Origin of the sequence: Sediminicola sp. 1XM1-17, assembly GCF_037203765.1 — a bacterium.
Classification (GTDB): Bacteria; Bacteroidota; Bacteroidia; order Flavobacteriales; family Flavobacteriaceae; genus Sediminicola.
In genome coordinates, this window is the sequence record NZ_JBBCAS010000009.1 from 1 (window position 1) to 57,671 (window position 57,671).

General features: G+C 41.6%; 44 protein-coding genes, 5 tRNA genes and 1 pseudogene. 15 read left to right on the plus strand and 35 right to left on the minus strand.

The genetic code is table 11. The annotated features are described in order from the left end of the window. From WAA86_RS13290 to WAA86_RS13320, 7 genes and pseudogenes are all read right to left on the minus strand, one after another. Positions 1-1,046 (minus strand): annotated as a pseudogene (locus tag WAA86_RS13290) (hypothetical protein); the annotation flags it as partial. Between the two features lie 620 nt (positions 1,047-1,666). Next, positions 1,667-5,434: a Calx-beta domain-containing protein gene (locus WAA86_RS13295; protein WP_337301508.1), complete on the minus strand. Its 3,768-nt coding sequence runs from the start codon at positions 5,432-5,434 to the stop codon at positions 1,667-1,669. A 195-nt stretch (positions 5,435-5,629) separates the two neighbouring features. Next, complete coding sequence (locus tag WAA86_RS13300; RefSeq protein WP_337301509.1) at positions 5,630-7,696, minus strand: immunoglobulin domain-containing protein; 2,067 nt, start codon at positions 7,694-7,696, stop codon at positions 5,630-5,632. Positions 7,697-7,890: 194 nt separating this feature from the next. After that, entirely contained in the window at positions 7,891-9,570 is a 1,680-nt protein-coding gene (locus WAA86_RS13305) for an immunoglobulin domain-containing protein (protein WP_337301510.1), read from the minus strand. Between the two features lie 297 nt (positions 9,571-9,867). Beyond that, on the minus strand, positions 9,868-11,805 hold the full coding sequence (locus tag WAA86_RS13310) for an OmpA family protein (protein ID WP_337301511.1): 1,938 nt from the start codon (positions 11,803-11,805) through the stop codon (positions 9,868-9,870). 10 nt (positions 11,806-11,815) lie between these two features. Continuing rightward, on the minus strand, positions 11,816-12,769 hold the full coding sequence (locus WAA86_RS13315; RefSeq protein ID WP_337301512.1) for a PorP/SprF family type IX secretion system membrane protein: 954 nt from the start codon (positions 12,767-12,769) through the stop codon (positions 11,816-11,818). A 15-nt stretch (positions 12,770-12,784) separates the two neighbouring features. Next, positions 12,785-17,464, minus strand: coding sequence for a gliding motility-associated C-terminal domain-containing protein (locus WAA86_RS13320; protein ID WP_337301513.1), 4,680 nt, complete (start codon positions 17,462-17,464; stop codon positions 12,785-12,787). A 400-nt stretch (positions 17,465-17,864) separates the two neighbouring features. On the opposite strand from WAA86_RS13320, the gene WAA86_RS13325 reads away from it, so the two are divergent. Then, on the plus strand, positions 17,865-19,454 hold the full coding sequence (locus WAA86_RS13325) for a peptide chain release factor 3 (protein ID WP_337301514.1): 1,590 nt from the start codon (positions 17,865-17,867) through the stop codon (positions 19,452-19,454). Positions 19,455-19,516: 62 nt separating this feature from the next. Here the strand turns inward: WAA86_RS13325 and WAA86_RS13330 are convergent, their stop codons facing one another. The 27 genes from WAA86_RS13330 to WAA86_RS13460 all read right to left on the minus strand — a co-directional run bounded on the left by WAA86_RS13330 (position 19,517) and on the right by WAA86_RS13460 (position 44,315). Beyond that, on the minus strand, positions 19,517-19,828 hold the full coding sequence (locus tag WAA86_RS13330; protein WP_337301515.1) for a DUF3467 domain-containing protein: 312 nt from the start codon (positions 19,826-19,828) through the stop codon (positions 19,517-19,519). Between the two features lie 6 nt (positions 19,829-19,834). Beyond that, on the minus strand, positions 19,835-24,133 hold the full coding sequence (gene rpoC, locus WAA86_RS13335; protein ID WP_337301516.1) for a DNA-directed RNA polymerase subunit beta': 4,299 nt from the start codon (positions 24,131-24,133) through the stop codon (positions 19,835-19,837). A gap of 61 nt (positions 24,134-24,194) precedes the next feature. After that, on the minus strand, positions 24,195-28,004 hold the full coding sequence (rpoB, locus tag WAA86_RS13340; protein WP_337301517.1) for a DNA-directed RNA polymerase subunit beta: 3,810 nt from the start codon (positions 28,002-28,004) through the stop codon (positions 24,195-24,197). Positions 28,005-28,138: 134 nt separating this feature from the next. After that, the gene (gene rplL, locus WAA86_RS13345; RefSeq protein WP_337301518.1) at positions 28,139-28,516 is read right to left on the minus strand and encodes a 50S ribosomal protein L7/L12; all 378 of its coding nucleotides are present in this window, start codon (positions 28,514-28,516) and stop codon (positions 28,139-28,141) included. Positions 28,517-28,569: 53 nt separating this feature from the next. After that, positions 28,570-29,085 (minus strand): 50S ribosomal protein L10, encoded by a 516-nt coding sequence (gene rplJ, locus WAA86_RS13350; RefSeq protein WP_337301519.1) that lies wholly within the window; start codon positions 29,083-29,085, stop codon positions 28,570-28,572. A 22-nt stretch (positions 29,086-29,107) separates the two neighbouring features. After that, positions 29,108-29,797, minus strand: a complete 690-nt coding sequence (rplA, locus tag WAA86_RS13355; protein ID WP_337301520.1) for a 50S ribosomal protein L1 — start codon at positions 29,795-29,797, stop codon at positions 29,108-29,110. A 20-nt stretch (positions 29,798-29,817) separates the two neighbouring features. Continuing rightward, positions 29,818-30,255 (minus strand): 50S ribosomal protein L11, encoded by a 438-nt coding sequence (rplK, locus tag WAA86_RS13360; protein ID WP_337301521.1) that lies wholly within the window; start codon positions 30,253-30,255, stop codon positions 29,818-29,820. Positions 30,256-30,325: 70 nt separating this feature from the next. Next, complete coding sequence (nusG, locus tag WAA86_RS13365; RefSeq protein WP_337301522.1) at positions 30,326-30,877, minus strand: transcription termination/antitermination protein NusG; 552 nt, start codon at positions 30,875-30,877, stop codon at positions 30,326-30,328. Positions 30,878-30,886: 9 nt separating this feature from the next. Next, positions 30,887-31,075, minus strand: a complete 189-nt coding sequence (gene secE, locus WAA86_RS13370; RefSeq protein ID WP_337301523.1) for a preprotein translocase subunit SecE — start codon at positions 31,073-31,075, stop codon at positions 30,887-30,889. 177 nt (positions 31,076-31,252) lie between these two features. Then, positions 31,253-31,325: transfer RNA gene (locus tag WAA86_RS13375), tRNA-Trp, on the minus strand. A gap of 64 nt (positions 31,326-31,389) precedes the next feature. Further along, positions 31,390-32,577 (minus strand): elongation factor Tu, encoded by a 1,188-nt coding sequence (gene tuf, locus WAA86_RS13380; protein WP_337301524.1) that lies wholly within the window; start codon positions 32,575-32,577, stop codon positions 31,390-31,392. A gap of 54 nt (positions 32,578-32,631) precedes the next feature. Next, positions 32,632-32,703: transfer RNA gene (locus WAA86_RS13385), tRNA-Thr, on the minus strand. A 177-nt stretch (positions 32,704-32,880) separates the two neighbouring features. Beyond that, positions 32,881-32,953 (minus strand) — tRNA-Gly (locus WAA86_RS13390). A 93-nt stretch (positions 32,954-33,046) separates the two neighbouring features. Beyond that, a tRNA-Tyr gene (locus WAA86_RS13395) sits at positions 33,047-33,128 on the minus strand. A gap of 24 nt (positions 33,129-33,152) precedes the next feature. Then, positions 33,153-33,226, minus strand: a tRNA-Thr gene (locus tag WAA86_RS13400). 102 nt (positions 33,227-33,328) lie between these two features. Beyond that, entirely contained in the window at positions 33,329-33,631 is a 303-nt protein-coding gene (gene hpf / locus WAA86_RS13405; protein ID WP_337301525.1) for a ribosome hibernation-promoting factor, HPF/YfiA family, read from the minus strand. Positions 33,632-33,677: 46 nt separating this feature from the next. Then, the gene (locus WAA86_RS13410; RefSeq protein ID WP_337301526.1) at positions 33,678-34,568 is read right to left on the minus strand and encodes a tyrosine-type recombinase/integrase; all 891 of its coding nucleotides are present in this window, start codon (positions 34,566-34,568) and stop codon (positions 33,678-33,680) included. Positions 34,569-34,673: 105 nt separating this feature from the next. Beyond that, positions 34,674-34,868, minus strand: coding sequence for a 30S ribosomal protein S21 (rpsU, locus tag WAA86_RS13415; RefSeq protein ID WP_337301527.1), 195 nt, complete (start codon positions 34,866-34,868; stop codon positions 34,674-34,676). A gap of 191 nt (positions 34,869-35,059) precedes the next feature. Then, complete coding sequence (locus tag WAA86_RS13420) at positions 35,060-36,229, minus strand: acyl-CoA dehydrogenase family protein (protein ID WP_337301528.1); 1,170 nt, start codon at positions 36,227-36,229, stop codon at positions 35,060-35,062. A 10-nt stretch (positions 36,230-36,239) separates the two neighbouring features. Further along, entirely contained in the window at positions 36,240-37,115 is an 876-nt protein-coding gene (locus WAA86_RS13425) for a ComEA family DNA-binding protein (RefSeq protein WP_337301529.1), read from the minus strand. A 10-nt stretch (positions 37,116-37,125) separates the two neighbouring features. Beyond that, positions 37,126-37,257, minus strand: coding sequence for a hypothetical protein (locus WAA86_RS13430; RefSeq protein ID WP_337301530.1), 132 nt, complete (start codon positions 37,255-37,257; stop codon positions 37,126-37,128). A gap of 20 nt (positions 37,258-37,277) precedes the next feature. Continuing rightward, positions 37,278-39,092: a sodium-dependent transporter gene (locus WAA86_RS13435; protein WP_337301531.1), complete on the minus strand. Its 1,815-nt coding sequence runs from the start codon at positions 39,090-39,092 to the stop codon at positions 37,278-37,280. 148 nt (positions 39,093-39,240) lie between these two features. Beyond that, the gene (locus WAA86_RS13440) at positions 39,241-41,307 is read right to left on the minus strand and encodes an amino acid carrier protein (protein WP_337301532.1); all 2,067 of its coding nucleotides are present in this window, start codon (positions 41,305-41,307) and stop codon (positions 39,241-39,243) included. A gap of 87 nt (positions 41,308-41,394) precedes the next feature. After that, complete coding sequence (locus tag WAA86_RS13445; RefSeq protein WP_337301533.1) at positions 41,395-42,402, minus strand: potassium channel family protein; 1,008 nt, start codon at positions 42,400-42,402, stop codon at positions 41,395-41,397. Between the two features lie 2 nt (positions 42,403-42,404). Continuing rightward, complete coding sequence (locus WAA86_RS13450) at positions 42,405-42,632, minus strand: PspC domain-containing protein (protein WP_082591046.1); 228 nt, start codon at positions 42,630-42,632, stop codon at positions 42,405-42,407. A 9-nt stretch (positions 42,633-42,641) separates the two neighbouring features. Continuing rightward, positions 42,642-43,925: a DUF2851 family protein gene (locus WAA86_RS13455; protein ID WP_337301534.1), complete on the minus strand. Its 1,284-nt coding sequence runs from the start codon at positions 43,923-43,925 to the stop codon at positions 42,642-42,644. A gap of 78 nt (positions 43,926-44,003) precedes the next feature. Next, positions 44,004-44,315 carry a rhodanese-like domain-containing protein gene (locus tag WAA86_RS13460; protein ID WP_337301535.1) on the minus strand — a complete coding sequence of 104 codons (312 nt, stop codon included), beginning with the start codon at positions 44,313-44,315 and terminating at the stop codon, positions 44,004-44,006. Between the two features lie 158 nt (positions 44,316-44,473). On the opposite strand from WAA86_RS13460, the gene WAA86_RS13465 reads away from it, so the two are divergent. From WAA86_RS13465 to WAA86_RS13530, 14 genes are all read left to right on the plus strand, one after another. Next, positions 44,474-44,920: a MarR family winged helix-turn-helix transcriptional regulator gene (locus tag WAA86_RS13465; protein WP_337301536.1), complete on the plus strand. Its 447-nt coding sequence runs from the start codon at positions 44,474-44,476 to the stop codon at positions 44,918-44,920. A gap of 17 nt (positions 44,921-44,937) precedes the next feature. Next, on the plus strand, positions 44,938-45,570 hold the full coding sequence (locus WAA86_RS13470) for an NAD(P)H-dependent oxidoreductase (RefSeq protein ID WP_337301537.1): 633 nt from the start codon (positions 44,938-44,940) through the stop codon (positions 45,568-45,570). A 43-nt stretch (positions 45,571-45,613) separates the two neighbouring features. Further along, on the plus strand, positions 45,614-46,192 hold the full coding sequence (locus WAA86_RS13475) for a YceI family protein (protein WP_337301538.1): 579 nt from the start codon (positions 45,614-45,616) through the stop codon (positions 46,190-46,192). A 264-nt stretch (positions 46,193-46,456) separates the two neighbouring features. Next, positions 46,457-47,854: an anthranilate synthase component I family protein gene (locus WAA86_RS13480; RefSeq protein ID WP_337301539.1), complete on the plus strand. Its 1,398-nt coding sequence runs from the start codon at positions 46,457-46,459 to the stop codon at positions 47,852-47,854. Between the two features lie 55 nt (positions 47,855-47,909). Beyond that, on the plus strand, positions 47,910-48,482 hold the full coding sequence (locus WAA86_RS13485; protein ID WP_337301540.1) for an anthranilate synthase component II: 573 nt from the start codon (positions 47,910-47,912) through the stop codon (positions 48,480-48,482). 104 nt (positions 48,483-48,586) lie between these two features. Beyond that, positions 48,587-49,582: an anthranilate phosphoribosyltransferase gene (trpD, locus tag WAA86_RS13490; RefSeq protein WP_337301541.1), complete on the plus strand. Its 996-nt coding sequence runs from the start codon at positions 48,587-48,589 to the stop codon at positions 49,580-49,582. Positions 49,583-49,631: 49 nt separating this feature from the next. Next, entirely contained in the window at positions 49,632-50,420 is a 789-nt protein-coding gene (gene trpC / locus WAA86_RS13495; RefSeq protein ID WP_337301542.1) for an indole-3-glycerol phosphate synthase TrpC, read from the plus strand. An 18-nt stretch (positions 50,421-50,438) separates the two neighbouring features. Next, positions 50,439-51,107, plus strand: coding sequence for a phosphoribosylanthranilate isomerase (locus tag WAA86_RS13500; RefSeq protein WP_337301543.1), 669 nt, complete (start codon positions 50,439-50,441; stop codon positions 51,105-51,107). 12 nt (positions 51,108-51,119) lie between these two features. Then, positions 51,120-52,304, plus strand: a complete 1,185-nt coding sequence (gene trpB, locus WAA86_RS13505; RefSeq protein ID WP_337301612.1) for a tryptophan synthase subunit beta — start codon at positions 51,120-51,122, stop codon at positions 52,302-52,304. Between the two features lie 13 nt (positions 52,305-52,317). Then, positions 52,318-53,079, plus strand: coding sequence for a tryptophan synthase subunit alpha (trpA, locus tag WAA86_RS13510; RefSeq protein WP_337301544.1), 762 nt, complete (start codon positions 52,318-52,320; stop codon positions 53,077-53,079). Positions 53,080-53,114: 35 nt separating this feature from the next. Beyond that, positions 53,115-53,330 carry a hypothetical protein gene (locus WAA86_RS13515; protein WP_337301545.1) on the plus strand — a complete coding sequence of 72 codons (216 nt, stop codon included), beginning with the start codon at positions 53,115-53,117 and terminating at the stop codon, positions 53,328-53,330. Between the two features lie 111 nt (positions 53,331-53,441). Continuing rightward, positions 53,442-54,938, plus strand: a complete 1,497-nt coding sequence (locus WAA86_RS13520) for a M20/M25/M40 family metallo-hydrolase (protein ID WP_337301546.1) — start codon at positions 53,442-53,444, stop codon at positions 54,936-54,938. Positions 54,939-55,168: 230 nt separating this feature from the next. Further along, positions 55,169-56,551, plus strand: a complete 1,383-nt coding sequence (locus WAA86_RS13525) for an FAD-containing oxidoreductase (protein ID WP_337301547.1) — start codon at positions 55,169-55,171, stop codon at positions 56,549-56,551. A gap of 111 nt (positions 56,552-56,662) precedes the next feature. Then, positions 56,663-56,803, plus strand: coding sequence for a hypothetical protein (locus WAA86_RS13530; protein ID WP_337301548.1), 141 nt, complete (start codon positions 56,663-56,665; stop codon positions 56,801-56,803). 37 nt (positions 56,804-56,840) lie between these two features. Here WAA86_RS13530 and WAA86_RS13535 read toward each other — a convergent pair whose 3' ends face one another. Continuing rightward, positions 56,841-57,515 (minus strand): uracil-DNA glycosylase family protein, encoded by a 675-nt coding sequence (locus WAA86_RS13535; protein ID WP_337301549.1) that lies wholly within the window; start codon positions 57,513-57,515, stop codon positions 56,841-56,843. Between the last annotated feature and the right edge of the window lie 156 nt (positions 57,516-57,671).

Consider the following 57,671-nt stretch of genomic DNA (forward strand, 5'->3'; position numbering starts at 1 on the left):
TTCAGCGCGATCGTAGTAAGGGTCTCCAAGTTCTTTACATCGATGATGGTATCCACTCCGTCCTCATCCTTGTAGGTGAAGGTCCCGTCGGCATTGGCCACCAAAGTGGTCACCGTTTCCAGGTTGTCAACAAGGGCAGATAGGTTCAACTGGGTCACTACCCCGTCCTCATCGGTATAATCGATGTTGGTGTTATCGGCGTTCAGCGCGATCGTAGTAAGGGTCTCCAAGTTCTTTACATCGATGATGGTATCCACTCCGTCCTCATCCTTGTAGGTAAAGGTCCCGTCAGCGTTGGCCACCAAAGTGGTCACTGTTTCCAGGTTGTCAACAAGGGCAGATAGGTTCAACTGGGTCACTACCCCGTCCTCATCGGTATAGTCGATGTTGGTATTATCGGCGTTCAGCGCGATACTGGTCAATGTTTCAAAATCTCTTATGTCAATTAAGGTAGTACTACCATCTTCCGATGTATAGGTAAAAGTACTATCCCCATTATTTACTAAGGTAGAAACAGATGTATCTGAAATGGTTACCGTAGTTCCATCTGCTTTTGTAAAAGTGTAAGTTCCGTCAGCGTTATCAATCAGGTTAACAGTATTGGTGGCATTGTTGATTTCATCTATTGCTAATTGCACCGTACCAGCCGACAAGCCCGATGTTGAATTATCATAGATTACCTCTGCTGCTGTTTGATCATCAGTTCCGATATTATTTAAACTGCTCAAATCAACACTCAAGCTTCCTCCATTCTCCAAAACCAATGTTAATTGGTTTGTTCCTGCGTTGAAGCTAAAGTTTTGTAACTGTTGATTATCCGAAGAAGTCAGTTCCCATGAATTTCCATCCCAAAAATAGATGGTTCCTGTATTGGTGTTCACATAAATATCTCCAATGTCCGCACCTGTTGGGGCAGTAGCCCCTGGAGCAGTAACGGCAGTACCACTAAGCACCTCACAATTACATTGATCCTGAAGTGTAACAGTGGTCTGCGAAAAGGCAAACCCTGAAATCAAGAAAATGATTAATAAAATCTTTTTACTCATGGTTGTCGGTTTACTGTCAATATTTTTATGCTTTCGGTTTTTTGAATACCTCATCATAAAGCTGGTTTTTCAAATATCATCGGACTTAAGAAAATTCGAATAGAATTGCTCAATGCCAAATTGATATTATTACACTTTACAAAATTAGCAGGAAGCTAGCGCGAGGAAAATAAATGTTGTGTAAGTACCAATTAGTATTGTATACCATCGATAAAGTGTAGTTTCAGTTCTTAAAATCCAATAACTTCTGTATGTCTTTTATCGATTAGTGCAGTAATATCAAGCCTTGCCACACGACATCTTATCCGAATTATTTACCCTTTCACCTTTTTGAAAATGTTGTGAAATGGCCATTATTTTGATGCATAATCCAACCCAAAATGGCATAGTTTTAAACCGGTTTTTGTGATCTACCATAGATGGGATATTTGTTTGTAATTATTCAAATCAGGTCTAAAAAAACCACTTATTGTATCATTAAAAATTATGGCGAACCAACATGTAAATAAGTTTAAATTATTCTGTTTGACTTATTGGAAGAAGTAAATAGGCGAAAAAACAGGAGTGATTTACTTCTATTTCGCCTTTACTAATTAAAATTTGAATCCAATTTGAGAGCATCAACTCTTATTCACCCTATAGGTAATTCTTCTATTGGTGATGATGGTACTCACCTTAATTGTTGATAAGGGTGAAAATTCTGAGGTACTATTTGCGATTGTAGAAGTAGCGGTGATCTTCTGACCCACCATGGCCCCAAAAGGCAAAGGTATAGAGAATTTAAAATTATTGGTGTTATCTATATTGCCATCCAGATCGGTATAGTTGGACACTCCGCTGTCCAAGTCCCCTGCAGATCCTTCAATAACCGTTGCCAAATAGGACTGGCCTTCCCCATAATCGGAACTATACCCTAATTGGTTAGCTCCTGGCAGTGCAGTTCCCATAGAAACGTCTGATATGAACAGTTCTATTATAGCTCCTGGCCGGGCCCATCCTTGGACAATTAAATTGGCCCCGTTGGTGGATATTGTTTTAAAAATGGGAAAATTGTTCAAGTTATTGGGACCGGAATCTCCATCGCCATTATCGTTCAAGGTAACACCATCTCCTGTCTTTTTGGATTTATCCAAATCTATCCCCAAAGAAGGGGCCCTTAGACCATTGTTGTAGATGGAATTTTGTGTAATCCAAATACCTGTCACATTTTCCGCTACCACAACGCCCTCTCCTCTATTTCCATGTATAACATTCTTGGAGACCTCTGCGGTAGCAGCCTTTAATCGAATCCCCGCATCATCAAAGATTCCCCCTCCGCAGGCCACGGGACTGATTCCGTTCCCTGTTATTGTATTATCAGTAATAACCAACCCACCAGAATAATTAGTTCCTTCAATACCTATACCAGCCGCATCATTGATCATGTTATTTCTTATAATTATTCCAGTTCCACTATCGATCAAAATATTGTCCATACAGGTTGTCCCTGTTCCATTTTGAAAGATATGGTTGTACTCTAGAATAGAATTGGAACCCCCATTAATACGAATCCCTGCAATATCAGAGCCATTGAAATAGTTTCGGGCAATTCTTGCCGTTCCACCGCGTACTTCTGTGCCATATTGGATCGCCCCTGATTTTACGCCCAGGGCATTGACCCCTATAATATTTTCAAAAATATAGGTTAGCCCGGCATTGATCCGTATTCCTGCCCTATCATTGGAATAGACAGCCAAATTCCGGATGGTTACGTTGTTCCCTTGTGTGGTAAATACATCCCCTCCGTTTCTGCGCACCTGTATCTCGGGTCGGTTAAAACTAAAAAGGGTATTTCCCGTAACCCCCACAGCAGATCCCCCCGCACCCAAGGTACCTGAATTGGTATTCCCCGAATAGGCGGTTTGCGTCCTTCCATCCACAATAGTATTGGCAGCAGTCATGGTAGCCAATTGTTGGGCATCGGTAATAAAAATATCAAAATAGCCACTGGCATAGGAGGCACTAGGTGTCCTTCCCAATGCGTCCCCAGTGGGCGGGATCATAAAAATAGAGGTATCCTCTCCCGCAGCCGGATCAAAAATACTATTGGCCGCAATGTCCAACCCGGTCTCGTCCAAATTATTGGCATTTACAATAAATTGATTTAGCGAGCCCTGCCCCACCTGATTGGTATTAACAATAGTATTGAAATTATATCCAAAATCGATGCCCACTATACCGTTGGACAATACCAAAACTGAAGAAACACTCTGGGCCCCAGCCAAGGTATTGCTCCCTGGATCTTGGCCTGCAGGATTTGCTCCCCCTACCTCATTGGGAACATTGACAAATCCTCCTGCATTATAAAATCTTCTAAATGTCTGAATTGGCATACAGGTAGCACAAGCTGCACCGCCCCCTCTAGTGGACTTAACGGTTGAATTTACAACCCGTGCCCTATACGTTCCATTGGCCATCCCACCTAATACATATTTCCCATCTGTGCCTGTTGTTGTAGATCTGTTTAAGTTTCCAGAGGAATCGTAGAGTTCTACCCTTGCATTTACCACCGGTTTACCCGCAGATACGGTTGCATTTCTCCCGGCACCTCCAGGATAATTAACGTCTTCAAATACCAGACCGGTTATCAAGTTGGAAGGCACCTTTAATAAAACTGAGTTTACAATCACAAAATCTTGACCAGACTGAACCGTAGTGGTAACCGAGGATTCCCCTGGCTGAACTACAGAGGATATATTATATGTATCAAGATCCAGGCCATGAGAGGTAGTAATATTGATATTGGGGGTTACAGTATTGTCGTAAATAGTGGAGTTAAATGGGTTATTGACGGTAATCCCATTGTTATCCCCATCTCCAGATAGTGTGATGGCCAGTCCTGATCCCGATGTTACCGAAAGGCGTTCATTATTGGCCAATGTCTGATCCCCCTCCCAAGAAACAACAGTAGTTTTGGAACCAGTTGCACCAATGGCGAAAAATCCAGAGAGTGTATAACTGGATGAAGAATTACTTTCCCCACTAAATCCTTGGTAGAGGTTAATGGTCACCGCTGGCAATGTTGGCAATTCGTAAAATACCATTAATGTCCATCCTCCCAAAACGGTCTGTGAACTACAAAATGGGTCTCCGGTATCTACATTAAGACCTGTAAAATCATATGTATTGGTAGATGGATTCCCAATACCTCTAATTATAGCAGTCACATCACTTAAATAACCATAAAATTGCCTGTTGGTCAAGGTAGAACCGTAAATGACCTCTGCTCTTACCGTCTGTCCTTCAAAGGTTACCATATCATCCGCATTGAAGTTGGAATGCGCCCAAGACAAATAAGCCCTCTCTATCGTTGCTCCTGCTGGAATGGGTGAAAGTAAGGTGTTTGAGGAAGTAGCCGTAATAGAACAAGCATTGGTACCATTGGGCTGGGTCCTTAAGGATCCGCCTGTGGTGGTATAGTCATAATATCCACTGAACTCCCTGAACAATGATAATGGTACATTATTGGGGATGGGCGGGTCTGAGTCGGTAATGGTCCCTTCCCCAATAGCATCTATGATGGTAACCCCATTGGTGGCACCGGAAAGGGTGACAAAGAAATTCTCATTGTTCTCACCATAGGTATTATCCAGTATGGGAACGGTAATTGTCCGTGTTTCTCCAGCCAAACCTGTAAAGACCAAGGTACCTGACACTGCAGAATAGTCGCTATCTACAGCTGCAGTGCCATCAGAAGTGGCGTAATTTACCGAAAATCCCCCTGGTCTAAGTTGATTTAAAGTTACCGTAAACGTTGCTGTTCCCGCCTCTTCGGAAACTGTGACATCATTGATGAAGGTTGCGGGCCCATACGTTGCCGTAAATAGGACATTATCAATTAAAATAGTTGAACCCCCACCCCAGACATTGTCTGTACCAGCAAATCGAATTTCAGAGGCAGCGGAGATATGGTCTAATGTTAAAGGAAAAGAAATTGTCCCTATCGTATTTGTATTGATGGTTCTAACTGTTTGCCAGGAAGCAGTGGTTACATTCCATAACTGAATATCCAATCCTTCTCCACCCCTAGCCGTTGCATCAAAATCCATGGTCAAGGTAACCTGCGTAGCCCCGAACAAATTTAGTCTCCTGCTTGCCAACCTTCCATCCAAGTCATTGAACCTCAGCTTGCCTGCTGCACCACCGGTAACTGAAATTCTTCCAGCAGCCGGATTCCCATCTTCACTATCCACCCAGTTGGCAGAAAAGCTGGAAGTTCCATTATTATTGGCATATGAAACGGTGTTAAAATTATCCAAAAAGGTCTGCTGTCCAAACATATGGAAACAGCCGAAGAACACTATAATAAGAATCGGTATTCTTTTATTAGGGAAGATTCCTGTTATCATCAAGTAACGTTAATCCTATATGATCAACACATCAAATGTAGAAATAGAAATGATACGTGTTTTGGGAATGTTGTATGCTGAATTAAAATAGAGGTATAATATCAAATATTCGAAGTGACTTTAATTCGAACGACCTATTTAAGTGATTTTTGAATCAATTATAAAACAATTGTAAATTATTTAAAAGCCCTTGATTTAATTCTTTTTCACCCTATGCGTAATCCTCCTATTGGAAATAACTCCATTTACTTGCACTGTAAGAGTGGCAGGGGAAGAAGTTTCAGAACTGGGACAGGCTGGAGAGGTATTGGATGCAATGACCCTGTATTGGTTACCAGAGAAATCAATATCCATGTTGGAAACGGTCAACGAAGAAGTGGTAACCCCCGAATAATTCACGCCATCTGTCAAATCAGTAAATGTTACCCCATTATCATCACTTACCTGCCATTGATAGGCATTGGCACTGGATGCGGAAACTGATAAAATAGCTGAATCCCCGGCAAAAACATTAGTATCCACTGGTTGAGAATCAATGGAAACAAAGCCACCTACACTTAACACTGCCGAATCTGACAAAACAGGTGGACACGTATTTATTGAGGTCGATGATTTCAGCCTATATAAATACCCATCTAGAGTTGTGTTTGTAGGATTCACCGAAAGGGTAGAAGTCGTTGCCCCAGAGTACAGTCCCCCATTGGCAAGGTCATTAAATGTTGTACCATTATCCGTACTCATCTGCCATTGAAAGGTGTCTGCATTTGCCGTGCCTACATTGAATTGTGCCAAATCCCCATCACAAACTACCTCATCTGAAGGTTGGGAAGTTACCGTTACCGGCAAATCTTCTAGCACTGTAATTGTAGTTGCATTGGAAGGATCGGGCGTACATCCTGGCAAAGGTGCGATGTTCAATGTATAATCCCCTGGTGTATCAATATCTACAGAGGTTAGATATACTCCGGATTTTGAAGTCGTACCATCGGGAAATGTTACTCCCGGGGAATCCGAGGTCCAATAATATTCAGCGCTCATGGAGTCAAAATTTGCCTCTAGGGTCAAAGTCTCATTGGCTACACAACCACTGAAATTTCCAGGATCCTTGATACTTGTGTCCAATTGGCCGCCCGATGAGCCACCCAAAAAATCATAGGGTCCTGCAAAATCCGATAAGGAAGATGTAAAAGATGCGGAAGATCTAGTTTTTACCAATACCGAACTAAATGGAGAATCGCAGGCAGAACCTGGCCCAAATAAGGTCCTGGGATCAAACCCAATGCCTGTAAAATTAACCCCGATTTCCGCGAATGCTTCTTTCTCATAACTAGTTGCCGGAGTAAGCCCTGTTGCATAGGTACCCCATGGAGGGCCGGTGGTAGCGACGGTGTTCACTTTGCTAAAGGTGTTGCCTGTAAAATTGATGCTTGCATACCCGTAAACAGATCCGTTTGAGGCCCCATCAAATGCGGTATAATTAAAGCCTCTATTTAAAAGATAATCTGCCCTAGATACCCATACCCTTACCTCTATTCCGGATACCCCGCTACCAGAAAAAGCAAATCCTACAACTACATCTCCAATCTGGATGGTATTGCCGGTAGCATCAAACTGCCATGCTGTGTGCCCTTCATTGGGTCCCACATTCGTAAAATTACCTCCTGAAACCAATAATTCCCGGACATATAATTCAAAATCTATAAAGCGTGATCCGTTAGCTTTTAAGGTGGATACGCCTAAATCAACCCATAAATCATCTCCCGTATTTGTTCCGTTCCTACGCATATGTACATACGAATCCACAATATCCACATTTGAGGTAAGGGAAGATTCACCAATATTCCATTGAGTAGCCGGATTTTGGGCATTTTTAGACCCTCCACCAAAAGTGGTTTTATCTTTATTAGCATTCCCTTCACTTATATAATCATGACCAAAACGGGCTGCATACCAAATATATCCATTAGGGGAAGAGAAATTATTAGTGCTCATCCTTGTATCAAATGGAGTGTTGGCAGATGAATTGATAATGGATTGGAAAGTGGTGAACTGACTTTGATCTATGACACCCATTCCTGTGGCACCTGAAAACCAGTCATCCGTATTTGCATTTGTGGTACCAGATATTAAATCGGCTTCCAAACCAAAGTTGGCACCAACACCAGGATTTTGTTGAGAATATCCTGTAAAGGCCAGAAGGACAAATCCAATAAAAATGCCTATCCGAACCCAAAACTTAGTATGTACGACTTTATTTACCATAATATACTAGGGTTCAAGATAAAACTTACCTAAAAACTCAACTAACAAATGTTGTGTATAGTAGCCACAAGACCATAAAAGAAGACATTTCTATGGTTTACAGCCTCAAAAAAGACTTAAAAAGTGTTAAAAATTTAGTGTTTTCGTAGATAACACCTTATGTAAAAAGGCCTTACTGACCTTCCTAAATAGTATTAATCCTTATTGACCCTATGGGTGATTCTTCTATTGGTGATAGCATTTTTAACCTTTACGGTTAATAAAGCTGATGCCGAATTTGTAGGCGGGCAACCCGATCCTGCTTTTGAGGCCATAACCCTATACCTATAGCCATTTTTATTAACCTCTGCACCCATAACCGTAAGCGCTGTTGACTGTGTACCAGCATATTCTGGTCCATTCACTATATTGTTAAACGTTGTTCCTCCGTCCGTACTCACCTGCCATTGATAGGTATCAGCGTTGGTAGTAGTAACCGTAAAAATAGCATTACCCCCTGTAAATACAGATTGATCCGGACCGATGGTCGCCGTAGAAGGGGTATTCCGAGTGACGGTTATTGCTGTCCTAGATCCACTCCGGCAATTAGTTGTATTATTCCTTGCTTCCGCATAATAGGTACCGGGACCGGCAGGGGTATAGGTGGTGTTACCCATTAATAATAGGGAACCTCCACTGGCCGAATCATACCAGTCCACTGTTTCACCCAAACCAACCGTTGCAGTTATACTGGGCACAGGATCTCCATTACAATAAGACCTATTACCACCGCTGGCAGGTGGATTTACCACGGGGCAAGAACAATTGGGAGCGGTCACAGGTAGCTGATTGGTACAGCCATTGGCATCGGTAACCGTTACCACAATGTTAGTGCCATTGGGCACATTGGTAATAGCCCATCTATTGCCCGAAACATTATTGACATTACCTGCGGTACTCGTTACACTACCAGTACTGACTGTAACCTCCAATCTGTAGGTCGTAGGTGAAAATAAAGCAAAAACACAAGTAGGAGCGCTGCTAACCGATATTGTTGGCCTTGGTTGAATGGTCAGGGTAACAGCAGTTCTAAATAAGCTTCTTCGATTGGAATTTGAATTGTCCACACTTTCTCCATAATAGGTGACAGTACCCACTGTATTTAATGTTGGAGAAACGGGAGTACCACCACTAGAAGCTGTAAACCACTCAACACGAGCTCCAGAAGGAGGAGTAGCGGAAGCTGTTAATGTTTGAATAGGGTTCTTTTCGCATTCGGTAATATCTCCATTACTAGTGGGAGGCGGAAGTGCAGATTCTATGTCATCAAAAGAATAGTCTACCCCACCATTTCCATTACAGTTTGAAAATTTTTCTGTCCCTATATAAATGCTTTGGGAGGCATTACAATTCTTATCGGTTCTTATCTCCCCTCCATTGTTATATATCTGTGCACCTTCCGGTAAATACAAATCCGCATTTTTCACCCATGATAGAATACCATCGCTCTCTACAGATACTTGCATTATGTTTACTTGAAAGCTCCCATTATCTGGCAATGACAGGTTATCGCTTCCGCCATTTCGATCTCCAATAATCAACTTATTTATACTGTAAATAGAATTTATATTCACATTTAAGGTTACCGTATTACCACTACCAATAGTTACCGTACCTACATTACTATTTTGTCCAGGATAGGAAGTAGCATTCACCCAAGTGGTTCCATTATATATTTGCCAAGTAGAAGCACTACTCCAAACGCCAGTGGCTTTGGATCTATAATCACCAGTTACTTGTGCCAATAAGGTATTACCCCAGAACATAAGAAAAACACCCAAAATGAGTGTTTTTAATTTAAAGGGAAAATAGGCTACAAACAACGGATATTTCATAATACAATTATTGTACTAAAACTCAAGAATCATTAGTCAATTCTTCAAATTAATAGTCTGAACTCATGCTAAAAAGTTGGCAAACTAATTAACTAGGAGTGATAGTCAAAAAATATGTTGTGAAACCCGTTTAAAAAGAGGTCAAGTTGACCATCCCTATATTTTTTAATGAATCCAATTGTTGTTCATTTTGTATTTGAAGAAAAAGCAATTCCCTAGGCTAATCACCGCCTATGGATTTAAAACAAAAAAAACAGCCTTTATAAGGCTGCTTTTCCGTTTTTAAAATAATATATTTTATTCCAGAATAATAAACTCTGATCTACGGTTCAATTGGTGTTCTTCGGAAGAGCATTTTACTCCATTACCACATGTATTAACCAGTCTTGTTTCACCATAGCCTTCACCATTGAGTCTTTCCTTGGTAATACCTTGAGAAACCATATAGTTTACGGTAGCTTCAGCACGTTTTTGTGATAGCCACAAGTTGTATGGGTCCGGTCCCCTACTATCGGTATGGGAGTTCACCTGAAGCTTTAAACTTGGGTACTTTTCCATGGCAGCGATTACCTTTTGTATCTCAATCTCAGCATCCTTACGGATATTGTATTTGTTCAAATCAAAATAAATGGTGCTCAACTGTAATAATTTTGCCAAATCATCTCCAAAACCGGCGGTAATAGATTCCCGCTCCAAATAAAAATCAATAATCTTTGGCTTGCCATCGGATATTCCCAAATACTCTTCAGCAGGAGTATAACCTTCCGTGGAGGCCCGCACGAAATTTCCTTGGTTACAATCTACTGTTAGGCTATAATCGCCTTTAGAATTGGTAATGGTACTGGATACTTCAACATTCTCCTCATTGATAACCATAACGGTAGCTCCAACCAAAACCTCATTGGATATTTTGTCCCTTACGGTTCCGGTTACCTGCTGTATACAATCCAACATTAATGGTTCTATTTCCTTGAAGGCATAGATATCATCTTCACCCATTCCCCCTTCGCGGTTGGATGCAAAATAACCTTCTCTTGTTTCCTCGTCAAAAATGTAGGTAAAATCATCCAAATTGCTATTTATTGGTTCTCCTACATTGGTGATTTTCCCAGAAAGATCCCCAAAAGCAATTTTTGTAGCAAAAACGTCCAATCCCCCTAATCCTGGATGCCCGTCCGAAGAAAAGTACAAAACCTCCTTATCACTTACAAAGGGAAATGTTTCCCTCGCTTCCGTATTTATATTGTTTCCTAAATTTTCTGGAGTTCCAAAAGTGCCATCAGCGTTGATGGTAGCTTTGAAAATATCAGATTGCCCTAGGGTTCCCGGCATATCTGAGGCAAAATACAAGGTTTTATCATCCGGACTCAAAGCTGGATGGGCTACAGAATACGAATCACTGTTAAATGGCAATTCCTCCACATTTGTCCAAATACCATCCAATAGTTGCGCTCTGTAGATCTTTAATCTTATAATACCTTTTTTATCCTTCTCGTTCTTGCTATCCAATAGGTTATTTCTTGTGAAATAGATCACCGCTCCATTTTTGGTGGTAGCCGACGTGGACTCATGCAGTCTTGTATTGATATTTTCTCCCAGCTTGACCACAAAATTATTGGATATACTGTCCACGTTTACCTTATAAAGGTCCAAAAAATCCTTAGAGGTCCAAGTATGTCTATAACGTGCCAAGTTTCCAGTGTCCCTGTCGGAGGAAAAAATCAATCCTTGTTTATAAAAGGAAGGAGCAAAATCTCCATAAGGTGAATTGTAATCAAAAGTTTTCAATTCATACCTTCCAGAATTTTCTTTAATGTCTTCCAGGTAGTTTCGGTCCGTCCTATAAGCCAGTGCCCTTTCATCATTAGAGGTCATTTGGGTGAACTTTGCCATGATGGCATCCGACTCCGAATAATTCCCTAGGGACTTCAATACCTGTGCATAACGGAAATAATATTCAGGGGCTAGATCTGTGGGAAACTCATCTACAAGTCTTTTATAAACTTTAGCCGCTTCAGCATAATCTGCCTTAAAATAATAGGCATTACCCAATCTTTTAAGCATGTCCGGGGTTACAAACCCCTTATCCAATACTTTCTTATAGATATCAATAGCCGGACTAAAAGAGTATTCCTCATACTTTTGGTTCGCCTTCTCAATCAGTCGCTCTTGCGCAACCAACGTCCCTGACCCAATAAAAGTTAAGACAATTACTAAAAGTATTCTTTTTATCATTTTTTAAAATTTAGAAGAAACGAGGAGAAACCAAGCGTCTGTAGGATTTTACCAATTCAAACCTTAAAAACACCTCAAAAGACCCATCGTTAAATTGGGTCCCTCCAAGATCTGTCGTCTCACGATCGTAGGCCAAACCTACCATAAATTGATCTGTTATTTGAAATCCTGCCAAACCGCTCACCGCTGCATCCCATCGGTATGCAGCACCAAAAGTAAATTTCTCGTTGAACATAAAGTTGGCAGAAAGATCTACCTGTAAGGGTGCCCCACTTACCACCTTGGTCAATAAGGCAGGTTTAAACTTTAAAACAGGATTGACATCAAATACATACCCTGTGATCAAATAAAAATTGATCCTTTCCTTAGAAAGGAAATTGGTACTGTTGGCGTCGCTATTGGAACTATCAAAATGTTGCGTTTCCAAAACATTGGGTGCTGAAAGCCCTAAGTAGAATACGTTGGTATGATAGTACGCCCCTAAACCAAAGTTTGGTGAAAACCTGTTGTCAATGTTGTCACCGTCGGTAGCCTCGGAATCAAAGTTGCGCAATCCATTGAAATCAAGGTTCAGCAAATTACCCCCAGCTTTTAATCCGAAGGACAACTTGGCATCACGGGCCACCTCAATGGTATAGGATACCACAGCATCCAAGTAAGTTTCCTGAACTACCCCATCCCCTATTTCATCATTTACAATGGAAAGTCCGTAACCAAGCCTACTGTTCCTGATGGGCGAATGGATATTCAGTGTTTGCGTGGTGGGAGAACCCTCCAGGCCCACCCACTGTGATCTATATAACCCTGCAATACTCAATTGTCCGCGTGACCCGGCATAAGCTGGGTTTACGCTGAGTGTATTGAACATATATTGGGTATATTGGGCATCCTGTTGCCCGTGAACCATCTCTACAATGGCAAATAATAGCACTAATGGTATAAAATACTTTTTTCTGTTTATCATATCCTATTAGGTGTATTATTGGCTGATATAAATGTAACCACTTTCTGTAATATTTTCTTGTTCAAATGTGTATTCAAATATATAAAAATATACCCCAGCAGGCAGGTATTCTCCCGCTCCAACGGTTGCCCTTACCTTGGACTTGCCATCAAACACATTGTTTTGGTTATTATACCCTCTTCCTTCATAGACTGCCTTACCCCAACGATTGAAAATCTTGATAGAATTATTCAAAGCCAGATCTACATTTCTAATGAACAAGAAGTCGTTCTTACCATCACTATTGGGAGTAACCAATTGGTTTACTTCTATAGGTCCTCTGGATAGTATGCCTATGTTTACCGTTACAACGGCCGTATCACAATTATCGGGATTGGCCTTCTCACAGATTGTATATTCAATGGTATAGGTGCCCGCTGACAATTTATCGTCTATAACACTTACTGTTCCATCATTGTTTACCCTCAATTCTCTTGTAGCAGTGGAGGTTATAATTACATCATTAAGGTTTACCGGTTCTCCATTTAGCGTATCGTTTTCCAAGATATTGCTGCCCTCAATCAATCCTCCCACATTGCCAATTACAAAATCAGTTCCATAATTGTCATCTATGGCATCTATGGTCACCATACCCGCTTCAACAGTAATAGTCACTGTGGCCGAAGCACATACATCTGGATCTGGTTCAATATTACAGACTTCATAAATAACGGTCACGATGGAATTTGTCTCCGATGCATCAGGAATATAGGACAGCTCCCCAGTTTCGGCATTAAATGTAACCGTTCCAGTGGCATCGCCCCCAATCCTGGTTATTGAAGTTGTACCCAGGTTATTGCTATCGCTGTTGGGAAGATAATCATCGTTCTCCAATATGTTTATGACCACTTCTGTTTCCGGCATGGTTGTTCCCGAATCATCTACGGCTGTTGCCACAAGCGGGTTCGGATCGGTACCGTTCGGATTTCCATCATTATCACAATCAATATTGTTCCATGCATCAGTAGGATCTGTGGTTTGGCTGGACAAAAGTAGGTCACATGGATCCAAAGGATCGGTGGCATCTATAAGTTCATCCCTATTGGTTACACCGTCACCATCACAATCAAGGTTTTCCCACGCATCAGATGTCAATACAGTCTGACTTGCCAATAAAAAGTCACATGGATCCAATGGATTGGTCCCATCTGTAATTTCATCTCTATTGGTCACTCCGTCTCCATCACAATCCAAGTCGTTCCAGGCATCACTGGTCGTTACGCTTTGACTTGCCAATAAAAATTCACAAGGATCCAAAGGATCGGTACCATCCGTTAATTCATCTTCATTGGTCACTCCATCTCCGTCACAGTCCAATTGTAAATAATCACCACTTGGAGCGAGGGTAACACTGGCTACTTCATAGTCACAACCATCCAAAGGATCTGTGCTATCAGCAACCTCATCACCGTTGGTCACTCCATCACCGTCACAATCTAGAGCGATCCATTCATCTGAAGGGGTTACGGTCTGACTTGCCAGTATGAAATCACAAGGATCTGTAGGATCTGTACCATCAGTGTTCTCATCGGTATCAGTTACCCCATCACCATCCGAGTCACCTCTTGAATCTGGATCCAGGTAGTCAGGCGTACCATCGTCATCTGAATCGTCATTGGTAGGGTTGCCATCATTGTTGGCATCCTCGTCGGGGGTATTTAAACCGTCTCCGTCATCGTCAAGATCCCTATAATTCACATCCCCATCGGTTGTTGCATCCCCATCGGTATCTGGAAGGTCATTTTTAGGATCATCAATCTCATCGTTCACATCAAAGCCATCGTTGATATCACTTCCCTCATATCCGTCATCAAGACCATCACCATCCATATCTGTACCAGTAAACGACTGGTCGGGGATCCCGTCAAAATTGAAGTCGTTCCCCTCATTGTTATCGGGTACCAGGTCGTTGTCACTGTCCAGGTCAAGGTAATCGGGGGTGTTATCGCTGTCCGAATCCACGGGTGTCAAACCTTCGTTCCCTGCGCCCTCGTAGGCGTTGTCCAGTCCGTCGTTATCATCGTCCAAACCACTTGGTGCTATATAACCTAGGGTAGTTTGGGCCTCCACGTTATCAGGGATTCCATCGTTGTCAGAATCAATATCGATTCTATCCGGGAAACCATCGTTATCACTATCCCTGTCTACTGGATTTTGATCAAGATCGTCCGATTCCAAAATATCCAGGATACCATCGTTATCGTCGTCTATATCTATATAATCAGGAACTCCATCACCGTCTGTATCTATTGGATCAAGGTAGTCAGGTGTTCCATCGTCATCGGTATCGTCATTGGTAGGATCACCATCATTGTTGGCATCCTCATCAGGTGTATTTATGCCGTCTCCGTCATCGTCAAGATCCCTATAATTCACATCCCCATTGGTTGTTGCATCCCCATCCGTATCGGGAAGGTCATTTTTAGGATCGTCGATCTCGTCGTTCACGTCGAAGCCGTCGTTCACGTCACTGCCTTCATAACCATTGTCCAGTCCGTCACCATCCGTATCCAAACCAGTAAATGTCTGGTCTGGAACACCGTCGAAATTGAAGTCGTTCCCCTCATTGTTATCGGGTACCAGATCGTTGTCACTGTCCAGGTCAAGAAAGTCAGGGGTTTTGTCATTGTCCGAATCCACGGGACTTAAACCTTCATTCCCTGTGCCCTCATAGGCGTTGTCCAGCCCGTCGTTATCATCGTCCAGACCGCTTGGGGCCACATAATCAGATGTGGTTTGTGCCTCCACGTTATCTGGAATACCATCGTTGTCAGAATCGATATCTATCCTATTAGGGTAACCATCGTTATCGCTGTCTATATCCACGCCATTGGGGGATTCCACAGTGTCCAAAATTCCGTCGTTGTCATCGTCCAAATCTATTGCATCCGGCACCCCATCACCATCGGTATCCTTTGGATCCAGGTAGTCAGGCGTACCATCTTCATCTGTATCGTCATTGGTGGGGTCGCCATCATTGTTGGCATCCTCATCGGGGGTGTCAATGCCGTCTCCGTCATCGTCCAGGTCCCTATAATTCACATCTCCATTTGTTGTTGCATCACCGTCCGTATCGGGAAGGTCATTCTTAGGATCATCGATCTCGTCATTCACATCGAAGCCGTCGTTCACGTCACTGCCTTCATAACCATCGTCCAGTCCGTCACCATCCGAATCCGTACCAGTGAATGTCTGATCTGGAACACCGTCAAAATTGAAGTCGTTCCCCTCGTTGTTGTCAGGTACCAGGTCGTTGTCACTGTCCAGGTCAAGGTAATCGGGGGTGTTATCGCTGTCCGAATCCACGGGCATCAATCCTTGATCTCCATTTCCTTCATAAGCATTGTCCAGGCCGTCATTATCATCGTCTTCTCCACTGGGAGTCACATAGTCAGATGTGGTTTGTGCCTCCACGTTATCTGGAATACCATCGTTATCGGAATCTATATCAAGACGATCCGGTTTGCCATCACCATCAGAATCCACATCAGTATTAAAGGTTATGGTCTGAGGATTCTCAAAATTATCCAGACAAGAAAATTGAATACCTGATTGACGAACAATCGTTTGAAAATTCTCTGTCCCCGGTGTTTGGACTCCAAAGCGAAAAACAAATGATGAAATATCCACAAACTCAACGGCGACATTTACTGTAGGGTTGGCATTGGAAATTCCTGGATATTCTTTCATTCCTCCATTGATCAATAGACCTCCAGAAGTATTGTTTACTACTACCTCCGTATTATCTTCGAAGGTATAGGCGGCTGGGGTATCAAAACGATTATATTCCTGATATTTTGCATTCCCATCAACATCTAGAAAATTACCAATTAGCTCTTTCAACACCACTGGAGTGACCGTTCCCTTGTCCACTATGGTAATCCTTAGATCTACAAATGGTCTTCTTTGGTTAGTTGTAAAATCAAATTGGATCTCAGGTTTAAAAAATTCCGGATCAATTGCGTTCTGATCCAACACATCAATGCGTCCATTCTGGATATCCTCAATGGTTATAAGAGCATCCAATTCATTGGTAATTCCAGGAATACGATATACTGCACCAACTTTTAAAGCATCGCCTTCCAAAAGAATTGGTGCAGCGCTAAAATTGAGATTAGGGATGGTACCACAATCAAAATCCGTGCTAAGGGTACTGGATTCGTTGGAATCTTTGATCCCATCATTGTCCGAATCTATGTCCAAAAAATCAGGAACACTATCATTATCCGTGTCTACAGGGACTAATCCAAGGGAATTTCCCTCATAAATATCATCTAAGCCATTTTTGTTGGAATCATTGCCGCTGGGAGCCTCATACTCATTGAATTTTTGGGCCTCCACGTTATCTGGGATCCCGTCATTATCAGCATCGAGATCCAAATAATTTGGTATCCCATCCATATCGGTATCCGTAGGATTTGTGTCCGGGTTGTTATCCCCGTCCAAATTGGCATCTTCATTGGCATCTGTTATACCATCTCCGTCGTCATCAATATCATACGCATTGGATATCCCGTCCCTATCGGTATCCAAAGGGGCATCAGCTGAAGAAACTATATCAAATGAAGAAACAAAGAGGAACAAAAAAACTAGCGCCAGGACTCCTAGCGTATTTTTTCTTTCCTTAATTGTATAAAAAGAAGTAAAGTCGTCCATACGTGTCAGTAATTATTTTTTACTAAGCACCATGGCAAATAAATAAGGTTGGCTATTGTAAGAAGTTAGGGCTTTCTTAAAATATAGTGCAAGATAAATCTAAATATTTGAGGAACAAATTCTTTCCAGCGGATTCACCATCAAATATCCTTATATGACAATAATACTCGTTGAAGCGTAAATTTTCCTCCTTCTTTACACCCGTTAGATACGAAGGTTTCCACCCTTTGGATGACAAAGAATACCGTTAATCGATAATAATCTGACGATCATAAAAAAAAGGCCACGCCACTTGAATTTACTAAATGCTTGATATCAAGGAATTACCTCTATTTATATTTTCCTTTTCGTTCTACTATAGAAGCAATTTATTTGGCTTATTTTTGCAAAAATTTTACGAATGAGTTTTGATAAGGAAATACTGAGAAGAAGGACTTTTGGGATTATCTCCCACCCCGATGCCGGAAAAACAACCCTAACCGAGAAATTACTGCTTTTCGGAGGTGCTATCCAAGAGGCTGGGGCCGTAAAAAACAACAAAATAAAGAAAACGGCCACGAGTGATTTCATGGAAATTGAAAAACAACGTGGTATTTCTGTAGCTACTTCGGTTTTGGCTTTTATATACAGGGACAAGAAAATCAATATCCTGGATACTCCTGGACACAAGGATTTTGCCGAGGATACCTTTAGAACATTGACCGCGGTGGACAGTGTAATCGTGGTGATCGACGTTGCCAAAGGGGTGGAAGAGCAGACCGAAAAATTAGTGGAAGTATGTAGGATGCGCAATATCCCTATGTTGGTATTTATTAATAAATTGGATAGGGAAGGAAAGGATGCCTTTGACCTTTTGGATGAAGTGGAACAAAAGTTGGGCCTCAAGGTTTCTCCTCTGAGTTTCCCAATCGGCATGGGTTATGATTTTAAAGGCATTTACAATATATACGAAAAGAATATCAACCTGTTCAGTGGGGATAGCAAGAAGAACATAGAAGATACCATAGCCTTTGACGATTTGGACAGTCCCGAATTGGAAAAAATTATTGGTTCAAAAGCAGCTACCGAACTTAGGGACAATCTAGAGTTGGTTCATGGCGTCTACCCTCCTTTTAACAAGGAAGAATACTTAAAAGGGACACAACAACCCGTATTTTTTGGCTCTGCCTTGAATAATTTCGGAGTTCGGGAACTATTGGATTGTTTTGTGGACATAGCCCCTACCCCGAGACCAAAAATGGCCGAAGAGCGTTTGGTAAAGGCCAATGAAAAAGATTTCACCGGTTTTGTATTTAAAATCCACGCCAACATGGATCCCAAGCACAGGGACCGATTGGCATTTATTAAAATTGTTTCCGGGACTTTTGAAAGAAACAAGCCTTACCTGCATGTCAGACAGGGCAAAAACCTCAAATTTTCTAGCCCCAATGCTTTTTTTGCAGAAAAGAAGGAAATTGTGGACATCTCCTATCCAGGCGACATTGTAGGACTTCACGATACTGGCAACTTTAAGATCGGAGATACTTTGACCGAAGGCGAGGACTTACATTACAAGGGGATACCAAGTTTTTCTCCTGAACATTTCAGGTATATCAACAATGCCGACCCAATGAAAGCCAAACAACTATACAAGGGTATTGACCAATTGATGGATGAAGGGGTTGCACAGTTGTTCACCTTGGAAATAAACAACAGAAAAGTTATCGGAACTGTGGGTGCCCTGCAGTTTGAAGTTATTCAATACCGATTGGAGCATGAATATGGGGCCAAGTGTACCTATGAGAATTTCCCGGTATACAAGGCCTGCTGGGTAGAGGCCGAGAACAAAAACAACGAAGAGTTCAAAGAATTTAAAAGGGTAAAACAAAAATTCTTGGCCAAAGACAAGCGCAATCAATTGGTATTTTTGGCGGATTCCCAGTTTTCACTGCAGATGACACAGCAAAAATACCCTTCGGTGAAACTACATTTCACTTCGGAATTCGATTAATCCATTCCATATCATATAAAGGATAAAAAAAACCCACGATTTTCATCGTGGGTTTTTTTAATTTATGCCTCTCCTGTTGGACCAAAATTAATTGGTATAGGTGGCTGTTCATAATCCTTGATTGTACCATGGGCTTTTTCAAAACGCTGAACATTATCATTTAAAGCTTTAAGGAACTTTTTGGCATGCTGTGGGGTAAGTACGATCCTACTCTTCACTTTGGCCTTAGGTGCTCCGGGCATTAAACTGATAAAATCCACTACAAATTCGGATACGGAATGGTTGATGATGGCCAAGTTGGAGTAAACCCCCTCGGCCATTTTTTCATCCAGTTCTATATTGATCTGCTTTTGGTTTTGATTGTTATCGTCCATAATCAATTAAAACTTGAACTCTTCCTTACGGGCCATGATCTCATCGAATTCTTCCTTAGAACCCACAATGATGTTATCATAATCCCTCATACCTGTACCGGCAGGAATCTTATGTCCAACAATCACATTTTCTTTCAAGCCTTCCAAAGTATCCACTTTACCAGCTACAGCTGCCTCGTTCAATACCTTGGTTGTTTCCTGGAAGGAAGCCGCAGATATGAATGATTTTGTCTGTAACGAAGCTCTTGTAATACCTTGTAAGATTGGTGTAGCCGTAGCTGCAACCGCATCTCTTGCCGTTACCAAGTCCTTATCCCCTCTTCTAAGAAGTGAGTTTTCGTCCCTAAGCTCACGAGCAGTAATAATCTGACCTGGCTTCAAGTTTTCAGAATCTCCAGATTCAACAACTACCTTTTTTCCGAAGATCTCATCGTTTTCCAAAATGAAATCGTCTTTATGAGCTAGTTGGTTCTCCAAGAATATGGTATCACCTGGATCTTGAATACGTACCTTTCTCATCATCTGACGAACAACAACTTCAAAATGCTTGTCGTTGATCTTCACACCTTGTAGACGGTAAACTTCTTGTACCTCATTTACCAAGTACTGTTGTACAGCAGATGGTCCTTTAATGGCCAAGATATCTTCTGGCGTAATGGAACCATCAGACAATGGCATTCCAGCACGTACATAATCATTTTCCTGTACCAAGATCTGATTGGATAGTTTTACCAAGTATTTCTTGATTTCACCCAATTTGGATTCTATGATGATCTCACGGTTACCTCTTTTAATTTTTCCAAAAGAAACAACACCATCAATTTCTGATACCACTGCCGGGTTGGATGGGTTACGTGCCTCGAACAATTCGGTCACCCTTGGAAGACCACCCGTAATATCCCCTGACTTAGCAGATTTACGAGGTATTTTTACCAAGATTTTTCCTTCATTGATCTTATCTCCGTTATCCACCATAATGTGTGAACCAACAGGTAGGTTATAAGAACGCAATACTTCGTCATTATTGTTTTTGATCAATAATGTAGGTATCAATTTCTTGTTCCTTGATTCCGAAATTACTTTTTCCTGGAATCCTGTTTGTTCATCTATCTCAACTTGGTAGGTTATACCTTGTTCAATATTCTCGTAAGCGATCTTACCTGGGAATTCAGAAACAATTACACCGTTATATGGATCCCACTGACAGATAAGTTCTCCTTTTTCAACCTTAGCTCCGTTCTTGATGAACAATTGCGATCCATAAGGAATGTTATTGGTACTCAACGTAATTCCAGTTTTGGCATCCACAACTTTGATCTCCGACGTTCTGGAAATAACAGTTTCCACTGATTTTCCTTCGTTGTCCGTACTAGTAACAGTTCTTAGATCCTCGATCTCAGCGATACCGCCAAATCTTGCTTCCAATTTACTGTCCTCAGAAATGTTTCCTGCAATACCTCCCACGTGGAACGTACGCAATGTCAGCTGTGTTCCAGGCTCCCCAATAGATTGTGCAGCAACAACACCGACAGCTTCACCTCTTTGCACCATTTTATTGGTGGAAAGGTTTCTACCGTAACATTTACCACAGATACCTTTTTGGGCCTCACAGGTCAATGCCGATCTTACTTCTACCTTATCAATTGGTGATGCTTCGATTCTCCTCACATCAGCCTCTAGGATCTCTTGTCCAGCTCTCAACAAAAGTTCTTCTGTTATAGGATTGATCACATCGTGCAGGGCAACCCTACCTAATATTCTCTCCCCTAGACTTTCAACGATTTCCTCGTTTTTCTTCAAGGCCTCAACCTCGATACCACGCAGTGTTCCACAATCTTCGGTGTTGATGATCACATCTTGTGACACATCCACCAAACGACGGGTCAGGTATCCTGCATCCGCTGTTTTCAAAGCGGTATCCGCAAGACCTTTACGTGCACCGTGGGTAGAGATAAAGTATTCCAAGATGGAAAGACCTTCCTTAAAGTTGGAAAGGATCGGGTTTTCAATAATCTCACCACCACCTGCAGTAGATTTTTTAGGCTTGGCCATCAATCCACGCATACCGGTCAACTGACGGATCTGCTCTTTGGATCCCCTTGCTCCAGAATCCAACATCATGTACACCGAGTTGAATCCTTGTTTGTCCTCACGGATACGCTTCATCGCCAATTCGGTCAACATAGCATTCGTAGAGGTCCACACATCAATTACTTGGTTGTAACGTTCGTTGTTGGTAATAAGACCCATGTTATAGTTTGCCATAATACCATCAACTTGTTCGTTGGCATCGGCAATCATTTCATGCTTCTCCGGTGGAATAATAATATCACCTAGACTAAAGGACAATCCACCTTTGAAAGCGAATTCATACCCCATGGTCTTAATTTTATCCAAGAAATCTGCCGTGGTAGGTACATCAGTTACACTTAAAATGTTACCGATGATATCACGCAATGATTTTTTGTTCAATACTTCGTTCACATATCCTGCCTGTTCTGGCACAACCATGTTGAACAATACCCTACCTACTGTTGTTGGAATAATTTGGTAAACAAGTTCTCCCGCTTCATTAAAATCCTTCGTCCTAACCTTGATACCGGCATTAAGCTCAACTCTACCTTCGTTGAAAGCGATAACCACTTCCTCGTCAGAATAGAAGGTAATACCTTCACCCTTAACAATAACGTCGTCCATGGTCTTCTTTTCTTTGGTCATATAGTAAAGACCCAAGACCATATCCTGTAATGGTACTGTAATAGGTGAACCGTTTGCTGGGTTCAAAATGTTATGGGAAGCCAACATCAACAATTGTGCTTCCAAGATTGCTTCTGGTCCCAATGGTAAATGTACCGCCATCTGGTCACCATCGAAATCCGCGTTGAATGCCGTACATACCAATGGGTGCAAACGGATAGCCTTACCTTCAATAAGTTTTGGCTGGAATGCTTGTATACCCAAACGGTGCAATGTAGGGGCCCTGTTCAATAGTACAGGGTGTCCTTTCAATACGTTTTCAAGAATGTCCCAAACTACTGGTTCCTTCTTATCTATAATTTTCTTAGCTGATTTTACAGTTTTTACAATACCTCTTTCGATCAACTTACGTATTACGAACGGCTTGTAAAGTTCGGCGGCCATATCCTTTGGAAGACCACATTCGAACAATTTCATCTCAGGTCCAACGACGATTACCGAACGAGCGGAATAATCCACACGTTTACCCAAAAGGTTTTGACGGAAACGACCTTGTTTACCTTTCAATGAATCTGAAAGTGATTTCAATGGCCTGTTCGATTCCGTTTTAACGGCTGAAGCCTTACGGGTGTTATCGAACAATGAATCCACAGATTCTTGAAGCATACGCTTCTCGTTTCTTAAGATCACTTCAGGAGCTTTGATCTCTACCAATCTTTTTAGACGGTTGTTTCTGATGATAACCCTTCTGTAAAGGTCATTCAAATCTGAAGTCGCAAAACGACCACCATCCAATGGCACCAATGGTCTAAGTTCTGGTGGAATTACAGGGATTACTTTCATAATCATCCACTCAGGCCTGTTTTCCCTGTTCTCCTGTGACTCACGCAAAGACTCTACAACCTGCAAACGCTTAAGCGCTTCTGTCTTACGTTGCTTGGAAGTTTCTGTGTTTGCCTTGTGTCTCAATTCATAGGAAAGCTGGTCCAAATCGATTCTGGATAAGATATCGATCAAACATTCAGCACCCATCTTGGCGATAAATTTGTTAGGGTCGGTATCCTCCAAGTATTGGTTTTCCACCGGAATGGATTCCAATATGTTCAAATACTCCTCTTCGGTCAAGAAATCCATTTTCTGGATCTCTTCCCCATCTGGACCCTTGGCAATACCTGGTTGGATAACCACATAACGCTCATAATAGATGATCATGTCCAATTTCTTGGAAGGTAATCCCAAAAGGTATCCAATTTTGTTCGGCAAGGAACGGAAGTACCAGATATGGGCCACAGGAACCACCAAATTGATGTGCCCTACCCTGTCTCTACGTACTTTCTTTTCTGTAACCTCTACCCCACAACGATCACAAACAATACCACGGTAACGGATTCGCTTGTATTTTCCACAAGCACATTCATAATCCTTTACAGGACCAAAAATACGCTCACAAAAAAGACCGTCACGCTCAGGTTTGTGCGTTCTATAGTTAATAGTTTCAGGCTTCAAAACTTCCCCTCTCGACTCCGCCAAAATAGATTCTGGTGATGCCAATCCGATGGAAATTTTATCGAACCTCTTTATGGTATTATTATCTTTTAGTCTAGCCATAACAATATGGTGATAGTAAATTAAATATGTGTATTACAAATAGTGTTCAAGACCTATTATCTTATTCCTCCAGTCTAATGTCCAAACCTAATCCTTTAAGTTCGTGCATCAATACGTTGAAAGATTCTGGCAAACCAGGTTCTGGCATTGTTTCTCCTTTTACAATGGACTCGTAAGTCTTGGCCCTTCCGATAACATCATCAGATTTCACTGTCAATATTTCTCTTAGGGTTGCAGACGCACCGTATGCTTCCAGTGCCCAAACTTCCATCTCTCCAAAACGCTGACCACCAAATTGTGCTTTACCACCTAATGGCTGTTGCGTGATCAAAGAGTATGGTCCTATGGATCTGGCATGCATCTTATCATCTACCATGTGTCCTAGTTTCAACATGTAGATCACACCAACAGTTGCCGGTTGATCAAAACGTTGTCCAGTACCTCCATCATAAAGGTGTGTATGTCCAAATCTCGGAATTCCTGCCTCATCGGTAAATCCGTTGATCTCGTCTATGGTAGCCCCGTCAAAAATTGGAGTGGCATATTTCCTGCCCAATTTAAGACCAGCCCATCCAAGAACTGTTTCATAGATCTGTCCGATGTTCATACGGGAAGGTACCCCAAGTGGGTTCAATACGATATCCACTGGTGTTCCATCTTCCAAGAATGGCATATCTTCATGACGAACGATACGGGCAACAATACCTTTGTTACCGTGACGACCCGCCATTTTATCACCAACCTTCAGCTTACGCTTCTTCGCAATATAAACTTTGGCCAATTTCATGATCCCTGCTGGCAATTCATCACCTACAGAAATCGTAAACTTGTCCCTCCTCAAGTTACCCTGAAGATCGTTCAATTTAATCTTGTAGTTGTGCAAAAGATCGGCAACCATTGTGTTGGTGTCCTTGTCTGTTGTCCAGCTTCCACCTACCAAGTGAGCGAAATCGTCTACAGAGTTCAACATCTTTTGGGTATACTTCTTACCTTTTGGAAGTACTTCCTCCCCAAGATCGTTCAATACCCCTTGTGATGTCTTACCGTTGATCAACACAAATAATTTCTCTACCAATACGTCCTTAAGTTGTTCGAATTTCACTTCGTATTCCAACTCCAATTTAGAAATGGCCTCTTTATCCTCAGAACGCTTGCGCTTATCTTTTATGGAACGGGAGAACAATTTCTTATCGATCACAACACCTCTCAATGACGGTGAAGCTTTTAAGGATGCATCTTTAACATCACCAGCCTTGTCTCCAAAGATGGCGCGTAATAATTTTTCTTCCGGTGTAGGATCTGATTCCCCTTTTGGAGTAATCTTACCAATCAAAATATCACCAGGTTTCACTTCAGCACCAATACGGATCATACCGTACTCATCCAAATCTTTCGTAGCCTCTTCGGAAACGTTGGGAATATCATTGGTCAACTCTTCAGCCCCCAATTTGGTATCCCTTACTTCCAATGAATATTCATCGATATGGATAGAAGTGAATATATCTTCACGTACTACTTTTTCAGAAATTACGATCGCATCTTCAAAGTTGTACCCTTTCCATGGCATAAAGGCCACTTTAAGGTTCCTACCCAAAGCAAGCTCACCGCTTTCCGTAGCATATCCTTCACAAAGAACCTGTCCTTTTTTAACCCTGTCACCTTTTCTCACGATTGGCTTAAGGTTGATACTTGTTCCTTGGTTGGTCTTTCTGAATTTCACCAATTCATACGTCTTGGAATCGTCATCAAAACTTACTGAACGTTCTGCGTCAGTCCTATCGTACTTAATGGTAATTTTCTTGGCATCAACGTACTCGATCACCCCATCACCTTCAGCATTGATCAATACCCTTGAATCTGAAGCCACCTGACGCTCCAATCCAGTACCTACAATAGGAGATTCTGGTTTCAACAATGGTACGGCCTGACGCATCATGTTGGATCCCATCAGGGCACGGTTCGCATCATCATGCTCCAAGAAAGGAATCAAGGAAGCAGAAATAGAAGCGATTTGGTTAGGCGCAACATCCGTATAATTTACTTCAGCAGGATCAACCACAGGGAAATCACCTTCTTCCCTAACAATAACCTTATCTATGTCAATAGTTCCATCTTCTTTCAAAGGAATATTGGCCTGGGCAATTTTCATTCCCTCCTCTTCTTCAGCACTTAAATAACCAAATTCCTTGGTGTTTACTTTTCCATCGGCCACCTTGCGGTATGGCGTTTCCAAGAAGCCCATTGGGTTTACCTTCGCAAATACCGAAAGTGAAGAAATCAAACCAATGTTTGGTCCTTCAGGAGTTTCAATAGGACAAAGTCTACCGTAGTGTGTATAGTGAACATCTCGCACCTCAAACCCAGCTCTTTCTCTAGAAAGTCCACCTGGTCCCAATGCCGATAATCTTCTCTTGTGCGTAATCTCCGCCAATGGATTCGTTTGATCCATAAACTGAGACAACTGGTTAGTTCCGAAGAATGAGTTGATCACAGAAGACAATGTCTTGGCGTTGATCAAATCGATCGGGGTAAATACTTCATTGTCACGAACGTTCATACGCTCACGGATGGTTCTTGCCATACGGGAAAGACCTACTCCGAATTGTTGTGACAATTGCTCACCAACTGTTCTTACACGTCTATTGGAAAGGTGATCGATATCATCAATCTCCGCTTTGGAGTTGATCAATTCGATCAAGTATTTAATAATGGTAATGATATCTTCCTTGGTCAAGACCTGCTTGTCCATTCCGATATCCAAACCTAATTTTTTGTTCATTCTGTAACGACCTACCTCCCCAAGGTTGTAGCGTTGGTCAGAAAAGAACAATTTGTCTATAATACCACGTGCAGTTTCTTCATCGGGCGGTTCTGCATTACGCAGTTGACGATAAATGTGTTCTACAGCCTCTTTTTCGGAGTTTGTAGGATCCTTCTGCAAGGTATTGTGAATGATAGCGTAGTCTGATTGTGCATTATTCTCTTTGTGCAAAAGAATAGTCTTAACATCAGCCTCGATAATTTCATTGATATGATCCTTTTCAAGGATGGTATCACGATCCAAAATAATCTCGTTTCTTTCGATAGATACTACTTCACCAGTATCTTCATCCACGAAATCCTCATGCCATGTGTTCAAAACCCTGGCCGCCAATTTACGGCCCAATACTTTCTTAAGTCCGGTATTGGATACTTTCACCTCTTCAGAAAGGTCAAATATTTCCAAGATATCCTTATCCCTTTCAAAACCAATGGCCCTGAAAAGCGTAGTAACCGGTAATTTTTTCTTTCTATCAATATAAGCGTACATCACGCCATTGATATCTGTTGCAAATTCTATCCAAGAACCTTTGAAAGGAATTACCCTGGCAGAATATAATTTTGTACCGTTTGCGTGGAAAGATTGTCCAAAGAATACTCCAGGAGAACGGTGTAATTGAGATACCACAACACGCTCGGCACCATTGATAACGAATGTTCCGCTTGGCGTCATGTAAGGAATCGTTCCCAAATAAACATCCTGCACTATGGTTTCAAAATCTTCGTGCTCTGGATCGGTACAGTATAATTTTAACCTTGCTTTTAGAGGTACACTATAAGTAAGTCCACGCTCGATACATTCCTGTATGGAATATCTAGGTGGATCTATAAAATAATCTAGAAACTCTAAAACAAATTGGTTTCTTGTGTCAGTGATTGGAAAGTTTTCCATGAAGGTGTTATACAAGCCTTCATTGCCCCTTTCATCAGATTTAGTTTCAAGTTGAAAGAAATCTTGAAAGGATTTGATCTGAATGTCCAAGAAATCCGGGTAGTCCGGTATGTTCTTAGCGGATGCGAAACTTATTCTTTCAGTTTGTTTTGTAAACATCAATGGACAAAATTTTGATTGTGAATACTAAAGGGGGTAGTATATATCCTCATATACAACATATATAAAAGGGTTTAGGTCTAGCCACCAAAAAGGGTGGAAAGACCTAAACCAAAATAGTATGGTTGTTGCTATTATTTAAGCTCAACTTCTGCTCCTGCTTCTTCCAATGATTTTTGAATTCCTTCAGCCTCATCTTTAGTGATACCTTCTTTGATAGCTTTTGGTGCACTATCAACGATATCTTTAGCTTCTTTCAATCCTAAACCAGTTAATTCTTTAACCAATTTAACAACTGCCAATTTAGAAGCACCTGCTGCCTTCAATATTACATCGAATTCAGTTTTCTCTTCTGCAGCTTCACCACCTTCAGCGGCTCCACCAGCGGCAACAGCTACTGCAGCAGCTGCAGGCTCGATACCGTATTCTTCTTTTAATATTGCAGCTAACTCATTTACTTCCTTTACAGTTAAGTTAACCAATTGTTCTGCGAAATCTTTTAAATCTGCCATTTTTCTATCGTTTAATAAAATTTTAAAATATAATTGTTTGTAGTGCGTACGTATTATTTTTCGGATAATGTCTTAAGGATTCCGGCCAATTTACCACCGCCAGACTTAAGTCCAGAGATAACGTTTTTAGCAGGCGACTGAAGCAATCCGATGATCTCTCCAATCATTTCTTCCTTAGATTTGATATTGATCAAGGCTTCCAGGTTCTCATCCCCAACATAAACGGCCTCTTCAATATAAGCACCCTTTAATAATGGTTTAGTAGTTTTTTTCCTGAAGTTCTTTATCAATTTTGCTGGAGCGTTTCCTGTATCGGAGTACATGATGGAAGTGTTACCTACCAATACTCCTGGAAGCTCTCCAAAATCTTTTTCCGATGCATCCATTGCTTTAGCAAGCAAGGTGTTTTTCACGACCGCTAATTTAATATTGGCTTTAAAACAAGCCCTTCTTAAATCTGATGTGGCCGAAGCATTCATACCAGAGATATCTGCCAAGTAAATAATGGAATTACTTCCTAACTGTGCAGTTAAATCTTGTATAACGTTCAATTTTTCTTCTCTTGTCATAATAAAAACTTTAAACTAACAGTTATACTCCTTTAGGATCTAGTTGCACACTTGGGCTCATTGTACTAGACAAATAAATGCTCTTCATGTATACACCTTTCGCTGCCGCAGGTTTCATTTTGTTCAAAGTATCCAAAAGTTCTTTGGCATTGTCCGCTAATTTGTCCTCAGAGAAAGAAACTTTCCCTATGGCAGCGTGAACGATACCTGTTTTGTCAACTCTAAAATCAATCTTACCAGCCTTTACTTCTGCTACCGCTTTTGCGACATCCATAGTAACTGTTCCTGTCTTTGGATTGGGCATTAAGCCTCTAGGTCCCAATACTCTACCCAATGGTCCTAATTTACCCATAACACTTGGCATGGTGATGATCACATCAACATCGGTCCAACCGTTTTTGATTTTTTCCAAATACTCATCCAACCCAACATAATCCGCACCGGCCTCTGTAGCCTCTGCTTCCTTGTCTGGTGTTACCAACGCCAAAACCTTAACATCCTTACCAGTTCCATGAGGAAGGGTAACAACACCACGTACCATTTGATTCGCTTTTCTTGGATCTACACCCAATCTTACGGCGATATCAACTGACGCGTCAAATTTTACGTTAGTTATCTCTTTTACTAAAGCTGAAGCTTCTACCAAGGTATATAGCTTGTTTCTGTCTACCTTAGAAAGCGCTTCTTTTTGCTTTTTTGTTAATTTTGCCATTCTAAATTGCTTTTAAGATTTTAAAAAGGTTTGGTCCCTGAAACTTTTAAACCCATAGATCTAGCCGTACCCGCAACCATTGTCATTGCTGACTCTGGGGTAAAGGCGTTCAAATCCACCATTTTGTCATCAGCTATAGCTCTTATCTGTTCCCAGGTAACGCTAGCCACTTTGTTTCTGTTAGGTTCGCCAGATCCTTTTTTAATCTTAGCTGCTTCCATAAGTTGAATTGCCGCTGGCGGTGTCTTAACAACGAAGTCGAATGACTTGTCCTTAAATACCGTGATAACAACTGGCAATACTTTGCCTGGTTTATCCTGTGTACGAGCATTAAACTGCTTACAGAATTCCATGATGTTAACGCCGGCAGCACCTAAAGCGGGTCCAACCGGTGGCGACGGATTCGCTGCACCTCCCCTAACTTGTAGTTTAACTACTTTACTTACTTCTTTTGCCATTGTTTAAAATTAAATTGAAAGCGTGTCTTTTTTGGAAGCGACACTACCTTATATATGTAACAATTCTTACTTATACTTTTTCTACTTGCATATAGCTAAGTTCCAATGGGGTCTTTCTTCCGAAAATCTTCACCATTACCTCTAGCTTACGCTTTTCTTCATTTATCTTTTCAACGGTTCCATTGAACCCGTTGAACGGACCATCTATCACCTTGATAGTTTCTCCCAAAACGAATGGAATAGCAACACTGTCCGTCGTTACGGCCAGTTCGTCTACTTTCCCCAACATTCTGTTTACTTCGGACTTTCTAAGTGGCACAGGATCTCCTCCTTTTGTTTCACCCAAAAATCCAATAACGTTCGTGATGGAACGTATAATATGGATCATCTCTCCACCCAAATTGGCTTTGATCATGATATAACCAGGAAAATATACCCTTTCCTTGTTTATTTTCTTACCATTTCTAACCTGAACCACCTTTTCTGTAGGAACAAGAACCTCTTCCAGGTAATCTTCAAAACCAAGTCTTGCAACTTCAGTTTCAATATAACCCTTTATCTTGTTCTCCTGCCCACTAACAGCTCTGACCACATACCACTTTTTCTCCAATACTTCCGACATAGGTATGATTTAGTTGATTACTTTTGTGAAATACAATTGGATCAATTCTCCAAAAAGACTGTCAACACCCCAAGTAGCCAATGCAAAAATAATTGAGAACACCGCTACGATCACCATCAGATTTGATGACTCCGCTCTAGGAGGGAGAGTAACATTGTTCTTAAGCTCTTCAACGGATTCCTTTATATAAGTCAACATGCTGCGAAAGGTTTTCTATAGTTCTTAAAATATTAGTTGAAAAACAACCTAATAGATTTTTTTGATTCAGAGAAGCAATTTCAATTACATTGAATGAATGATCTTACCAACCCTTTATCACTCGTTTAATTTTCCAAATTGGGACGACACATAACGATTTTCCCACTTTAACATTCGCACGGGAGGAGAGACTCGAACTCCCGACACCTGGTTTTGGAGACCAGTGCTCTACCAACTGAGCTACACCCGTTTATATTTACACTGAAAGGTATCCTGTATTACAGGACACCCTCAGTGCAATATTTATAATATGATTAATCTAAAATCTCAGTTACCTGACCAGCACCTACCGTTCTACCACCTTCACGGATTGCGAAACGTAAACCAACATTCAATGCGATCGGAGACAATAAATCAACAGTAATGGTTAAGTTATCACCAGGCATTACCATTTCAACACCTTCTGGAAGATTGATAGTTCCAGTTACGTCAGTTGTTCTTACGTAGAACTGAGGACGGTAGTTGTTGTGGAATGGTGTGTGACGACCACCTTCTTCTTTTTTCAGAACGTAAACCTCAGCTTTGAATTTAGCGTGTGGCTTAACAGAACCTGGCTTACAGATAACCATACCTCTTTTGATCTGAGATTTTTCAATACCTCTCAAAAGGATACCAACGTTATCACCAGCTTCACCTCTATCCAATATCTTACGGAACATCTCTACTCCAGTAATAGTTGAATTCAATTTCTCAGCACCCATACCGATGATCTCAACTGGATCTCCAGTGTTCGCAACTCCTGTTTCGATACGACCTGTAGCAACAGTTCCACGACCAGTAATTGTAAATACATCTTCAACAGGCATCAAGAAAGGCTTATCAACATCTCTTTCTGGCAATTCAATCCAGTTATCAACAGCTTCCATCAAGGACATAACTGTATCAACCCATTTTTGCTCACCGTTAAGTGCTCCAAGGGCAGAACCAGCGATTACAGGTCCATTGTCACCATCGTACTCATAGAAAGAAAGCAATTCACGTACTTCCATTTCAACAAGCTCCAATAATTCCTCATCATCAACCATATCCACTTTGTTCATGAATACAACGATTCTTGGAATACCTACCTGACGACCCAAAAGGATGTGCTCACGAGTCTGTGGCATTGGACCATCTGTAGCAGCAACAACCAAAATAGCACCGTCCATTTGGGCAGCACCAGTAACCATGTTCTTTACGTAATCCGCGTGACCAGGACAGTCAACGTGAGCGTAATGACGGTTTGCAGTTGAATATTCTACGTGTGATGTGTTGATAGTAATACCTCTTTCTTTTTCTTCAGGAGCGTTGTCGATAGAATCGAAACTTCTCATTTCAGAAAGACCTGCGTTTGCCAAAACAGTTGTAATAGCAGCAGTCAATGTAGTTTTACCGTGATCTACGTGTCCAATAGTACCTATATTTAAGTGCGGTTTGGAACGATCGAAAGTTTCCTTTGCCATGTTTAATGAATTTTAATCTTAGTTTATATTAGTGTACAAATTATGCCTTGAATGAGCCAATGATGAGATTTGAACTCATGACCTCTTCCTTACCAAGGAAACGCTCTACCCCTGAGCTACACCGGCGTCTTTAAGTCTTATAGTCAGTTATAACCAAAACTTAATACTATAACCAAAAACTCAAAGTAAAGCGCAGCAGGGCTTCACCCCTACCTCGCTCCGAACAAGATGCCGAACATCAAGTCCATTTAATCCCAATTGCCTAAAGCCCCAGTAAAGGAGCTATTTGCAATTAAAATTTAGAGCGGGAGACCGGGTTCGAACCGGCGACATTCAGCTTGGAAGGCTGACGCTCTACCAACTGAGCTACTCCCGCATTTTAATTTTTAGGCAAACCTAAAAATTTATTTCATAATTTCAAAAACAAACGTTCTGTATTTTCATACAAAGACCCTTTTAAGTCTTTTTGTGGGGAGAGCAGGATTCGAACCTGCGAAGACGTAGTCAGCAGATTTACAGTCTGCCCTCGTTGGCCGCTTGAGTATCTCCCCAATCCATTATTTTAAGAACTTAAGAGCCGATAGAGGGACTCGAACCCACGACCTGCTGATTACAAATCAGCTGCTCTAGCCAGCTGAGCTACATCGGCTTTTTACTTCCTTTTTCTTTCACAAAAAAGTCCGCTATTTCTAACGGACTGCAAATGTATACGTTTTTTTAATTATTCAAAACATTTTTTGAAAAATTTTAATCAAACTTGTGCTTTTAATTTTTCCTTGCGTTTCACCAATTTTCTTTCCAATGAACTAGATGCCACATCCACAGCCTCTTCGAAAGATTTACATTGCTTTTTTACTATGAATTGATCTTTGGGTACCTGAACCTTAATCTCAACAATTTTATTCTCTTTGGAACTTGTATTTTGCACTTTTAAGTAGACCTCGGAACTTATGATCTTATCATAAAAAAGATCCAACTTATTCAATCTGGACTGAACAAAGTCGATCAACTTTCCTTCCGCATTAAAATTAACGGATTGAACATTTACTTTCATAGGCTGAAATTTTAAAAATTAAACATTGAAAAAAAAGAATATCGTACTATTTCTTATTTCTTGGATGGGAAGTGAAATGTACTTTTTTAAGTTCGGCAATACTGTTGTGGGTGTATACCTGTGTAGAGGCTAAACTTGAATGACCCAATAATTCCTTGACCGAATTTAAATCTGCACCCTTGTTGAGCAAGTGAGTCGCAAATGTATGCCTCAATATATGCGGACTCTTCTTTACCTTGGAGGACACCTCACTAAAATACCGATTTATAATTCTATAAACAAGGGTTTCATATATTTTATTGCCCCCCTTGGCCAAAAAGACAAAGTCCTTGTCCGTAATTACCTCCAAAGTGTTTCTGTAGTCGAAATAGCTATGGAACAGCTCCTGCGTAGAGGACAGCAAAGGCAAGATACGCTCCTTGCTCCTCTTGCCCAATACCTTGAGGGATTTGCCCGAAAAATTTACATGGGCCATCTTTAAATTTACCAATTCGGCCCGTCTGATCCCTGAGGTATACAAAAGTGCCACAATCAACTTGTCCCGCGCTCCCTCAAAATCATTGGAATAGGAGATCTGCTGCAAGACATTTTCCATTTCCGTTTCCGAAAACGGTATCTCCACTTTCTTGGCTGTTTTTAAGGCGGTGTGTTTCGCCAACGGATTGGCCGCGATGCGACCAATGCGCAAAAGAAATTTATAATACGCCTTCAAAGAAGCTATTTTACGATTGATAGTCCTATTGGACACCTTGGAGTCCACCAAATGAACGATCCAACTTCTTATAAGGCTATAATTGGCACCATCAATGTCATCCAGTGAAAATTCTTTCGAGCAAAACAAAGACCACTCTGCCAAATCGGTCCTATAGGCCGTAACCGTATGGGGAGAATATTTCCGTTCCAGGGAGAGATATTCTAAAAAAGATGGAATGGACATAGGTAAACTTTAAGAGCTAAGTTACCATTTTAATGAGAGGAATGGGCATAAAAAAAGAGAATCCCGCTTACTGCAGGATTCTCTTACTTATCTCGTTCCAAGGAACTATATCTCTTCTTGATCTCTAAGACCTTGGATATATTGTGCTTTTTGGATTTGAGCTCTGCGCTCAACAGAAGGCTTGGTAAACGCCTGACGCTTTCTCAACTGACGCATAGTACCAGTCTTATCAAACTTTCGCTTGAAACGCTTTAGCGGCCTATCTATATTCTCTCCTTCTTTAATTGGTATAATTAACATAAGCTTTAACCTCCTCTCTTTTGTGATTTTTAAGGTTGCAAATATAGGAACAAAATCCGATTGGACAACCTAATTTTAAATAAAAAATCCAAATCACCTGTTTTCGCCGGTTTTATGGTCACCAAAACTTCACAACACCCTAGATTGCCTCAATTTCTTGAATCCGCTATGGGTTGAAAAATAGCTTGACTTCAAACTGTTGCCGGCTTGTATTTCTTCTTATCGATAACCATCTTGGCAATAATTTCCCTGAGTATTTCAGAGGTCCCACCGCCAATTGGCCCTAATCTACTGTCCCTAAAATTACGCGCCATAGGATAATCCTCTATATAGCCATAACCTCCCAGAAACTGCACACACTCATAAGCAACCTCATCGGCCATCTTGGTGGATTTCAACTTGGAAATAGTGGCTTCCTTAACAACGTACTGCCCTTTGTCCAAACGATAGGCAACGGAGTAGTTATACTCCTTGCACATGTCTATATCCCCGTACAGATCTGCTATCCTATGTCTTAAGGCCTGGAATTTGTTTATTGACTTTCCGAAGGCCTCCCTTTCCGACATGTATTTTAAGGCATAATCCAAAACGTGTTCTGATCTGGCATGGGCATTGATTCCCATAATCAAACGCTCCAGGGCAAAGTGCTGCATGATATAGGAGAATCCCATATTTTCCTCTCCCATGAGATTCTCCACTGGAATTTTCACATTATCGAAAGCCAGCTCGGCCGTATCCGAGGCACGCCATCCCAATTTGTTCAATTTACTGGCCGTTACCCCTTCACTTTTCCTATCGACTACGAAAATGCTAATTCCTTTGTTGCCAAGTGAAGTATCTGTCTTGGCCGCAACAATCATGTAGTCAGCATAAACTCCATTGGTGATAAAGGTTTTGGATCCATTTAAAATATAATGATCCCCTTCCCTCACAGCAGTTGATCGCATGGCGGCAACATCACTGCCTCCAAAAGGTTCTGTAATGCACAAACAACCAATTTTTTCACCATCAACACTTGGCCTTAAATATCTTTCCTTGATATTATCATCAGCTTCCTTGTTCAAGTGGGTCATGGCCAGATAAGCGTGTGCCCAAATGGCAGCTGCAAATCCTCCGGAATTTATCTTTTGCAATTCCTCCAATAAAATAACCGTGTAAAACAGGTCCAAGCCCAATCCTCCATCTTCTTCTGGGGTAGCGAGGCCAAAATAGCCCATATCGCCAAATTTTTTCCAGATGAACCTTTCTATGGTCCCTGTTTCCTCCCATTTATCAATATGGGGAACAACTTCTTTTTGTAAAAAGTCTTTCAGGCTCTGCCTGAATAATTGATGTTCTTCAGTGAAGTACATACTTTGCATAGCGTTTTTTTTATAATGACAAATATAATTTAATTCTATCAATCTTTTCCTCAGGAAAACCTTGTATTTCTGTTAATTCCTCAAAACTGGCAATCCCCCCCTTTCTATCGCGATAGGCAACTATGGCCCTGGATAAATTGAACGGAATATAGACCAATTGGGCCAGTTCATCACTGGAAGCGGTGTTCAGATCAATTTTGGTGATCTCTGGTATGGTCAACAACCCAAAACGGGCCAATACCCTATCGGCCACCTCCTTTTCCAGGCCATACACATCGTACAATTGTTCCTCAACCAAAAAACCGCCCAAGCGATTCCGAAATTTAATGATTCGTGCAGACAGCTTTTCTCCGATTCCACGGACTAGTTTTAGCTCGTCGGCGGAAACGGTATTAAGATCCCTGGATGCTACCTGAATTTTATCGTTGGAACCAGCCCGTGGCTTTCCTCCCCCGGACGCCTCGCTTTTACTTCTTCGCGTCCATTCCGGAAATTTAAAATAAGGGGAAAAAGTATTCAATAAGGAGTCACTTACCTGGGTGACCTCTTGAAAATCGGAAATGGTGTTGACAAATCTGCCTTGGGATCTAAAGTTATGAAGCCTATCTATTTCCTCGGGGCTCATACCCAACACATAGCCCTTATGGTCCGTTATGAAATTTGGATTGAATGGATACATGGCGATCGTGTCCTTAGCCGACCGCAACTCTTCCACCTTTTCTTGCAAATTACTGTCGGGTACCAAGGAACCTTCTAGAGGAGTAGGATAGATTTGAAGATAAAAGTACCCCACCTGTAGTAGCAATATGATAGCCAATAAAAAGAACATCCCATTTCGTTCCTGTTTGCTGAACTTAAAATGGGATGTCCTATCTTTTTTACTCAAACTATATGTTTTATTTCTCCTGCCTGATTTCCACGTCATCATTATCGGAATACGAGTCCGGTTCAGGTTTTGGCGGAATGGTCAATACTTTGTAAAAGAAGTATGCCGCAAAGAATACTACAATTCCTTGTGCTAAAAACATAACAATTAATGCTGACGTATTCATAATGTGGCCCTCCCCTCTCTTCTGCGTTTGTTAAAAGCTAAATATACTAAAAATGAAATGAATGCGAACATGGCGAGCAACATGGCCCTACCTATGTTTTTATAAAAGACTTTATTGACGAAAGAACCCTCGGCAATTACATCTCCCGGTTTGATCTGATCTCCAACTTTTACCACTGTTTTTTGATCATCCTTAAAGGTGTATGTCTTAAAATCTATAAACTTCTCCTCAAAAGATGTTTCTTTTACCTTATCGTACCGCTTTCTAGTATTTTCAAATGAGAATTTTACCTCTTGTGGGCCAACCTCCTCTACGGTTCCCACTGAAGATCCATCCCCATTGAATTTTTCGGCATAGTATTCATCTGCAAAGGAAGAACTGTTATAGGTATCCTTATGGAGGATGTTGTCTATCATATTGGGCACACTGGCCAAAAAGACCCAACCCAATAATACTGGGGTAATAAATTTAATCACAAACTTATAGGCTTTGGGAATTTTTATATCAGCACCTGTATTGATCTCCTTCCACCCCTTGTCCATTCCAAAAATCCAAGCAAAAAGGATCACTTCAAAAAAGGCAAAAACCACCAAACTCACGGTTCCTCCCCAATAATCATAATCATCAAACACTCCCTCTTGGTAGAAGAATACCGTTGGGAGTCCCAGCAACAAGGCCAAAGCTCCAAAAGTCCAAGCCCCTTTTTTCTGACCCCATCCAAATTCGTCCTTCATAAACCCGATCCATGGTGTACCCATGGCCAGGGAGCTGGTAATACCTGCAAAAAACAATAACCCAAACCACATCACCCCTGCGACAGCAGCCAAAATTGGCCCCCATTGCTGAAATAGATAGGGCATGGTCTGAAAAGCCATACCAAAACCTGCGTTGTTGATTACCCAATCCAGACCAAGATAACCCGCTGCAATAGGAATAACGATAGCGCTTCCAAGCACTACCTCTACAAAGCCGTTCATAAATCCGGCCGAAACTGCATTTAGGGCAATATCATCCTTGCTTTTGACATAGGACGCATAGCAGTGAATGGTTCCCATACCTACCGATAGGGTGAAGAAGATCTGTCCGGCCGCCGCCAACCATACCTTGGGATCCAACAGGGTATCGTATTGTGGTGTCCATAAAAAATTCAACCCGTCCCATGCATTGGCATCTGGGAAAAGATCCGAGGCCCCACTGGTTCCAAGTGTATATCCCCGTAAAGCCAGAAATACGCCAAAAATGATCAAAAGCGGCATACCTATCTTGGCAACCTTTTCCACACCTCCCAACCCTTTGGAAAGGATATAGGTATTCAAAGCCAAACAAAGGACATAAAACACGATAGCTTCATAAGGGATACCCGTAGTACTTTGGGATACATCCACATAAGAATTGAAAAATCCGGCAACCTCCCCTTGAGACATCCCTCCAAAGGTCCCCATTACGGAATGGAACACATAAGATAAGGTCCAAGATTCTATATAGGCGTAGTAGGCCACAACGGCCAAATTGGTAAAAATACCAAACACCCCGATATACTTTAGGACCCTGCCCTTGACCATGGAATCCAAAATGTAGGGTGTACTGTGGTTCCCAAATCTACCGCCATAGCGCCCCGAGGACCACTCGATGAACAAAAGGGGTATCCCCATTAAAATAAAACAAATTAAGTAAGGAATAATAAATGCCCCACCACCATTTTGAACGGCCTGGACCGGAAAACGCAAGAAGTTACCCAATCCTACGGCATTACCTGCCATAGCCAAAATGAGACCCATTCTGGAGCCCCAAGAATCTGAATTGTTTGCCATGATATATCGGTTAAATTTTTAACCCATTTAACCGGCACGAAATATCGTAAAAAAAAGGACACATGAAAGGAAATAATTACAAAAGTAAATCCCGTTTAAATTGCCATAAAACAACTTAAACGGGACCTATAACTTTTACTTGTTTGGCTTACTTAACTTCCTGCTTTTTAAACAGTTTGTTCGCCTTTAAATCTGACCAGTATTTGTTCAAATCACCTCTCACTTCTCCCGACATAATGTACAATCCAATGATATTAGGGAAGGACATTGCCAAGATCATCATATCGGAAAAATCCAATACGGCCCCCAAACTAACAGAAGCTCCGATCACCACGAATACCAAGAACAACATTTTATAGGCATATTCCGTTTTCTTGCTCTTACCGAACAAATAGGTCCAAGCCCTCATGCCATAATAAGACCAGGAGATCATGGTAGAGAATGCAAAAAGGAATACTGCCAACGCCAGGACATATGGGAACCAGGATATTTGGCTTCCGAAAGCATCCGATGTCAATTGGGCACCCGCCATTCCTTCAACCTCATGCATCCCGGTAAAGATAAGTACCAAAGCCGTCAATGTACATACCACCACGGTATCGATAAATGGCTCCAAAAGGGCCACAAAACCTTCCGAAGGAGGATGATTGGTCTTGGCTGTACTATGTGCAATGGCCGCAGATCCAACCCCTGCTTCATTGGAAAAGGCGGCACGTTGGAAACCTACAATCAAAACACCGATTACCCCTCCTTTTAATGCACTTGGACTAAAAGCACCATCCACGATCGCGGAGAATGCCGGTCCTATATTTTCAATGTTCATAATAATAACAGCCAAGGCTGCAACAATATAAACGGAGGCCATGATTGGCACAACCCTACCGGTAACTTTGGCAATACTGTTGATACCACCAATAATCACCACACCAACCAAGACGGCAGTTATAACCCCAAACCAGAAGCCATTTCCTACCAAGGCCGGGAATTGACCTGATAATTGTTCAAAGGACTGGTTGGCTTGGAACATATTACCTCCACCAAAGGAAGCACCTACAGCTAGAACTGCAAATACGCCGGCCAAAACCTTTCCAAATCCTTTCATATTTCTTTTTTCAAGACCGTATCTCAAATAGTTCATCGGTCCTCCAAATACCCTTCCATCGGGAAGAATATTTCTGTATTTGACCCCTAAGGTGCATTCCACAAATTTTGAGGACATCCCCAAAAGACCACAAACGATCATCCAGAATGTAGCTCCGGCACCTCCTAAAGATACCGCAACACCCACACCTGCTATATTTCCCAATCCTACTGTTCCGGAAACCGCAGTTGCCAAGGCTTGGAAATGGGTCACTTGTCCAGGGGCATCAGGGTCATCGTATTTACCCTTGGCCAAATCCAGGGAATGACCAAAACCTCTAATATTAATAAAGCCCATTCTAATGGTAAAGAACAAGGCCCCCAATACCAACCAGATCACAATAAATGGAATTCCTTTTTCTTGGGGATCTCCATTAGGATGCCTTATTATTTCAGGACTATCATATTTGATGGAAGCCAAAAAATGTGCCCCTTGCTCAATAACATCCTCCTTGTTATTGGAATCGTAGATGACACCACCTTCCTTGACCAGGTATTTAAGACTACCATCTACCGGCGATGTTACTGTTTCCGTAATTCCATCATTTTTCGAAACCACAGCAATGGCGTCTCCTTTCTTAATTTTAGCTCCTTCCGGCTTCAACCACTCTTGAAGCACAAACTTATCGTTTACTTCTGGAGACCATCCCGGAGCCCCTACTCTTTTCACATCCGCATATACTATGGGATCATAAATTCCTATAGCTGCAAAAGGATCCCAAAACAGTACCGATCCCAAGGCACTAACCGCAGGGGTCATGGCACCATTGAATACTTCGGTGATTTCTTCGGTTGGAACTTTATATTCCTTGGTTACGGACAGACCGTTCGCATCCGTAATTGTCACATCATAAGTAAGACCTTCTACCAATCCACTTGCTTTGTTCGAAGATAATGGAGTTTGTTGATTGCTCCATTTATAAGTATAAGGGGCCGTGCCTCCCTCTACCTCCAACTCAATAACACCATCATTGATTCTTTTTGATGGGTTGATAAGTTTGTCTTTTACTGATAATTCTTGGGAAAAAACTGCTAGGGAAAGCAGCATAAAAATGGAAGATATATATTTCTTCATAAGAAATTTATGTTGGTGTGATTTTTATTAACGCTCGGCAATATCTTAAAAAAAAACTTCGGAATCAAGAAATCAATTGAAATATCATCAGTCAATATGGAACATTTCGTTCAATTTCTTAATTTGTTCTGGTCTACCCAATACAATTACTTTACTTTTGGGTTGCATCTGTAAATCTGCTTCAGGATTGATGATATAATTTCCATTGGGCTCAATGTACCCAATTATAGTACATCCTGTCTTTTTTCTTAAGTCCAAATCCCTTAAGGAATTACAATTCACATCATTGGTAAAATCCTCTATGGCGACCTCCTCCAAATTTGTGGTGTGCTCACCCTCCATGGATAATTTGTCCATAAATGTGATCAGATCGGGCATTACGACCAGAGATGCCATATGATCCCCTCCAATTTTGTCTGGCATGATCACCTTGTTCGCACCAGCCAATTCCAATTTTTTTTGGGAGGTGACCAGGGAAGCACGACTGATTATGAACAGCCCTTTATTCAGCTGTCTTGCCGAGAGCACTACAAAGAGGTTTGCCGCATCATCGGGCATGGCGGCAATTAGATATTGTGCCCTTTCCACTCCCGCTTCTTTCAATACCTCATCATCTATGGCGTCCCCTTCCACAAATAAGAAATCATTCTCGTATTTTTCTATGACCTCCTTATCCCTCTCAACCACCACAAATGGCCTTTTGTAAGCACTAAGGCGTTCTACGGCCTGCATACCGTTCCTACCAAACCCACAAACAATGACATGGTTGGACAAACTATTGATTTTTTGTTTCACTTTTTTCTTTTTTAAAAGTTGAAGGGAGTTTCTTCCCAATATATATTCAGTAATTACGGAGATGGCAAAAGCAAAAATGAAGACACTGGCAATGATCAAAAAAACGGTAAAAATCTTGGCTACGGTATCCAAAGGTTTTACTTCGGAAAAACCCACCGTAGTAACCGTTATAACGGTCATATAAAATGCATCCAACCAATTGTAATCCGATAAATACCTATAGCCCAAAACCCCAATGAACAGCACACTGATCACCATTATTAAGGCCAGGTATATTTTTGAACGAAAAAGTTTTATCATAGCTATAGATCAAATACCGAGGTACGTTTGGTATATAACAAGTCCTTTATTTTAAGCCAAAAAGCAAGAAAAAGATACACAGCAAATCCGAAACCCAAGGTCACAAATGTCAAATAAATAAAGGTTGTCCTCACAACACGGGCCCTAATTCCCAAGCGTTCCGCAATGCGCCTACATACCTCAAATCCTCTTTTTTGAAGATAGTACAATAAACGATAGAAAGAATCCATTGGATAAAATTAATTATTTCTACCCAATATACTAATACCTACGGGACATTGAAGACATTTATTTTTGGAACAGTACCCATTGTACAATTGCAAAAGCCCTTGACTCTCCAAACCACTTTCACAGCGCACGCCAAGATCACCATAATTGGAAATGATGGAATTTTGTTCTGGTTTCAGGCCAAAGGCCAACTTTACAATACCATCGGAACCGTCCCTTCCCTGTGTGCGCAGGTAACAAAACTTTAAGGGCAATATCACATTGATAATCAGCAATTCCACAAAAGATCTCGATAATTTCTTTCGCTGCTTTTTGGATACTTTTCCAAAAGTAAAGTGTGTATCCCAATAAGGAGAGGCGGAAACATGGAACAGTTCATCAATGTCATCCAAAGTTTCTGCTGCCATCAGCTTTCGGAACAAATGTTCCTGACTCCCATATAATGAAGCTAATTGGGAAAGTCTGATGGTTGGAAAATTATGAGGCCTTAACCTGAAAAAATCCGGTTTTATATAGGAGACACCAGACAAACCATATTTGGCACAAAGATATCCGTAGTTCTTTTTAAGGGTCACATAATGATTGTCCAATATGGAATCGTCCTCCAAGAGCCCAGCAACTCCAAGGAACAGGCCTTCCAATCCATCTATATCCCTGTTCATTTTCCTTATGATGGCAAAAGGTATGGCTTTCCCCAATTCAAAGAACGCCTCCCCATTGACCTTGGTCCCAAAACTTTTCAAGAGCAATAAAAAAAAAACCTGTTCCCAATCATGCTTGTGCTCTTCAAGGATTTTATCTATAAAGGCCGAACGTGACTCGAGGCGTTCAACGTAAAGTCGTTCCAACCAGTTTTGAAATTTAAAACCGTCAAATTCTTTGATATACCCATTACAATTTATGGAAGAATCCCGCTGCTTTGAAAACAATTCAGAATAGCCGCCCAACAAGGACTGTGAAACTATATTTTTTAATTCCAGCGTTGGTATCCGGCTATTATCACTTCTAAAAATACTGGCATCGTCTTCCCAAACCACATGAAGGATAACCGTATTGTACTTCTCATCTGATTCGTGATGATGGACGTACCAATCGGAGGATCGCAGGTGCATTTCCACATTCCCCGCCCATAATTGATCCCCAATTTTTATTTTGGCATTGAAAAAATCGGGACCGGCCAACTGATTGTGCCTGCCATAATCCTCTACAATAAGAATTTCACCTTCAACCGTTCTCAAAGATTGATATGGCAATTTCTTGTATTTCCAGATGTAATGCAACAGATCTTCGCGCATTCTCCTAAGATAAAAAAATCCTGTCAAATGCAGAAAAATATCTACATCTGACAGGATTTTTGTATGTGGGAGAAGACCTTAATCTACGACTTCACCTTCCCATTTCATAAAACCACCTTCAAGATTGTAGGCGTTATTAAAGCCTGCTTTGTTCATGATCGCACATGCCTGTCCGCTTCTGTTGCCAGACCTGCAGTACACATAGTAATTTTTGGATTTGTCCAATTTCTCCAATTCCTCCAAAAATTCCTGTCCCAAATAAATATCAATATTGGTTGAACCGGGAATAAACCCTTCCTCTACCTCCTCAGGGGTACGCACATCCAATATAAAAGCATTATCGTCTTGTTCTAACTGAGAACTCCACTCTTCTTGTGATAAATTTGCCATTCTTTCAATTTTAAGATCCAAAAATAAGGCTTTTCCCGTAATAATTGACTAACACCCACTGTTCAATTACCAAATAACTTTTAACAAAACATTATAGCAGCCCCTATAGCAAAACCGAAAAATCGCATTACATTTGTATAGACAATTGTTGTAACAACATGAATGTAGAAGAAATCATAAAAACCGATAAACAGATTCCGCTGGAAAGCAGGACGCTAATTCATTTGAGTTTGGTAGAAAACAAAATCAATGAAATTATTTCCTCGGCTCTAAAACCGTTTGAAGTTTCCTTACAACAGTTCAATGTGTTACGCATCCTGAGGGGACAAAAAGGCAAGCCTGCCAACTTATCCACTTTAAATGAAAGAATGGTCACCAAGATGAGCAATACCACAAGATTGGTAGATAAGCTGATTGCCAAAGGCTATGTGGACCGCGTAATATGTGAAAGCAACAGACGTAAGGTGGAGATCAATATCACTGATTCGGGCCAAAAGGCTTTATTGGAAATGGATAAGGCCATGAAACAATCCGAATTGGAAGTGGTAAAAAATTTCACCGAGGAAGATCTGAAAGCACTGAACAACCTATTGGATAAATTTTAATATTAAATAAATAATTTATGAGTACCTATATAGATAGTCTTAATTGGCGGTATGCCACAAAAAAATTCGATAACACCAAAAAAGTTTCCCAAGAAGACCTTAATTCCCTATTGGAAGCGACTACTTTATCCGCTTCTTCCTTCGGATTACAACCCTACAAAATAGTTGTTGTAGAGGATGAAGCGGTCAGGGCCAAGTTAAAGCCGCACGCCTGGGACCAATCGCAGATTACGGACGCCTCCCACTTGATAGTACTTGCCAACCAAAATTCCTTTGGCGAGGAATTGGTGGAGGAGTATGTGGAAAATGTGAGCGAAACCAGGGGAATCCCTGCAGAAGGGCTCCAAGGTTATGCCGATTTCATGAAATCGAAATTGGTACCTCTTGCTGAGGATGCGAAAGCAGTCTGGACAGCTAAGCAAACCTATATTGCTTTGGGCAACCTATTGTCTGCGGCGGCTATCCATAAAATTGATTCCTGCCCAATGGAAGGCTTCGACGCTGAAAAATTCAATGAAATCCTGGGATTAACGGAACAAGGACTAAATACAGCTGTTTTGGTAGCCGTAGGATACCGTTCGGAAGCAGATGAAACTCAGCATTATAAAAAGGTACGTAAGTCCAAAGAGGATTTAATTACACATATTTAAACAACAATAGAAACAACAGAAATTCAATTTAAAATCAAAAACCATGAAAAAAAGTGTATTCAGTTTAGTATTGGCAGTCGTAATGGGCTCAACTGCTTTTGCAACCCCTCAAGTGGATGTAGAAAAGAAAGAAGTAAAAACTTCTGAAAGTACCGTGACCTGGAAAGGTTACAAGGTGACAGGTTCGCACTATGGAACCATTAACCTTAAAGAAGGTGCATTAATGTTCGATGGGGATAAATTGACCGGAGGTGAATTCGTAGTGGACATGACGTCTTTGATTTCAACCGACCTGGAAGGTGAATCCAAAGGAAAATTGGAAGGACATTTGAAATCTGACGACTTTTTTGGGGTTGAAAAAAATCCAACCTCCACATTGGTTTTCACCAATGTTAAGGCCACAGGAAAAAATTCCTACAAAGTTTCAGGAGACTTGACCATCAAGGGAAAAACAAATCCGGTAACATTTGATGTTTCCGTTTATGGAAACAAAGCTACTGCCACCATGAAAGTAGACCGTTCCAAATACGACGTACGTTACGGTTCAGGAAGTTTCTTTGACAATTTAGGAGACAAGACCATCTATGACGAGTTTGATTTGGTAGTAGACCTAGCATTCTAGTCTTATTCCAATAATGTTTTAAACCTCACTTTTGTGGGGTTTTTTATTTTTTCCATAACAGCTGTTTGTCAATTTAAATTTCCTCCCTATATTTGAGGCTCAATGAAGAACAGAATATCAAATACTTGGTGGTGGAAAAACTTACGAACAACGTCGTGAGCAGAGCATCATTGTAGTTATACTATATAAAAGGCTTGTCATCACGACAAGCCTTTTTTCATTTTGACTTAAAACCATCGAGGGACATAAAAACTGAGAATACCCATGAAATACGAATTAGTTACCCATTATAAAAAAATACTGGCAGATACCATTACCCCTGTTAGTGTGTATCTTAAGATCAGGGATAGGTTTCCAAACAGCATTTTACTGGAAAGTAGTGATTATCACGCCAACGACAACAGTTTCTCCTATATCTGCTGTAATCCCATTGCCTCTATTAAGGTGGAGAACGAAATGGTGGTGCAGCATTTCCCAGATGGGACCACAACGAAAATTGCCATTGCCAAGGATACTGATATTCCGGCAATCCTGGATGATTTCAGCAAAAAATTCGATGCCCCAAACCATGGCTTCAAGTTTATAAACAATGGCTTGTTCGGTTATATGGCCTATGATGCGGTACGTTACTTTGAGGATCTACACCTTACCAAAAAGGACAATAGCATTTCTATTCCCGATATTTATTATGCGGTGTATCAGAATATCATTGCCATCAACCATTTTAAGAACGAAGCCTATATCTTTGCACATTGTCATAAAACAGAGAACAACATCCCGGAGTTAGAGCAAATTCTAAGTGCCAAAAACTTCGCTTCCTTTAACTTTTCAAAATCAGGAGATCCCGTTTCCAATTTAGAAGATGGGGAATACAAAGCACAGGTGGCATTGGCAAAAAAGCATTGCCAGCGGGGAGACGTCTTTCAATTGGTCCTGTCCAGAAGGTTTTCACAGGAGTTCAAAGGAGATGAATTCAATGTCTATAGGGCGTTGCGTTCCATCAACCCCTCTCCATATCTGTTCTATTTTGACTATGGTGATTTTAAGATTTTTGGAAGCTCTCCCGAGGCCCAATTGATTGTTAAGGATGGGAAGGCAGAAATCCACCCTATCGCAGGTACTTTCAAAAGAACGGGCAATGACGAGCAAGATGCTGTACTTGCCAAACAATTAAAGGTGGACGACAAAGAAAATAGCGAGCATGTGATGTTGGTAGATCTCGCCCGTAACGACCTAAGCCGACATGGCTCAGATGTGGTGGTGGAAAACTATAGGGAAGTACAATTCTTTTCACACGTGATCCATCTGGTGTCCAAGGTCACCGGACAAAAGAAAAAGGATACGCCCACCATGAAAGTGGTAGCCGACACCTTCCCGGCTGGCACATTGAGTGGCGCCCCAAAGCATATGGCCATGCAGTTGATAGACAGGTACGAAAAGACCAATAGGGGCTATTACGGTGGGGCCATAGGATTTATGGATTTCAATGGAAATTTCAACCACGCCATTATGATCAGGACTTTCCTGAGCAAAAACCACGAACTGCACTATCAGGCAGGGGCAGGTTTGGTTGCGGCATCCAATCCTGATGACGAATTGCAGGAGACCTATAATAAATTGGGTGCATTGACCAAGGCACTTGAAATAGCGGAAACCATATAAAAGTTTAGAGAAAAAGTTTACCCATCCGTTGCAAATCGGAATAGCAAAACAGGAAATGAAAAAAATACTAGTAATAGACAACTACGATAGCTTTACCTACAATCTTGTACATTATTTGGAAGATTTGGATTGTAAGGTGACCGTAAAAAGAAACGACCAATTGAGCCTTGATGACGTTGAACCATATGATAAAATAGTGCTCTCCCCAGGTCCTGGTATTCCAGATGAAGCTGGTTTGCTAAAGGAGATCATTGCTTCTTATGCCCCTACCAAGAGTATCTTTGGTGTTTGTCTGGGACAACAGGCTATAGCGGAAGTCTTTGGTGGTTCTTTGGACAATCTCGAACAGGTTTACCATGGTATCGCAACAAAGATCAACATCATAAAAGACGATATCCTTTTCCAAGATATGCCTAGGGAGATTGAAGTGGGCCGATATCATTCGTGGGTGGTAAACACAAACCTTCCTGCGTCCCTTGAGGCTACTTCCCTAGATGAAAATGGACAAATCATGTCCCTGCGACATAGAGAGTACGATGTGTGCGCCGTCCAGTTCCATCCTGAATCGGTATTGACTCCGGAAGGGAAGAAAATGTTGAGGAACTGGGTTGAACATGAAGCTAACTGATTTAGCAAGATCAGCATGACCCTTACTTTATCGTACAATTATCAAAGGATCCTGATGGACAGCATACATATCCTGTCCATTGATATCCTCCAACAGAAAAGAAAATGAAACAGATTTTAAATAGATTGATCAACCACGACGTCCTTTCCAAATCGGATGCAAAACAGGTTTTGGTGAACATTGCCAAAGGGGATTATAACACCAGCCAGATTGCGGCATTCCTCACGGTATATATGATGAGAAGTGTTACCATTGAAGAATTGGAAGGTTTTAGGGATGCCTTATTGGAACTTTGTCTGGCGGTAGACCTTTCTGCCTATAACCCCATTGATCTCTGCGGGACCGGTGGGGACGGGAAAGACACTTTCAATATTTCCACATTATCCTCATTTGTGACGGCAGGAGCCGGGATCAATGTCACCAAACATGGAAATTATGGGGTATCCTCTACCTGTGGCAGTAGTAATGTCATGGAGTTTTTGGGGATCAAGTTCAGCAATGACCCTGACTTCCTTGAAAAGACGATAGAACAAGCCGGAATATGCGTACTGCATGCTCCCCTGTTCCACCCGGCCATGAAAAATGTGGCTCCCATAAGAAGGGAATTGGGCGTGAAGACATTTTTCAATATGTTGGGTCCTATGGTCAATCCCGCTTTTCCAAAAAACCAAATGGTAGGTGTCTTTAATCTCGAACTCGCCAGAATGTATGGTTACCTTTACCAAAAAACCGATATTAATTTTACCGTATTACATGCCTTGGACGGCTATGATGAAATATCTTTGACCGGGAATACAAAAACCATATCCAACCATTCGGAAACCATGCTAAAACCTTCCGATTTTGGTGTGGATACCATTGCACAAGCAGACATAGTAGGTGGGCACTCCATTGAGGAGTCGGCCCAAATTTTTCTTAATGTCCTGCAGGGCAAGGGTACGGAACCACAGAACAACGTAGTTTGTGCCAATGCAGGAGTGGCCATAGCCACCGTAAAAAATATAAGTCCAAAGGAAGGCTTTGAACTGGCCAAGGAGTCCCTGCTTTCCGGAAAAGGATTGGCAGCCCTAAAAAAGATACAGGCCATTAGTGCCCAATAAAAACAATAAATAGAAATCCCCGCTTTGCAAAGGGCGGTCTTTTGAACAAATGAACATATTAGATAAAATAGTCTTTGATAAGCGCAAGGAGGTCGATTTAAAGAAATTGATCATCCCTACCTCCCAATTGGAAGCCTCGGTCCTATTTGAAAGGCCAACGGTTTCCTTGGCAAATGCACTAAAACAAAGTGAAACAGGTATCATCGCCGAGCATAAACGCCGGTCACCTTCCAAATCCGTTATCAATCAGGATCTGAATGTACAGGACGTAGCCACCGGTTATGAATTGGCAGGCGCATGTGGGATGTCTGTACTCACCGATGGGAAGTATTTTGGTGGGTCTATGGACGACTTACTAATCGCACGGGCCGTTGTGACCATGCCCTTGCTCCGGAAAGAATTTATCATTGATGAATATCAGATCTTGGAAGCCAAAGCCAATGGTGCAGACGTCATTTTATTGATCGCGGCAATATTGTCCAGAGAAGAAATCAAAGCCCTCTCCCAGTTTGCAAAACAGTTGAACCTCGATGTTCTATTGGAAGTACACAATGAGGAAGAATTACACAAATCCATCATGCCCAGTTTGGATATGTTGGGGGTCAACAATAGGAACCTCAAAACGTTTGATGTCAGTTTGGAAACCAGCAAAAATTTATCGGCCATTATTCCTGATGAATTTGTAAAAGTTTCCGAGAGTGGTATAAGTACCATCGAAGCCATCAAAGATTTAAAGGACTTTGGCTATAAAGGATTTCTGATCGGGGAAAATTTTATGAAAACGGACAGCCCAGGTACACATGCCCATCGCTTTATTAACGCCTTAAAAGGGAAGTAAGGAAAAGACAAAACCAATATGAAAAACGCACCCAAAAATCAGGTTATCAAACTCAAGGTCTGCGGGATGAAATATGCAGATAATATGGAAGCCGTCGCCAAGACAGCGCCAGATTACTTGGGCTTTATTTTCTGGGAACCCTCCAAGCGTGCTTTTAGCGGAGACATGGGTGCCATACCGTCCGACATTAAAAGGGTAGGTGTTTTTGTGGATGCCAAAATGGACGAAATACTTCAGAAAGTTTCGGAATTTGATCTGCAGGCAGTACAATTACATGGAAAGGAAACTTCCAAATTCTGTAAGGACCTGAAAGAAAATTACACTATACAAAAGCGAGGCAATTTAGAGATCATAAAGGTTTTCTCCATTTTGGATGACTTCGATTTTTCAATCTTGGCCGACTATGAAGCTGTTTGTGATTATTTCTTATTCGACACAAAGGGAAAATTACCTGGAGGCAACGGATACACCTTCAGTTGGCAGGTCCTCAAGAATTATCCTTCCACCAAACCCTACTTCTTGAGCGGGGGTATAGGATTGGAAGAAATCGATAAAATAACGACATTCCTGGAGGGCCCAGAATCCAAATATTGCTACGCCATTGACGTGAACAGCAAGTTTGAACTGGAACCAGGTCTGAAACAATTTGACAAGCTCAATAAATTTGTGCAATTATTACGTAAATAAAAAATGGATACGATGACATTTAACGTGGATGAAAAAGGGTATTACGGAGATTTTGGCGGAGCTTATATTCCGGAAATGCTCTATCCGAACGTAGAAAATCTAAGGGAGAACTATTTGCGGATCATGTCCGAACCTTCATTCAAGGAAGAGTTTGACCAATTACTGAAAGATTATGTGGGCAGGCCCACGCCTCTGTATTTTGCCAAGCGGCTATCCGAAAAGTACAATACCAAGATCTACCTGAAACGGGAAGACCTCAACCACACCGGGGCACACAAGATCAACAATACCATCGGGCAGATCTTAATGGCCAAACGCTTAGGCAAATCCCGTATCATTGCGGAAACTGGAGCCGGTCAGCACGGAGTGGCCACTGCCACAGTCTGTGCCCTTATGGGCATGGAATGCATCGTTTATATGGGCGAGATAGATATTGCCCGTCAGGCACCCAACGTGGCCAGAATGAAAATGCTAGGTGCCCAAGTACGCCCTGCCATGTCCGGGAGCAGAACCTTAAAGGACGCTACCAATGAGGCCATTAGGGACTGGATCAACAATCCTGTGGACACCCATTACATTATCGGTTCCGCTATCGGCCCACACCCCTACCCCGATATGGTGACCCGTTTTCAGGCGGTAATCTCCGAAGAGATCAAATGGCAGCTCCAAGAAAAGGAAGGAAAAGACAAACCGGATTATGTGGTTGCCTGCATTGGAGGCGGCAGTAACGCTGCTGGGACCTACTATCATTTCCTACATGAGGAGGAAGTTGGGATTATTGCCGTAGAGGCAGCTGGAAAAGGTGTGGACACCGGAGAAAGTGCCGCAACCTCCGCCCTGGGCAAGGAAGGCATCATACACGGTTGCAAAACCCTATTGATGCAGACCTCGGACGGACAGATCACAGAACCCTATTCCATATCCGCAGGACTGGATTATCCCGGGGTGGGACCCATGCACGCCCATCTTTACAAAACGGGAAGGGCAGAATTTATTTCGATCACGGATGATGATGCCATGCATGCCGGATTGGAGCTTTCCAAATTGGAGGGCATCATCCCCGCCATAGAAACCTCCCATGCCCTGGCCATTTTTGAACACAGAAAGTTCAACCCTGATGATGTGGTGGTCATCAATTTATCTGGCCGTGGCGATAAAGACCTGAACACTTACATCAAATATTTTAACTTGGCTTAGTAGCACCTACAAGATGAACAGAATTAATCAAAAATTACAGGGTAACGATAAGTTACTTTCCATATATTTCACTGCTGGCTACCCAGCATTGAACGATACCGTGAAAATCATTCAGGACCTAGAGAAAAATGGAGTGGACATGATAGAAATTGGGTTGCCTTTTAGCGATCCATTGGCAGATGGCCCCACCATACAGGCAAGTTCTACCCAGGCTCTTAAAAATGGGATGAACACTTCCCTGCTTTTTGAACAGTTAAAGGATATTAGAAAAACAGTGTCCATTCCCTTGATCATCATGGGGTATTTTAATCCTATGCTCCAATATGGCGTTGAGGCCTTCTGTAAAAAATGTCAAGAAATTGGGATAGACGGTATCATCATGCCCGATTTGCCCTTGGATGTATATCAGGACAAATACGAGCATATCTTCAAAGCACATGGTCTTGCCAATATCTTCCTGATCACTCCGCAAACCAGCGATGCACGCATCCAACAAATAGATACGGCCTCCAACGCATTTATCTATATGGTCAGTTCCGCAAGTGTCACAGGTTCCCAGGATGGCTTTGGAAATACCCAAGAAGATTATTTCAACAGGGTGTCCGATATGAACCTGAGAAATCCTCAAATTGTGGGCTTTGGGATCAGCAATTCGGAAACCTTTAAACAGGCCACCAAAAAGGCCAAGGGTGCCATCATAGGATCTGCCTTTATCAAACATGTGACCAAAAATGGGGTGAATGGCATTGATTCATTTATTAAGGCCATCCGTTAAGGATCAAACAACATTATTTTAATTAGGTTACCAAAATGGACGTCATCAACAACTGGAAAATTGTGATCCTTTTATGCCTGACCATAGGGTTGGCCCCCTTTGTCCCGGAACCCCACATATGGGGAAAGTTAAAATGGATGATGGGCGGTGCAACGGGCATGCAACCCATGGATTGGTTCGATGTTTTATTACATGGTTTCCCCTTTATTTTACTATTGAGATTGGTCTTTTTAAAACTAAAAACAAAATAAAAAGGGAGCTGTAACGGCTCCCTTTTTATTCCCCATAAAAGTAGTCGGGCCTTTACCTTTATTATAAAAGTATTCCCTAAATTTAACTTTTTATAATTCATCTGAAACTTCATGAAAAAAATTCTACTTCCCCTTATTTTACTTGCATTTTCAGCCATTTCCGCACAAGAGGCCATGCTATTGAAATCGAGCGTTAGGCACACTATCGATGAACTTAGGGATTTTGTTGCCATACCCAACGACGCCTTGGAACACGCAGATATCAATAGGAACATTACATGGCTTACCAAAAAATTCAACGAACGCGGTTTTAATACTTCCGTCCTGCCTACAGAAGGAGAATCCCTTTTTTTTGCGGCCCTCCCCATGGAGGACTCCAAGCCCACCATTCTATTTTACATGCATTTTGACGGGCAGTCTGTGGATCCTTCCAAATGGGACCAGCCCAACCCCTATCAGGTTGTTCTAAAGGCACCTGATGGCAATGGTTGGAAAAATCTTTCTTTTGACGAGCTCAATGAAGATATCAATTACGATTGGCGGTTGTTTGGGCGATCCACATCCGATGACAAGGGACCAATTGTCATGTTCTTGAATACCATAGACCTTTTGAAAAAAGAGAACAAAGCCCTTCCCTACAATATCAAAGTTATCTTGGATAGTGAGGAAGAAAAAAGTAGCGCCCCATTGGCAAAAGCTGTCAAGGAATACAAAGAGTTATTGAAGGCCGATTTTTTGGTTATCAATGATGGGCCGGTACATAATTCAGGTAAACCTACCGTGATCTATGGCTGTAGGGGAATCACAACCCTCTCCTTGACCACCTATGGCCCGGAGAAACCACAGCATAGTGGACACTATGGTAATTATGCACCCAATCCAGGCTTTCAATTGGCCGAAGTACTTGCCAGTATGAAGGATACGAATGGCAAAGTGACCATTGAAGGATTTTACAACGGTATCACCTTGGATGAAGCCACCATGGCCATTTTGAAAAGTGTACCTGACAATGAAACGGAAATCAAAAACAACCTACAGATTAAAACACCGGAAAAAGTTGGCAGCTTTTACCAAGAGGCCCTCCAATATCCATCCCTGAATATCCGGGGTATGGGCTCAGCTTGGATAGGTGAGAAAGCACGTACGGTGGTGCCCGAAAGTGCCACTGCCGAAATAGATATCCGACTGGTTCCGGAAAGCGACGGAACACGCCTTAAAAATCTGGTTAAGAAACATGTTGAAAAACAGGGTTATTTTGTGACCGCCAAAATCCCTACGAAGGAAGAGCGCATGGCGCATAACAAAATAATGACCATTACCGAAGGGCCCGTGACCAATGCCTTCAGGACAGACTTGAATAATCCATATGGTAAATTTTTGGTAGAAACCTTGAGGAACACCTTTAAAGAGGAGGTTGTACAAATACGCATAATGGGCGGGACGGTTCCCATTGCCCCTTTTATCAACGAACTCAAGATCCCAGCTTTTATAGTACCCATGGTAAACCCGGACAACAACCAACACAGTCCCAATGAAAATTTAAGGATTGGTCAGATTGCCTATGGCATAGAGACATTTTATAGCCTACTGAGCACACCAAAACTATAAATACCAATCTGTAGATACATTAGCATATTCACAATAAATGAAAAGATGGCCTCCTCAATTGGAGGCTTTTTTTATCCCTAATACTTGCCCTATGCCCCTAACGCCACAAAGGCTGACGCAATCGCAGCTAGGATCCATCTATATGCACCATAAATCTTATCTTTAGAGAAACACGCTTATAGTAGCACATCTCTACAAGGCTTTGGAATCACCATTATAAAATAAGATTTATGGAAACGAAGAAATTTGATGCCATTATCATAGGATCCGGTCAGGCCGGTACCCCCTTGGCTTTTAAACTAGCCGATACAGGCATGAAGGTTGCCTTTGTTGAAAAGGAACACTTTGGCGGAACGTGTCTGAATACCGGATGTACCCCTACCAAAGCGTATGTGGCCAGTGCCCGAAGAATGTATGATACCCATAATGGGGATGCCTTGGGCATTGATATTCCTGCTGGCTCCAAAACAAACTTAAGCAAGGTTAAAGCGCGAAAAGACAAACTGGTTCAAGATGGCGTACATGGGATAGAAAAAGGGGTGGAAGAAAATGAAAACATCACCTACTTTAACGGTACTGCTTCCTTTATTGGAGAAAAGAGCGTTCTTGTCAATGGACTTACGCTTACAGCTGATGAGATCTTTATCAATGTTGGGGGTAGACCCAGAATACCCGAAGCATATCAATCCGTGGAGCCGTTGGACAATCAAAGTATTTTGGAACTCACCTCCCTCCCCGAACACCTTGTTATTATAGGGGGCAGCTATATCGGTCTGGAATTTGGACAGATGTTCAAACGTTTTGGATGTGAGGTGACCATCGTTGAAAAAAATAGCAACATCATAAACCGGGAAGATGACGATATTTCAAGATCTATCCAGGAAACCATGGAAAATGAAGGCGTGAATTTTCGTCTCGGAGCCACCTGTCTTGGTGCCAAGAAATTGGATGATGGCAAAATATGCGTCAATGTCAACTGTAATCAAGGTGAGCCCCAAGTCATTGGCACCCATGTGCTTTTGGCGATAGGCCGTATTCCCAATACAGATACGCTGAACTTGGATAAGGCGGGAATAAAAACCAACGACCAAGGATTTATTCAAGTAAATGATCATCTCGAGACCAACGTTCCCGGTATTTATGCCCTTGGCGATTGCAACGGAGAAGGAGCCTTTACCCATACAGCATACAATGATTTTGAGATCATCGTCAACAACAAATTAGAGGGAGGCAACAGAAAAGTTTCAGACCGGATCCTGACCTATGGTCTATTTGTAGACCCCCCATTGGGCCGTGCCGGATTGACCTTGGCCCAAGCCATAAAAACGGGTAGAAACCTATTGGTGGCCAAAAGAGAAATGAGCAAAATTGCCAGGGCCAAAGAGAAAGGGGAAACAGAAGGATTTATGCGTGTTGTTGTAGATGCTGAGACCAAACAAATAGTGGGAGCCTCCATATTGGGGGTTGGAGGTGACGAGGTCATCAGTGGTATCCTCAACATCATGACTGCCAAGCAACCCTATACCGTTATCCGGGATTCTGTTCAAATACATCCTACGGTAAGCGAACTGTTGCCAACATTATTGGGGGCCTTGAAGCCTTTGGAGCAATGATTAATCTGAAAATGGCCCTTTAACATTCCCTAACTTAGATTTATAATAATGTTAACGGAGATTTTCCAACTATTATAGTATATTGACTATGAATCTTAAAACACACATGACATGGGAATTATAGACGATAAGAGAATTAAGAGAACAGTAGAACAAAAAAATCCAACCAATCCAACGGGAAACACCAATATTGAAACCAACAAGTTTGATATTGAGGAACCCACTATAAAAGACCAACAGAATAAGAAGTAATTTTTAAGTGTTTTTCCTACCAAAAGGAAATCCTTTATCAAAAAAATTGACTGTACTGCAAGACCCGGAAATCAATGGTATTGAATTTCGGGTCTTTCTTTTTCAACTCCTTATAAAATGCCAAGCTTCCAACGGCCCTGTTGGCCGCACCCGATGGGGCGGTAAGGGAAACTGTTCTGATGGTCCTTTCCTCCTCCATTTTTGTGCGTAATTTGAATTCGTGGATCCGAGGCACTTCATTTGAAATTTGTTTCAAAAGCAAACCATGCTCGTTCAAGTGCCTTCTAAAGAAATATTCCGGACCATTCTTGCTATTTCCCCCGGTAAAAAGCAAGGTGTGCACCTTAGGATATTTATGGAGCACCCCAAGAACATTTCTTAGTCGGATTTTTTGCATTCCCAAATCAGAGGCGTCAATTTTGGAGCGTTCTGAACTGGCCACAATATCGCAAATACCGATTCCCCTATCAATCAAAAAATTTTTCCGTTGCGCCGCAGCTTCCTCGGTAGTCTCAAATTTCAGATTCAGATTGAAAATACGGTCCAAGATGGGCCATAATTGTCCATCTCTGCTCCCATAGGAAAAGTCCACATCCCCTTCCTTAAGATCCCCAGTGGTAAATCTAGGTGGGGGTAGCGTACCTACAATCAATTTTGTGACCCCTTCAAACAAAAAAGGTTCGTAAGGATGTGTATGCAAAAAAGGTTTCATAGGATCAAATAAGAAAATCCTTCCCAACTATACAAGTAACCGTTTGATTAAATTTGAAAATTCCAAAAACGACTATAAGGTTTACGGGTATGAGCGCCAAAAAAATAATGGTATGAGCTTGACCTTGAACTGCGAATTCTTTAATTTTAAGAATCT

What these genes read in the sequence shown, in the direction of transcription:
- tuf (WP_337301524.1), bottom strand. Translation starts at nt 32,577, where the DNA reads ATGGCAAAGGAAACTTTCGATCGTTCCAAACCGCACTTAAATATAGGT.
- WAA86_RS13500 (WP_337301543.1), top strand. Translation starts at nt 50,439, where the DNA reads ATGAAAAACGCACCCAAAAATCAGGTTATCAAACTCAAGGTCTGCGGG.
- WAA86_RS13530 (WP_337301548.1), top strand. Translation starts at nt 56,663, where the DNA reads ATGGGAATTATAGACGATAAGAGAATTAAGAGAACAGTAGAACAAAAA.
- trpA (WP_337301544.1), top strand. Translation starts at nt 52,318, where the DNA reads ATGAACAGAATTAATCAAAAATTACAGGGTAACGATAAGTTACTTTCC.
- WAA86_RS13460 (WP_337301535.1), bottom strand. Translation starts at nt 44,315, where the DNA reads ATGGCAAATTTATCACAAGAAGAGTGGAGTTCTCAGTTAGAACAAGAC.
- WAA86_RS13310 (WP_337301511.1), bottom strand. Translation starts at nt 11,805, where the DNA reads ATGATAAAAAGAATACTTTTAGTAATTGTCTTAACTTTTATTGGGTCA.
- WAA86_RS13525 (WP_337301547.1), top strand. Translation starts at nt 55,169, where the DNA reads ATGGAAACGAAGAAATTTGATGCCATTATCATAGGATCCGGTCAGGCC.
- WAA86_RS13480 (WP_337301539.1), top strand. Translation starts at nt 46,457, where the DNA reads ATGAAATACGAATTAGTTACCCATTATAAAAAAATACTGGCAGATACC.
- WAA86_RS13515 (WP_337301545.1), top strand. Translation starts at nt 53,115, where the DNA reads ATGGACGTCATCAACAACTGGAAAATTGTGATCCTTTTATGCCTGACC.
- WAA86_RS13470 (WP_337301537.1), top strand. Translation starts at nt 44,938, where the DNA reads ATGAGTACCTATATAGATAGTCTTAATTGGCGGTATGCCACAAAAAAA.
- rplL (WP_337301518.1), bottom strand. Translation starts at nt 28,516, where the DNA reads ATGGCAGATTTAAAAGATTTCGCAGAACAATTGGTTAACTTAACTGTA.
- rplJ (WP_337301519.1), bottom strand. Translation starts at nt 29,085, where the DNA reads ATGACAAGAGAAGAAAAATTGAACGTTATACAAGATTTAACTGCACAG.
- WAA86_RS13410 (WP_337301526.1), bottom strand. Translation starts at nt 34,568, where the DNA reads ATGTCCATTCCATCTTTTTTAGAATATCTCTCCCTGGAACGGAAATAT.
- WAA86_RS13325 (WP_337301514.1), top strand. Translation starts at nt 17,865, where the DNA reads ATGAGTTTTGATAAGGAAATACTGAGAAGAAGGACTTTTGGGATTATC.
- WAA86_RS13520 (WP_337301546.1), top strand. Translation starts at nt 53,442, where the DNA reads ATGAAAAAAATTCTACTTCCCCTTATTTTACTTGCATTTTCAGCCATT.
- WAA86_RS13430 (WP_337301530.1), bottom strand. Translation starts at nt 37,257, where the DNA reads ATGTTTTTAGCACAAGGAATTGTAGTATTCTTTGCGGCATACTTCTTT.
- WAA86_RS13435 (WP_337301531.1), bottom strand. Translation starts at nt 39,092, where the DNA reads ATGGCAAACAATTCAGATTCTTGGGGCTCCAGAATGGGTCTCATTTTG.
- hpf (WP_337301525.1), bottom strand. Translation starts at nt 33,631, where the DNA reads ATGAAAGTAAATGTTCAATCCGTTAATTTTAATGCGGAAGGAAAGTTG.
- WAA86_RS13320 (WP_337301513.1), bottom strand. Translation starts at nt 17,464, where the DNA reads ATGGACGACTTTACTTCTTTTTATACAATTAAGGAAAGAAAAAATACG.
- nusG (WP_337301522.1), bottom strand. Translation starts at nt 30,877, where the DNA reads ATGTCGGAAGTATTGGAGAAAAAGTGGTATGTGGTCAGAGCTGTTAGT.
- WAA86_RS13330 (WP_337301515.1), bottom strand. Translation starts at nt 19,828, where the DNA reads ATGGACGATAACAATCAAAACCAAAAGCAGATCAATATAGAACTGGAT.
- WAA86_RS13445 (WP_337301533.1), bottom strand. Translation starts at nt 42,402, where the DNA reads ATGATAAAACTTTTTCGTTCAAAAATATACCTGGCCTTAATAATGGTG.
- rplK (WP_337301521.1), bottom strand. Translation starts at nt 30,255, where the DNA reads ATGGCAAAAGAAGTAAGTAAAGTAGTTAAACTACAAGTTAGGGGAGGT.
- WAA86_RS13440 (WP_337301532.1), bottom strand. Translation starts at nt 41,307, where the DNA reads ATGAAGAAATATATATCTTCCATTTTTATGCTGCTTTCCCTAGCAGTT.
- trpD (WP_337301541.1), top strand. Translation starts at nt 48,587, where the DNA reads ATGAAACAGATTTTAAATAGATTGATCAACCACGACGTCCTTTCCAAA.
- trpB (WP_337301612.1), top strand. Translation starts at nt 51,120, where the DNA reads ATGACATTTAACGTGGATGAAAAAGGGTATTACGGAGATTTTGGCGGA.
- WAA86_RS13485 (WP_337301540.1), top strand. Translation starts at nt 47,910, where the DNA reads ATGAAAAAAATACTAGTAATAGACAACTACGATAGCTTTACCTACAAT.
- rpsU (WP_337301527.1), bottom strand. Translation starts at nt 34,868, where the DNA reads ATGTTAATTATACCAATTAAAGAAGGAGAGAATATAGATAGGCCGCTA.
- secE (WP_337301523.1), bottom strand. Translation starts at nt 31,075, where the DNA reads ATGTTGACTTATATAAAGGAATCCGTTGAAGAGCTTAAGAACAATGTT.
- WAA86_RS13295 (WP_337301508.1), bottom strand. Translation starts at nt 5,434, where the DNA reads ATGATAACAGGAATCTTCCCTAATAAAAGAATACCGATTCTTATTATA.
- WAA86_RS13535 (WP_337301549.1), bottom strand. Translation starts at nt 57,515, where the DNA reads ATGAAACCTTTTTTGCATACACATCCTTACGAACCTTTTTTGTTTGAA.
- WAA86_RS13305 (WP_337301510.1), bottom strand. Translation starts at nt 9,570, where the DNA reads ATGAAATATCCGTTGTTTGTAGCCTATTTTCCCTTTAAATTAAAAACA.
- trpC (WP_337301542.1), top strand. Translation starts at nt 49,632, where the DNA reads ATGAACATATTAGATAAAATAGTCTTTGATAAGCGCAAGGAGGTCGAT.
- WAA86_RS13475 (WP_337301538.1), top strand. Translation starts at nt 45,614, where the DNA reads ATGAAAAAAAGTGTATTCAGTTTAGTATTGGCAGTCGTAATGGGCTCA.
- WAA86_RS13455 (WP_337301534.1), bottom strand. Translation starts at nt 43,925, where the DNA reads ATGCGCGAAGATCTGTTGCATTACATCTGGAAATACAAGAAATTGCCA.
- rpoB (WP_337301517.1), bottom strand. Translation starts at nt 28,004, where the DNA reads ATGTTTACAAAACAAACTGAAAGAATAAGTTTCGCATCCGCTAAGAAC.
- WAA86_RS13420 (WP_337301528.1), bottom strand. Translation starts at nt 36,229, where the DNA reads ATGCAAAGTATGTACTTCACTGAAGAACATCAATTATTCAGGCAGAGC.
- rplA (WP_337301520.1), bottom strand. Translation starts at nt 29,797, where the DNA reads ATGGCAAAATTAACAAAAAAGCAAAAAGAAGCGCTTTCTAAGGTAGAC.
- WAA86_RS13300 (WP_337301509.1), bottom strand. Translation starts at nt 7,696, where the DNA reads ATGGTAAATAAAGTCGTACATACTAAGTTTTGGGTTCGGATAGGCATT.
- rpoC (WP_337301516.1), bottom strand. Translation starts at nt 24,133, where the DNA reads ATGGCTAGACTAAAAGATAATAATACCATAAAGAGGTTCGATAAAATT.
- WAA86_RS13450 (WP_082591046.1), bottom strand. Translation starts at nt 42,632, where the DNA reads ATGGATTCTTTCTATCGTTTATTGTACTATCTTCAAAAAAGAGGATTT.
- WAA86_RS13465 (WP_337301536.1), top strand. Translation starts at nt 44,474, where the DNA reads ATGAATGTAGAAGAAATCATAAAAACCGATAAACAGATTCCGCTGGAA.
- WAA86_RS13315 (WP_337301512.1), bottom strand. Translation starts at nt 12,769, where the DNA reads ATGATAAACAGAAAAAAGTATTTTATACCATTAGTGCTATTATTTGCC.